Genomic DNA, 57,671 nt, shown 5'->3' with positions numbered 1-57,671 from the left:
TCGTGCCGATCAGCGAACCGCCCACGACGATGAGCGAGTTGAGGAAGTACTGGCCCATGTTCGCCTTGTCCCAGGCGCGTGACCAGTTGTCGAAGTGCAGGACCGACGGCAGTCCCCAGGGCGAGCCGAAGATCTCGGTGTCGTCCTTGAAGGAGCTGACCACCGCCCACAGCAGCGGCATGGTGACCAACAGGCCCCAGATCACCAGGACTCCGTGCGAAAAGACGTTGAGGACCTTGCCCTCACTGCTGGTGCCGCCGGCCGGAGCGCCGTCCTTCCCGCCCCGTCCCGCGCGCGGCCCGGGCAGCCGCGAGGTGCCCGCGCCGTCCGCGCCGTCTTGGGGACGCCCCTGCTCCTTCGTCACACCCGGGAGGTCCGCGGGATCTGTCTGCGCACTCATCAGAACTCCAGTCGCTCGCGTCGTCCCAGCCGCATCACGATGGCCGAGAAGATGAGGGTCACGATCAGCAGGGAAACGCCGATGGCCGTCGCATATCCGGCCTGACCGTCGCGGAAGGTCTTCTGGTACACGTACAGCGGAAGAACCTCGGTCGAATAGTCGGGGCCGCCCGGACCGACACTCATGATCTGCACGAACGCGAAGGCGGAAACGTCCAGGGCGAGGATGCCCATATAGATCCAGCCGGTCTGCACGGTGTCCCACAACAGCGGCAGGGTGATCCGGAAGAACGTGTTGAAGCGGTTTGCGCCGTCCAGCATCGCCGCCTCGTAGAAGTCCTTCGGAATGGAGCTCATCCCGGCCGAGAAGAGCACGACATAGAAGCCGACATTGGCCCACACCATCGCGGCCATGACGCACCACAGCGCGATCTGCGGATCGCCCAGCCAGTCCGGCTGCACATTGTCGAGCCCGATCGCCTTGAAGAACGCGTTGAGCGCACCGCTCTCCGGGTTGTAGGCGAACTGGAACAGCAGTGCGACGATCGGGACCGACAGCACCTGCGGGAAGAAGTAGAGAATTTTGTAGGTGCCCGAGCCGCGGACTCCGCCGATGACCGCCTTCTTCCGGCGGCGGCCACCGACGTTGAGCATGAAGGCGAAGAACAGCCCGAGCGAGAGCGTCACCACCGGCAGCAGCAACAACAACGTCACGCTGTTGCCCACGGCGGACCAGAAGACATCGTCCGTGAAGAGGCGCGCATAGTTGTCGAAGCCGACCATCTTCATGTCCGGACTCAGCCCGGTCCAGTCCGTGAAGGAGTAGTAAATGGCCTGCAAGAAGGGCGAGATCACGAAGATCGCGTAAATCGCCAGCGGGAGGACCAAGAACCCCGCGATGAAACGGTACTTACCGTGTTTCATGACTCCCGATCCCGTACTCTCCCTGCGTGTGCCACCATCGGTGCCGCATCGAACGTGCCGGTCAGCGCTTGTACTTCTTGACGCTGGAGTCGTCGCGGGTGTCATCCGCGTACTTCTGGATCTTTGTGATGGCCTCGTCGGGCGTCATACGGCCGGCCATCATCTCGCCCAGCGCACCGACACCGATCTTCTCCTTCTGCAGCGCCACATACCAGTCCTGCAACCGCGGGTTGACGATGTTCTGGCCGGCCTTCTGCAGTGCCACCTGCGCCGATGCCAGGCCCGGCGGGAGCTTCAGCCCCTCGGTGCCGCCATTGAGCGAGGTGAGCGAGGAAACCTGCTTGATGAAATTCTGCGAGGACTTCTTGCTGAGCATGATGCGCAGCAGTTCCATGCCGCCCTCGGCGTTCCGGGCCTTCCTCGGGACGATGTACGGCTCGCCGCCCGAGGCCCAGATGGTGCCGTACGGCATCTTGTCGGAGGTGGACAGACTGGACGGGGCGCCGACCGCGAGATCGAATTGGGGGTTCTTCGCGATCTGCTTGGCCGACTCGTTCTCCACCCAGGAACCGTTGGGGATGAACAGCGCCTTGCCCTCGGCCCACGCCTTCTGCGACTGCAGGTGGTCGAGACCGGGCGAGCCCTTGAGGACATAGCCCTTCTTGTAGAGCTCGTAGTAGGCCTCGAATGCCGCCTTGACCGCCGGGTCCTTCCAGGCGTTCGGCTCCAGATTGTCGATCTTCCGCAGGACCTCGGCGCCGCCGATCTTGGCGATGAACGGGTAGAGGCTGAAGGGGAGGTAGTAGGGGTACTTACCCGGGTACGTCCAGCCCGCGACGCCCTTCTTCTTGGCCTTCGCGCACAGGGCCAGCATGTCGTCCCAGGTCTCCGGGTATTCCGCGTCCAGCTTCTGCAGATTGCTCTTGGAGTACCAGACGCCGTAGACCGTGTACGCGTAGTAGAGGATCCAGGTCTCTTTGCCGCCGAACTGCCCCATTTCGACGACACCGGGGCGCAGGGTGTCCCGCACCTTCTTGTTCGGGTCGTCGACGGAGGGGGCGTCGAGGAGTGCGGTGAGATCGGTCAGCTGGTCCTTGGCCACCAGCGTGCCGAAATCCATCTGTTCCGCGCCGGAGTTGTCGACGAGGTCCGGGGGGTTTCCACCGTTGAAGCGCGGCTGCAGCGTCGACTGGATCTTCTGGGTCGACGAGAGCTTGACCTTGCCGTCGGCCTTGGGGAAGGCCTTGATGTACTCGCCCTGCGCGTCCTTGGCGTACTTGTCGCCGAATCCGCCGTCGAAGATGACCACGTCAAGGCCGGCGGACTCATTGACCGCGAGCGGATTCTTGGCCGACTTCTTGCCCTTTTCGACCTTGCCATCGCCGTCGCCGCCGCCACTGGCACACGCGGAGAGCATGCTCATGGCCGGTACGGCGACGATCCCCAGGGCCGCGGCTCGCTTGACCAGATCACGACGGTTGAATTCTGAGGTGGATCCCATGCTCAAGTCCTCGCCTTCTTCAGGACTCAGGCGGTGTACCGGAGCCACCCCGGCACCGCGGGTCAGATGAAGCTGAGTTGTACGGGATGTGCACCGGGCGCGCTAGAGAAATGCGGGGAAATCATCTGTTCCCCGCCTTCCCCCCGGCATCCACGGCCTTGGTCGTACGGCCGGTCGGACGCCGACAGGTATAGTCCACTTCCGGCCGAAGGGGCAAGATCGAATGCAGGGTTGGACGGGAGTCTTTCCCTAGTTGAGACCTCGCCGGCATGCGGCGGATCCGCCCTCCGTCCGATCGCCGGACGGCCGGGCGACACGACCGGCCCACCGATCGCAGCGACACCCTTGACACCAAAGTCCCCACGCACCTTACTTATCTCTGTTTGCCTTGGCGTCATTCAACTGACAACGATGTCACTCATGTTGAAAGGGCTCGCGTGCGGCTCAGACACCAGCACAGTCCCCTGCGGGCGATCGCCCGCCCCGCCGCCCTCGTGGCGGCCGCTCTGCTCGTCATCACCGTGCAAGGCCCGGTCGGCGCAGCCCAGGCCGCGCCGCCCCAAAAGCCCCAGGGGCCGGCGGAGTTCAGCTCCTCCTTCGAATCCGGCGATCCGCGGCCGGACTGGACCGACACCGTCGATACCGGCCCCGACGGAAGGCCCAGGACCTCGGGCGTCGCCCCGGAGACCACCCCCGCGGCGCCCGGCATGAGCACCAGGACCGACACCGGCCCCACCGACTCCCCCACCGCCAAGGCGCACGCCGGCTTCACCGGCGGCCATGCGCTGCGCTACGCCGGTACCCACACCGCCGACGGCCGCGGCTACTCGTACAACAAGATCTTCGACGTCGACACCCCCGTCACCGCGTCAACGTCGCTCTCGTACAAGCTCTTCCCGGAGATGGCCACCACCGATCCGGCCTACCCCGCGACCCATGTCTCCCTCGATCTGGCCTTCACCGACGGCACGTACCTCAGCGATCTGCACGCCGTCGACCAGCACGGCGTCCCGCTGACGCCGCAGGGTCAGGCCGCCTCCAAGACGCTCTACGTCAACCAGTGGAACCACCGCGAGTCACGGATCGGCACGGTCGCCGCCGGCAAGACCGTCGACCGGATCCTGGTCGCCTACGACGCGCCCAAGGCTCCGCGCACCGCACCGGCCTTCCGTGGCTGGGTCGATGACATCACCGTCGGCCCCAAGGCCCCGGACAAGCCGCTCGCCCATCTCTCCGACTACGCCGTCACCACCCGCGGCACCCTCTCCAGCGGCAGCTTCTCGCGCGGCAACACCTTCCCCGCCACCGCCGTCCCCAACGGTTTCAATTTCTGGACGCCGGTGACCAACGCGGGCTCCGCGGACTGGCTCTACGAATACGCGCGGAAGAACAACGCCGACAATCTGCCCACCCTGCAGGCCTTCAGTGCCAGCCATGAGCCCAGCCCCTGGATGGGCGACCGGCAGACCTTCCAGGTCATGCCGTCCGTCGCGGCCGGCACCCCGGACGCCTCGCGCACCGGCCGCGCGCTGCCGTTCCACCACGCCAACGAGACCGCGAAGCCGCACTACTACGGCGTGACCTTCGACAACGGCCTCAAGACGGAGATCACCCCGGCCGACCACGCCGCGCTGATGCGCTTCACCTTCCCCGGCGACGACGCAAGCCTGATTTTCGACAATGTCAACAACAAGGGCGGGCTGAGCCTGGACACCGAGCGCGGCATCGTCACCGGCTTCTCGGACGTCAAGAGCGGACTGTCGGTCGGCGCCACCCGGCTCTTCGTCTACGGCGTCTTCGACGCCCCGGTCACCGGCGGCGGCAAGCTGGACGGCAAGGACGTCACCGGCTATCTCCGCTTCAGGCCCGGCGCGGACCGCACCGTCACCATGCGGATCGCCACCTCGCTGATCAGCGTGGACCAGGCGAAGGAGAATCTGGCCCGGGAGATCCCCGCCGATGCCTCCTTCGCCGGCGTCGAGCACCGGGCGCAGTCGCAGTGGGACGACCTGCTGGGCCGGATCGAGGTCGAGGGGGCGAGCCGCGACCAGCTCACCACCCTCTACTCCAACCTCTACCGCCTCTACCTCTACCCCAACTCCGGCTTCGAACAGGTCGGTTCGCGCAGCCGCTACGCCAGCCCCTTCTCACCGCAGATCGGCCAGGACACCCCGACGCACACCGGCTCGAAGATCGTCGACGGTGAGGTGTACGTCAACAACGGATTCTGGGACACCTACCGGACCACCTGGCCCGCCTATTCGCTGCTCACCCCGAAACGGGCCGGGAAGATGGTCGACGGCTTCGTCCAGCAGTACAAGGACGGCGGCTGGATCTCCCGGTGGTCCTCGCCCGGCTACGCGGATCTGATGACCGGGACAAGTTCTGATGTGGCGTTCGCCGACGCCTACGTCAAGGGAGTGGAATTCGACGCCGAGGCGGCCTATGCCGCGGCCGTCAAGAACGCCACCGTCGCCCCGCCGAATCCAGGCGTCGGCCGTAAGGGCATGAACACCGCCCCCTTCCTCGGCTATACGAGCACCGATACCCGCGAGGGCATGTCCTGGGCGCTGGAGGGCTATCTCAACGACTTCGGTATCGCCCGTATGGGGAAGGCGCTGTACGAGAAGACCAAAAAGCCCCGTTACAAGGAAGAATCGGCCTATTTCCTGAGTCGCGCCCAGAACTACGTCAAACTCTTCGACGACCAGGTCGGCTTCTTCCAGGGCAAGGACGCCCGGGGCGACTGGCGGCTGCCCCCGGACAGGTTCGACCCCCGCGTCTGGGGCAACGACTACACCGAGACCAACGCCTGGACCTTCGCCTTCACCGCGCCACAGGACACCCGGGGCCTGGCCAACCTCTACGGCGGCCGCTCCGGTCTGGCCAAGAAACTGGATGCGTACTTCTCCACCCCGGAGACCGCGTCCAAGGAATTCGCCGGCTCCTACGGCGAGGTGATCCATGAAATGACCGAGGCCCGCGACACCCGTATGGGCATGTACGGGCACAGCAACCAGCCCTCGCACCACATCGCCTACACCTACGACGCGGCAGGACAGCCCTGGAAGACCCAGGAAAAGGTCCGCGAGGCGATGTCCCGGCTCTACCTCGGCAGTGAGATCGGCCAGGGATATCCGGGCGACGAGGACAACGGCGAGATGTCCGCGTGGTACGTCTTCAGCTCGCTCGGCTTCTATCCACTGGTAATGGGCCAGGGCGAATACGCGGTGGGCTCACCGCTGTTCACCAAGGCCACGGTCCATCTGGAGAACGGCCGCGATCTCACCATCAAGGCCCCGCGCAACAACGCACGCAACGTCTATGTCCAAAGCCTCCGGGTGAACGGCAAACCCTGGAATTCCACCGCCCTGCCGCACCGGCTTCTCGCCCGCGGCGGCACCCTGGACTTCGCCATGGGTGCCACACCGTCCACCTGGGGCACCGGAGCGAATGCCGCCCCGACCTCCCTCACCAAGGACGACAAGATCCCGACGCCGCCGGCCGATGTGACCACGCCGGCCGCCGGTCCGCTCTTCGACAACACCTCGGACACCTCGGCCGCGTTCACCACCGCCGCGGCCGACCTGACCGGCCCCACCCAGGTCGCCTCGTACACCCTGACCTCGGCCGACCGCACCGCGGCCCCCACCGCCTGGCGGCTGGAGGGCTCCGCCGACGGCCGGCACTGGCAGGAGCTGGACCGCCGATCCGGCGAGAGCTTCAGCTGGGACAGACAGACCCGGGTGTTCGGCATCGCGCACCCGGGCACCTACCAGCACTACCGCGTGGTGAGCGACGGCAAGACGGTCACCCTCGCGGAGATCGAGCTGCTCGGAGCCCCGTAAACCGGTTGACCGGTGGGGTTCCTGTGGAACTATTCAGATGATCACGTGACGCGTCCCTTATGGGGCGCGTCACGTCTCTTATCTGAATACTGGGAGACATCAGGTGATACTTCCCTTCGGCCGTCGGCGCGGACGCACCCTTGCCCGGCTCGCGGCCGTTGCGCTAGCCACCACGCTGGCAGGTTCGACCGCGGCCACCGCGCTGGCCGACAGCCCCGCACCGGCCGACGCCTCGCGGCTCACGGCAGCGGCCACCCCCGAGCGCGGCAAGGCCGCGGCCGGCACGGTGTACAACACCCCGTTCTTCTTCGTCCTGGACGGTGTCGAGCGGGACGGCAGTCTCTTCATGTACGCGCCGGACCGCACGGGGAACTTCGGCCCCCGTGACAAGATCTTCGACGGCGATGACATCGGGGACTTCAAGTACCTCAAGGCCGCGGCCCAGGTCGACAACGACAAGGACGGCTACGGCGACGCCACCTACTACTGGATGAACAACGGCGCCCTGTCGTTCACCTACACCGATGCCGACGGCATGGTGAAGACCCGCACCATCGGCGGCGGTTGGCAGATCTACTCCAAGGTCCTCTCCCCCGGCACCGTCGGCGGCGCCAAGGAGTCGGACATCCTCGCCGTCGACAAGGCCGGTGTGCTGTGGGTCTACCTGGCCCGCCCCGACGGCACGGTGACCCCGCGGATCCGGGTCGGCGCCGGGTGGGGCGGCTACACCCAGCTCGCCGGACAGGGCGACCTCACCGGTGACGGCCGTGCCGACATCGTGGCCAAGGACAAGGCGGGGGTGCTCTGGCTCTACAAGGGCACCGGCGACCCCAAGGCGCCGTTCGCGTCCCGCAAGAAGATCGGCGGGGGCTGGAACAGCTACAACTACCTGCACTCCAGCGGCGATGTGAACCGCGACGGCATCGCCGATCTGCTGGCCCGCGCCGGCAACGGCACGCTGTACATCTACCAGGGCACCGGCAAGGAATCCGCGCCGTACGCCAAGCCCGTCAAGGCACACGGCTCCTTCGGCAGCTACCGTCTGATGTTCTGAGACCGGGCCGCCCGGGCCACCGGTACGCGGACGGGCCGCACCCCCTCGGTCGAGGGAGTGCGGCCCGTCGTGGTGTTGCGGGGACCTACTTGCGGATCAGCGACCGCAGCACGTACTGCATGATGCCGCCGTTGCGGTAGTAGTCCGCCTCGCCGGGGGTGTCGATGCGGACGACCGCGTCGAACTCCACGCCGGTGTCGGTGGTGACCTTGACCGTGCGCGGCGTGGTGCCGTTGTTCAGCTCGGTGACGCCCGTGAAGGAGAAGGTCTCCTCACCGGTCAGACCGAGGGACTCGGCGGACGCGCCCTCCGGGAACTGCAGCGGCAGGACGCCCATGCCGATGAGGTTCGAGCGGTGGATGCGCTCGTAGGACTCGGCGATGACGGCCTTGACGCCGAGCAGCGCGGTGCCCTTGGCGGCCCAGTCGCGGGACGAGCCGGAGCCGTACTCCTTGCCGGCCAGGATGACCAGCGGGACGCCGGCGGCCTGGTAGTTCTGCGACGCGTCGTAGATGAAGGAGACGGGAGCGTCCGCCTGGGTGAAGTCGCGGGTGTAGCCGCCCTCGGTGCCCGGCGCGATCTGGTTGCGCAGGCGGATGTTGGCGAAGGTGCCGCGGATCATGACCTCGTGGTTACCACGGCGCGAGCCGTAGGAGTTGAAGTCACGACGCTCCACACCGTGCTCGGTGAGGTACTTGCCGGCCGGGGTGTCGGCCTTGATCGCACCGGCCGGGGAGATGTGGTCGGTGGTGACCGAGTCGCCCAGCTTGGCGAGGACGCGCGCACCGGCGATGTCGCTGACCGGCGTGGTCTCCATCGTCATGCCCTCGAAGTACGGGGGCTTACGGACGTAGGTCGACTCGGGGTCCCACTCGAAGGTGTTGCCGGTCGGGATCGGCAGCGCCTGCCACTGGGCGTCGCCCGCGAAGACGTCCTGGTAGGACTTGTTGAACATGTCCTCGCCGATGGCGTTGGCCACGACGTCGTTGACCTCGGCCTCGGTCGGCCAGATGTCGGCCAGGTAGACCGGCTTGCCGTCCTGGTCGGTGCCGAGCGCGTCCTTGGTGATGTCCACCTTCATCGAACCGGCGAGGGCGTACGCGACGACCAGCGGCGGGGAGGCGAGGTAGTTCATCTTGACGTCGGGGTTGATCCGGCCCTCGAAGTTACGGTTGCCGGAGAGCACCGAGGTCACGGCCAGGTCGTGCTCGTTGACGGCCTTGGAGACCTCCTCCGGCAGCGGGCCGGAGTTGCCGATGCAGGTGGTGCAGCCGTAGCCGACGAGGTTGAAGCCGACCTTGTCGAGGTAGGGGGTGAGCCCCGCCTTGTCGAAGTAGTCGGTGACGACCTTGGAGCCCGGGGCGAGGGTGGTCTTGACCCACGGCTTGCGGGTCAGGCCCTTCTCGACCGCCTTCTTGGCCACCAGGGCGGCGGCGACCATGACGTACGGGTTCGAGGTGTTGGTGCAGGAGGTGATCGCGGCGACGGTGACGGCGCCGTGGTCGATCTCGTACGTCGAACCGTCGGGGGCGGTGACCGTGGTCAGACGGGTCGGCACACCGTCGGCGGCGGCCGGGGAGTCGGAGGCCGGGAAGGACTCCTCGCCCGACTCATCGGCGGTCGAGACGTAGTTGAGGACGTCGCGCTCGAACTGCGTGGCGGCGTTGGCCAGGACGATGCGGTCCTGCGGGCGCTTCGGGCCGGCGATCGACGGGACGACCGTCGACAGGTCCAGCTCCAGCTTCTCGGAGAAGTCCGGCTCGGCGGCCGGGTCCAGCCAGAGGCCCTGCTCCTTGGCGTACGCCTCGACGAGCGCGACCTGCTGCTCGTCGCGGCCGGTCAGGCGCAGGTACTTCAGGGTCTCGTCGTCGATCGGGAAGATCGCGGCGGTGGAGCCGAACTCCGGCGACATGTTGCCGATGGTGGCGCGGTTGGCGAGCGAGGTGGCGGCCACACCCTCGCCGTAGAACTCGACGAACTTGCCGACGACACCGTGCTTGCGCAGCATCTCGGTGATGGTCAGCACGAGGTCGGTGGCGGTCGTGCCCGGCTTCAGCTCACCGGTCAGCTTGAAGCCGACGACGCGCGGGATGAGCATCGAGACCGGCTGGCCGAGCATCGCGGCCTCGGCCTCGATGCCGCCGACGCCCCAGCCCAGCACGCCGAGGCCGTTGACCATGGTGGTGTGCGAGTCGGTGCCGACGAGGGTGTCCGGGTAGGCCTGGCCGCCTCGGACCATGACCGTACGGGCCAGGTGCTCGATGTTGACCTGGTGGACGATGCCGGTGCCGGGCGGGACGACCTTGAACTCGTCGAACGCGGTCTGGCCCCAGCGCAGGAACTGGTAGCGCTCCTTGTTACGGCCGTACTCCAGCTCGACGTTCTGCGCGAACGCGTCGTTGGTGCCGAACTTGTCGGCGATGACGGAGTGGTCGATGACCAGCTCGGCCGGCGCGAGCGGGTTGATCTTCGCCGGGTCGCCGCCCAGCTCCTTCACGGCCTCACGCATGGTCGCGAGGTCCACGACACAGGGCACGCCGGTGAAGTCCTGCATGATCACGCGGGCCGGCGTGAACTGGATCTCCTGGCTGGGCTGGGCCTGCGAATCCCAGCCGCCGAGCGCCCGGATGTGGTCGGCGGTGATGTTCGCACCGTCCTCGGTGCGGAGCAGGTTCTCCAGCAGCACCTTCAGGCTGTAAGGCAGACGGGCGGAGCCCTCGACCTTGTCCAGCCGGAAGATCTCGTACGACTCGTCGCCCACCTGCAGCGTGCTGCGGGCGTCGAAGCTGTTCGCCGACACGACAGTCTCCTTCATGCATGAAATTCGCGCGTACCACCGCAATCCTGCGTCACAGGCCCTTGCCCCATCCGCTAAGGTAAGCCTTAGTTAGGCACGCCTTACTGGCGCGGCAGCGGTACGCCTCTCGGCAGATATCTCGATGTCGAGATAACTCTAGTACATCGTCGCGGCGGGGTCATGCCCTGACCGGCTGCCATCGGCGTGGCCTGCGGAGGGGGACGTCACGCGCCACTGAGGATGAGCGCGCCCAGCGTGATCTGAGCACCCCACTGCAGCAGGACGACCCCCACCCTGGCGCCCGTCCACCTGGCTCGGGGCCACACCAGTGCCAGAAGACCGGCCGCGAGGGCGCCCCAGAAGCAGCCGTAGAGGGCCTCGCCCGGGACCGTCGAGCACTGCTCGCCGTACGTCAGGCAGCGGCCGCCGCGATAGGTGCTGAGTACGGCGATCCACGCGACGACGACGGTCGGCACGAGCAGGACGAGTCCGGCGACGGACCATCTGGTGACGACGCGCGCTGCGCCGGGCTGCGGAGCGGGGTTCATGTCCTCATCCCAGCGCACCGCCCCGCGTGTGGTGATCCGGTCGCGTACTCAACTCCCCTGAGCGCACATGCTCAATGCGTCCCCCCGCGATCGCCACCCATGAGTACCGGGCGTCGGGCACCAGTCCCGCGTTGGGGGATACGCAGAAGCCAGCCGTATCCCGACTGGATTGGATGAGACAGGGACTGGCTTCTGTGAGAACGGACACCGGCCGACCTGTCGCAGCGAGGTTGAGCATTGTCAGCGAAGATTGGTGACCGCCAGGTTTTCTCAGCGAAGGTTGAGTGGCCACTGTGGGCTGTGACTGCCTGGGGAGACGGTGGGGAACCGTTACCTACGTACGGCGATCCCGTGCTCAGCGCCTTCGACCTGGACTTCTTCGACGGTGGGCGGCGCCGTCGCACCGAGTTGGGCGCCGGGTGGAGCGTCCTTGAACGCCTCCTCCTCGGGGGCCCTAGGTGTACTCGGTCATGACTTTGGTGACAGTCGGCTGATCGGGGGCTGGCCTTCGAGCGCGGTGTGTCGGCGTCGAGTGTTGTAGAAGCTCAGCCACGGCGCCAGGGCCTGGGCGCGTTCGGTGTTGCTGGTGAACACCTGGTGGTAGGCCCATTCGGTTTGCAGGGTGCGGTTGAAGCGTTCGACCTTGCCGTTGGTCCAGGGGCAGTGGGGACGGATGAACCGCTGCTGGGCACCGAGGTCGGCCACGGCCCGGCGGAAGGCGGTGCTCTTGCGGTAGGCCCAGGCGTTGTCGGTGATGACGCGCTCGATGCGGCCGATGCCACGGGCTGCGAAGAAGCCGGCAGCGCGGGTGAGGAAGCCGGCGCAGGTGTCGGCCTTCTCATCAGCATGGATCTCGGCGTAGGCCAGCCGGGAGTGGTCGTCGACGGCGGCGTGGACGTAGTCGTAGCCGATCCTGGCCTGCTTTTGCGCGTAGGTCTTGCCGGCTTGGCGGCCGTGGGCCCGCCATCCTCCGCCGTCCGGGATCCGTCCGATCTTCTTGACGTCAAGGTGGACGAGTTCCCCGGGCCGGGCACGTTCGTAGCGGGCGTGGCTGCGGCGTTCGGCGCGGATGGGCTGTCCGGTCAGCGGGTCGCAGGATGCCAGGCGAGGCATGTGATGGCGGCTCAGGATGCGGGTCACAGTCCGTGCGGGGACACCGGTTTCGGCGGCGAGGAAGTCCGGCCCCCGCCGGTGGACGTGCCGTGCGCTGAGCACTGCGGCCTCGATGTGTGCGGGAGTACGCCTCGGGCAGGTGTGGGGGCGGCTGGAGCGGTCGTGCAGGCCGCTCCAGCCTTCGGCCCGGAAGCGTGCCACCCATCGGTGCGCGCACTGCCGGGAGACTCCCAGTTCCTTGGCCACATGCGCCACCGGACGTCGGTCGTGGACGACACGGCGCACCAGAAGGCATCTGCCGTGAAAGGTCAGCCGGGCATTAGCGTGGGCCATCAAGACCTCCGGTTGTGGTGAAGACAGGCATCTCCACTACGCCCGGAGGTCTCTTCTTGATCAACTACCGACGCGGGTCACCAACCTCTTGGCCGAGTACACCTAGGGCCTGTCCGATGGGTCAGGGTCGGATAGGCCGCGGCGTCTGGTGCGGTGCATCGCAAGGCGCCGGAGCGGCTCGATAGCGGAGCTATTGGGACGTTTCGGCAACGCCGCGAGGTGCCGCACCAGACGCCGCGGGCCCGGCCATGACCCATCGGACAGGCCCTAGCGGCGCCTGATTACCGCCCGCCCCGCCGCCAGGTCCACATCAGTGGCGTGCGGTGGTGCACCGGCCTCGCTGTCATGACGTACCAACTGGTCCGTTCGGCGCTGTTCCATCTCCACCCGCTTGTTCGGGTTCAGGGCGGCGGCCAGCTCGTCGGCGACAGCCGCTCCGGCGCCGATTCCGGCGCCGCCCGTCGTCATTCGGACCACGACCTGCCGCAGCCACACAGGACGACCGGTGCGCAGCACCAGACGCCGGGCGCCGGACAGTAGTAACGGCACGACGATCACGGACGCCATGAGCACCGAGACGATCAGCATCAGAACCATGCCAGGCCAACGTCTCCCCCTGCTTCAGCCGTTCCCGGCGCTGGACCCTGTCGTCGGATTCCGCCCGGCCGAAACGCGGTGAACGTCGTCGTAGGTGGCCTCTGCCACGGCGCGAGAGGGGAGACGCACGTCACGTTCGCTCATGTCACATCTCACCGAGCTGTTCCGTCCAAAAGGTGCAAGCACCGACAACGGCAAGGAGTGCACCATGGATGCTCGCTTGAACCCCCTCGACAGCCCTGTCGCAACCAAGGCCCTCAAGCACATCATCGCGGCGAACAACGCGCTCGCGGACTCGACGCTGCCGAGCGCGACGCAGGAGCTGGTGAGGCTCCGCGCCAGTCAGATCAACGGCTGCGCCGGCTGCATCGACATGCACACCAAGGAGGCCGCGCACGCCGGGGAGACCTCGGTGCGCCTCAACCTGGTCGCGGCCTGGCGGGAGGCCAAGGTCTTCACCGATGCCGAGCGCGCCGCCCTGGAACTGGCGGAGCAGGGCACCCGCATCGCCGACGCGGCCGGTGGCGTCACCGACGAGGCCTGGGCGAATGCCGCCAAGCACTACGACGAGGACCAGCTCGCCGCCCTGGTGTGCGTCATCGCCGTCATCAACGCCTTCAACCGCCTGAACGTCATCACCCAGCAGCCCGCCGGCGACTACCAGCCCGGCCAGCACGGATAACGAGGAGTACCTGGCCTTCCTCGGCTGGATCAGGTCCCTGGACCGGGGCACGGTTCCCGCCTGGCTCAGCGCCATCGGCACTACCGGAGCTCTGGCCGCGACTCTCTTCATCATCCTGAACGACCGGAGGAAGGATCGGCGCACCGATGCGGCCCGCGTCGCCTGCTGGGCCGAGAGTACGCACGAGCCCTTGGAAGGGACCGTCAGCGACGTAACGGTCCACAACACCGCCGAACGCCCTGTCTACCAGGTGTACGTAGTCGGCCGTCACTACGCCGAAGAGGTCGAGGCCGACGTCGAGGGCGCCTGGATGATCGAACATGTCCTCGCCGCCGGCCAACAGACGACCGACACAAGCGTCAGTGCTGCGCCGGCTGTCATCTTCACGGACGCCGATGGAAACTCCTGGGTCCGCGATCTCAGCGACCAATCCCTCTCCCGGCACACCAAACGGCGCGACCACGCCCGGGTGCAAAGGGGAGTCCGGCTCATGAGGGACGTTGTCGGCGACTTCTCCGACGACAAAGGCCACCGCTTTACACCACCCGCTACCGTCCGCCCGGGCGCTGAGTCCGGCATATGACTCACTGACCCACGCCACGCAAAATTCGATGACACGAGATCAACCATCGATGGCACAGGACACCGGCCGGAGCGGGTCAGCGAGCGGGGCGATGAACAGCCCGGCGAGCAGATCGGTGAGCGGGCTGCCGGCCATGTCACTTCATTCCCTTTCCTCTCTTCCGCCACTTCTTCCACGTTCTCCTCTTCCTCGTGTCACATTTGGCCGGCCGTGTGCGTCATGAACAATGACGGACTTCGACGGGGAGGCAGGAAGTTGATGAACGACCACGAGTGGCTGGCGGAGCGGTTCGAGGAGAACCGCGGGCATCTGAGGGCGGTGGCCTACCGGATGCTCGGCTCCCTGACCGAGGCGGATGACGCCGTCCAGGAGGCCTGGCTGCGGCTGAGCCGGTCCGGTGTGAGCGGTGTGGAGAATCTGGGCGGCTGGCTGACGACGATCGTCGGACGCGTGTGCCTGGACCAGCTGCGGATGCGCAAGTCGCGGCGCGAGGATCCGCTCGATGTGCATGTCCCCGAGCCGATCGTGAGCCGTCTGGACACCGTCGACCCGGAGCATGAGGCGCTGGTGGCCGATTCGGTGGGCCTCGCGCTCCTGGTGGTCCTGGAGACCCTCACCCCCATCGAGCGGCTCGCCTTCGTGCTGCACGACATGTTCGCGGTGCCCTTCGACGAGATCGCGCCCATCGTCGACCGCACCCCCGCCGCCGCCCGGCAGCTCGCCAGCCGCGCCCGCCGCCGTGTCCAGGGCACCGCCCCGGCCCCCGACACCGATCTCACCCGCCAGCGGGAAGTGGTCGACGCGTTCCTCGCCGCCTCGCGCGGTGGCGATTTCGAGGCACTTCTCGCGGTCCTCGACCCTGACGTGGTGCTGCGCGCGGACGCCGGCGCCGCGCCCGCGGGCCTGTCGAAGCTGGTGCGGGGCGCACGTGCGGTCGTCGAGCAGGCGCTGACCTTCTCGCGGTTCGCCCACTTCGCGCGGCCTGCGCTCGTCAACGGCGCGCCGGGGCTCGTCACGGCACAGGGCGGGCAGCCGTTCTCCATCATGGGCTTCACCATCACCCACGGGAAGATCGTCGAGATCAATATCCTCGCCGACCTGGCGCGGCTGAACCGGCTGGATCTGACGATCCTCGACGACTGACGGACGGCGGGCCCAAGGCGGCAGGCGGCCGGGTCAGCAGCTGGGGACCGAGCCGCCCGCCCCGCCCTTCGCCAGCGCGCGCAGTGCCTGCACCGCGTTCTTGAGGGTGGTGACAGGGATCAGCCGCAGCCCGTCCGGGGCGGGCCGCACCTGTGCGCACTCCGCCTTCGGTACGAGGAAGACGCTCGCCCCGTCGCGCTTGGCCGCCTGCGTCTTCAGCGCCGCCCCGCCGACCGCGCCCACCGTCCCGTCGGCCTCGATCGTCCCCGTTCCGGCGATGGTGCGGCCGCCGGTGAGATCGCCGCCGCTGCCGTCGCCGTCCAGCTTGTCGACGATGCCCAGCGAGAACATCAGCCCGGCGCTGGGCCCGCCGACGTCCTCCAGCCTGAGCGCCACCTTCACCCGGTCCGGGTCCTTCTTGAGAAATCCGAGCGCGGCCGCGGTGGCGGCGTGCTGCGAGGACTTCATCTCCGCGATGTTGTGCTTCTCGATCTCCGCGTCGGACTTACCCGGAGGAAAGACGGCATCTCTGGGCATCACCGCACGATCCTCGCGCAACCACCCGTCGATCACCTCTCCCAGGCGGATATCGACCCGTGGCGCGGTCGCCTGGATCGCCACCATCCGCAGCTGACCGGAGGTCTTGCGCACCGGCGCGCCGCTGATGGAGATCACCTCGCCGCCGCGGTGCGTACCCAGCACATCCGTGGTCCGGCCGGGCCGCGCGACGGAGTACGGCAGCGGCGCGAACCCGGCGACGGCCAGCAGCGCCACGAGAGGTACGGCGCTGAGCGCGAGGGCGCGGGGGCGCGAGAGAGCGCGGGGGCGGGACGGGGCTTCGCTGTGGGAGGGGCGAGTGATCACACCGTCAATGTAGGTCAAGGCAATTGCCCCGTTTCACACGCCCTGGTCCAGCCCCCGTGCGGTCGCGGTCCCCGGTGCGGTTGCCCTAAGCGCTGCGGTTGCCATAAGCGCTGCGGTTGCCCTAAGCAGTGCGGCCACAATGAAGGCATGCTGACGCTGGATCCCGTACTGGAGACGTCCGAAGCCACCGGCTTCACGCTGTGGCCGGTCGCGGACCCACCCGCGTGCGGCCATCTGGCGCTCTCCGGCGGGCTGTCGCGGCTGGAGGTGGGTACGGCGCTGGCGTCGCTCGCCATGTACAACGACGCTACGGACGCGCCCGCCGGGAACGCCGCCGAGCTGATCCGCCGCCTGACCGAGGCCGAGTGCGTCATCGCCCAGGGCGGCCTCCGCATCCAGGACCCGGCCACCAACTCCACGGTGTATCCCGGCTGTTGCTTCGGCCTGGAAAGCTGGCGGGACTGGCTGGATTTCACGCACGGGGAGACGCCCTGGCTCGGCCACTCCCCCGAACCGCGGGTCGAGCATCTCGGTTCGGTCGTCCACCTGTGGCCGGGCGGGCACACGGAGTCGGCAGGGGGATCCGCCCGCCGGCCCATCGAACTCTCCGTCGCCGAACTGCCCACCCTGCTGGGGGATGTACAGCAGAAGTTGCGGGGGTTTCTGCGACAGGTGGAACGGTGGGCCGAGGACTGCGCGCCTCCGTATGCCTCGCCCCTGGTGGCCAAGCTGGATCAAGAGCTGGGGGTGGAAGGGGCGTTGGGGGACGTCAGGGGCGTTGAGCGGGCTGGTTGATGAGGGCGTCGGTCAGCTTCATCAGGCGTTTCCGAGCGTCGGCGTCGTAGGCCTGGTCGTGCGCCCGGGTGTCGGCGAACTGGTCGAAGTAGCGGCCGGTGGTGGAGTCGAGCTCCGGGTCGAGGAGCAGCCGTACGGTCGGCCGTACTCCCTCGTCGATGCTGGTGGCCGGAGTCAGGCCGTACTCGCGCACCCCGTTGGTGTCCATCAGGTGCGCCGGGTGGAGGGTGTTGACCGTGACGCCGGTGCCGTCGAGTTCGGCGGCGAGCTCGAAAGTGGCCATGATCAGCGCGAGTTTGCTGCGGCAGTAGGCACGCAGTCCCTCGTAGTCCCGCTCCAGCATGACGTTGTCGAAGTCGATGGCCTCCTGCCCGATCGAGGCGACATTGACCACGCGGGCGGGCGCCGACGCGGTGAGCAGCGGCAGCAGATCGCGGGTGAGGGCATAGGGGGCGAGGTGGTTCACGGCGAACCGCAGCTCGTACCCCTGCCGGCTCAGCTCCCGCCGGAGCGGATCGGCGCCGCCGCCCGCGACGGCGTTGTTGACCAGGCCGTCGAGCCGGGGTTCGGCGGCCCGGATCCGGCCGGCCATCGCGTGCACCTGGTCGAGGTCGGCCAGATCGGCCAGGTAGGTGCGTACGACGGCGTCAGGGGCGGCGGCCCGGAGCTCGGCCGCCGCGGCGTCCAGACGGGTGCGGTCGCGGCCGTGCAGCAGGACGGTGTGGCCACGTGCGGCGAGGTCGTGTGCGATGCCGCGGCCCAGGCCCTGGGTCGCGCCGGTGATCAAGAGGGTGCGTCGGCTCATGCCGCCATCCTGGCGGCGCGGCGCGGTGGGACGGGAGTGTGTGCTGAGCCTGGTGTTGCCACCACCAGGCAGCGGGCCGCGCCCCGCCAAGTTCCGCCGGAGAGGACCTAGTCGGGCGCCTTCGGCGGGGGCGTGGACGTGGAGGTGGGCGTGGAGGTGGGCGTAGGGGTGGGGAGGGGCATGGGGGTGGGCATGGGGTTCGGGGTCGGCAGCGTGTCGCCGTACGTCGCCAGTGTCCGGTCGATCGCCGGGCCGAGGAAGGCTCGGGTCAGGGCGGCGCGGTGGGTGGGCCAGTGGGGCGGGTGGGGGCGGGCAGGGGTCGGGGGCTGCGGCGGTGTTGGGGCCGGGGGCGGTGCCGGGACCGGTGTTGGGGCGGGTGTTGGGGCGGGTGTTGGGGCGGGTGTTGAGGCGGGTGTTGAGGCGGGTGTTGAGGCGGGTGTTGAGGCCGGGGGCCCGTAGCGGCGGTTCCTGATGTCCGTGACGACGTCCCTCGGGGCACCGAGCTCGTCGAGGACGGCCAGCGCCTCGCCCTTGCTGATCAGCGTGCCGTCGCGCAAGGTGACCGTGGCGCGGGCCAGGGTCAGCAGCCCCAGGTCGACCCAGATGTCCTGGAGCCAGCGTTCCGGGTGGTCCAGGGCGGGCCGCCAGAAGTCCCGCAGATCGGTGAGAACGAAGGCGGCGAGCTGTGCATCGGTCACCGGTGGGAGGAATGCGGCGGGGGCTTCACCGTGGAGGACGCGGCCGAACGTGTGGAGTTCGCGTCGGGTGACGGGGGTGACCGGACGGTGCATCAGTTCCTGGTGGGCCCAGGTGAGGTGATCGCGTTCGGGGTCGACGGCCGTCCCGTCGGCGACCAGGTAGCTGCAGTGCAGCTTCGCGGCGAGAGAGTCCGTCGTCTCCAGGGTCTTGTGAAGCTCGCCCAGGTGCCGCTCCTCCTCCGGCGTGCAGGGGCGGTCGAGGAGTGCGATCAGGTCGAGGTCGCTGCGGCCTTGCCGGTAGTCGCCGCCGGCCAGCGATCCATGCGCCCAGAGCGCGCGCAGCGGGAGGCGGGATCGGAGGGATGCCAGAAAGCGGTGCAGGAGGCGGGCGGTCGGCTCGGGTAGCGGGGCGGGCCCGGCTGGTGGGCCGGCCCCGGCCGGTGCGTCGGGATCAACGGGTGCGCCGGGCTCCGGGGCTGAAGTCATCACCACAGTCTGGTCCGTACGACACGGCAACGGGAGGCGATTCCCTACGCGATCGATGTGCAACCGCTGCGCGACCGCGCACTCGACTCCTACGCTGACGCCGTGACGGAAACCCCGGAACCCGTGTCCCCACGCCAGCGCCCGCACTTATCTCCGTCCGCTCCCCCTGAAACCGCACCTCCCGAACCCGCTCCCCCCGAAGCCGCTCCCCCTGAATCCCCTCCCCCGTCCCTCTGGCGCGACCGACGCTTCGCGCTGCTCGCCGCCGCCCGTACCCTCTCCGTCCTCGGGAACGGCTTCGCCCGGGTCGCGCTGTCCTTCGCGGTGCTGGCGCTGCCGGGGGCCGGGCCCGGCCGGCTGTCGCTGGTGCTGGCCTGTCAGGCGGTGCCCCAGCTGGCGTTCATCCTCATCGGCGGGGTGATCGCGGACCGGGTGTCGCGCTCCCGGCTGATGATCATCGCCGATCTCGTCGGTGCGGCCGCATACGCCGGCCTCGCCGCCATGGTGCTCTCGGGGCATGCGCCACTGTCGGCACTCTGCGCGCTAGCGGTGCTAGCAGGTACCGCCACCGCGCTCTTCTCCCCCGCGATGGACGGCGTCATTCCGCTGATCGTCCCCGCCGGGCGGCTACAGCAGGCGAACGGGCTGCTGCGGGTCGGTATGAACAGCGCGATGCTGCTGGGGCTCGCGCTGTCCGGTGTGACCGTCGCGCTCGTCGGCGCCGGCTGGGCACTGGCCCTCAACGCCGCATCCTTCCTGGTGAGCGCGGCACTCATCCGAGGACTTCGGCTCACCGCGAGCCCCCGCGCGGCAACTTCGGGGTGGGCGGATCTACGGGACGGCTGGCGGGAGTTCGCCGGGCGGCAATGGCTCTGGGTCGTCGTCGCGCAGTACTCGGTCGTCGTCGCCGCGCTCAACGCCAACGCCGGGGTGCTCGGACCGCTGGCGGCCGCACGCGATCTGGGCGGCGCACGGGCCTGGTCGCTGATCGTCGCCGCGCAGGCGCTGGGCACCATCGCGGGCGCCGGACTGGCCGCCCGAATACGGGTACGCCGGCCGGTGCTGGTCGCCGTATTGGCCACGTTCCCGGTCGCCCTGCCGATCGCCCTGCTCGCCGTACGCGCCCCGGTGCCGCTGATCGCGCTCGCCATGTTCTGCGCCGGGATCGCCACCGACATCTTCGGGGTGCTGTGGGCGACCACCATCCAGCGGGAGGTCCCCGAGGCGGCACTGTCCCGCGTCAGCTCGTACGACTGGTTCGGCTCACTGGCCTTCGCGCCCCTCGGCCTGCTGGTCGCCGGCCCGATCGCGACGCAGATCGGCATCGGCCACACGCTCGCCGGCTGCGCCGCACTGATCGTCCTGGCCACGAGTGCCGCCCTGCTCTCCCCGCAGGTACGCCGCTTACGAGCCCCGAAGAGCGGTCAGCGGACGGTCACGGAGGAGCGATGACACCCGGGCCCCTGCCACGGTGTGACTGAGTGCTTCAGGTGGCGGATGAGCGTCCGACTTGGCGGGCCTGAGTCCTTCAGGCGGCGGATGAGCGTCCGACTTGGCGGGCCTGAGTCCTTCAGGCGGCGGATGAGCGTCCGACTTGGCGGGCCTGAGTCCTTCAGGCGGCGGATGAGCGTCCGACTTGGCGGGCCTGAGTCCTTCAGGCGGCGGATGAGCGTCCGACTTGGCGGGCCTGAGTCCTTCAACCGGCGGACGAGAGGGTGACCACGGTTCTCACCTGCGAGAACTTAGCGATGCCCGGGACTCGGGCGCCCGACATCCGGTCTCAGTTTGCCGCGTTCTCGGTGGCGGCGATCGTCCGGCGCAGAAGGAGGCGCGCGGTCTCCAGGTCGGCGGCACGCTGGTCGAGGACGTTCAGCCGGTCGCGGAGGCTGGTGAGAACGCCGGGACAGGGGCGCAGCGTCGCCTCGTCAAAGGTGCAGGGCAGAACCTGGTGGATGACGCGGGTGGGCAGGCCGGCGGCCAGCAGGGCGCGGATGCGCCGCACCGTCTCCACCGTCTGGTCGTCGTACTCGCGATAGCCGTTCGCGCGGCGCTCCGAGTGGATCAGCTCCATCCGCTCGTAGTAGCGCAGCAGGCGCTCGCTGACTCCGGCGCGACGCGACAGCTCCCCCATCAGCACCGACCGACTCCCTCCAGCTTGACCTTCCCACGGTGTCAGGGAGCAACAGTGCACCGGTCGGCCGCATTCCGGGCCGATCGTCAAGGAGGGAGTGAATCATTGATCATCGATGCACACAGCCACGTCCACGACCCCGTCGAGGCACATGTGGGGCTACTGGACGAGGCCGGGGTGGACCGCGCCGTGCTGTTCGCCACCCGCCCACACCCGGAGCGGGCCGGTGACCTTACCTCGCTGCGCCGGGAGATGGCGATCCTGGACGAGGCCATCGGGGGTCGGGCCGGCACGGCCGAGGGGTATCGCGGCGCGTGGCGGGAATTGGACGCCGCACTCGCCGCACGGCCGGAACGGTTCATCGGCTTCCTGTCCGTACCGCTGGACCTGGACCCGGAACAGATCGCCGCGACGGTGGAACGCGAGGTCGTCGGGCGTGGGCTGCACGGGATCGGCGAGCTGACACCGCCGCCGGGACGGGCAGGGATGATCGAACCGGTGCTCCAGGCGGCGGCCGATCACGGTCGGCTGCCCGTGGTCGTGCACGGATTCGCCCCGACCACGCCGGACGATCTGAGGACGCCGGCGGCGCTCGCCGGCCGGTACCCATCGGTTCCGCTCGTGGTCAGCCAGCTCGGTGGCCTTAACTGGATGCAGGCCGTCGAGCTGGTCCGGGACACCCCGAACATGTACCTGGAGCTGTCCACGGCCAACATCGTCTTCGCGGTCCGGCTGGCCATCAAGGAGATCCCGGACCGGACCCTGTTCGGCTCGGACGCCCCGTACGGCGACCCGGTCCTGGCCCGGGCGATGGTGGAGCGGGTCACCAGCCCGGGCGAGGTACGCGACCGGGTGCTCGGCGGGACGATCGCCGAACTGGCCGGGCTCGACTGAGGCAGACCCGACGTCCCCAGGTGCGACCCCGACAGATTGAGCGCTTCAGATGGCGACCCCCGCCACTGAAGCGCTCAGTCACACTTGGGGCACTCACCTTCCCGCCAGCCCCACCCGCACCACCGTCACGATCTCCTCGTCGGAGAGTCCCAGGTTGCGGGCCTCGGCGATCAGCCGCTCGGCGGTCTCGCCGAGACGGGCGCGGGCGGGGGAGGCGGCGCCGATGACCACCGCGCCGCGGCCGCGGCGGAGTTCGATCAGCCCCTCCTCCTTGAGGCGCTGATAGCCACGCAGCACGGTGTGCACATTCACCCCGAGGGACGCGGCGAGTTCGCGGGCGGCCGGCAGCCGCTCCCCGGTGTGTACCGAACCGTCGGCGATGGCGCCGCGGACCGAGGCCGCGATCTGGTCGCCGAGCGGGACGGACGAGCCGGGATCGACCCGGAAGAGCACGTCAGCCTCCTTGCCTCGAACGCGCGCGGTCCGCGTACGTATTGAGCAGCGCGGCGGCCGTCGCCGCGTCGTCGACCGTCACCACGAACTCCCTGCCGTTGGTCAGCCGCAGCACGATCCCCTCACCCGAGCGCAGTACGAGGCCGCTGCGGCCGGCCCGGACGCGGTAGCCCCAGCCGCCGAACTCGGCCAGGGCGGCGATCTGCCGGCTGCCGGCCTCGGCCACACGGTCGAGGGGGATGTGCCGGAAGCGGATGCGGTAGGGCAGCAGCGTCGGCGCGACGGACAGCCCGCGTCGGTCGACCGTCACCCGTACCGAGCTGACGGCGACGACCACGGCGCCGCCGAGGAGCAGGCTTGCGCTGGTCAGCCAGTCGGTGAGGATGCCGACGACGAGCCCGGCGCCGAGCAGCAGGACGCCCAGCGCGACCAGCGGGGGTGAGCTGATGGTCCGCGACCAGCCGGCCGACATGCCGGCCGGCAGATCGAGCCGGGGTGCATCGCCGAATGCCGGATGCTGCGGCCGGAGCGCGGGACCGGCCAGCAGCCGTCCCAGCGCACCGGCGACCAGGGCCACGGCGAGCGCCACCGCCACCTGCCACAACGGCAGCCGGACGGCCGAGGCATCGGTGACGTCGGCGTTGGTGAGCAGCGTGAGGCAGTCGAGGTAGCCGAGCCCGGCAGCGGTGGCGTATCCGCCGGCGATCAGCCAGTGCGCACCGGTGGCGGGCACCCGCAGCTGGACGGGCAGGCCGAAGCCGGTGCCGACGACGAGGAGCAGGGCAAGACCCCCCGTCAGAAAGCCATGGGTGGAGGAGAAGCCGTTGGCCTGGCCGTCGGCGTCGAAGTGGGTGGCGAGCGGCTCGGGAAGCCGGCCGGAGACGGAGGTGTAGACGGCGGCGAGGGCCGCGATCACCGCGACGAACGGTAACGCGGCAATCCAGGTCCGCAGGGGGCCGATTGAGGGTGGGGCGGAACGCAGTGCACTCTTCATGACAACCTCTCAGTTGTTCGCATAATAGTAGAACAACTCAACCGCCGGCAATTGCGCATCCATCTCATATCTGAGATACGGTCGCCCCATGGCAGACGACTACCTCGTACGCATCGGCAGGCTCATCCGTGACGCACGGCAGCACCGTGGCTGGACACAGACGCAGCTCGCCGAGGCTCTCGGCACCAGCCAGAGTGCGGTCAACCGCATCGAACGCGGGAATCAGAACATCAGCCTTGAGATGATCGCCCGTATCGGCGAGGCGCTCGACAGCGAAATCGTCTCGCTCGGCTACGCCGGGCCGATGCATCTACGGGTGGTCGGCGGTCGCCGGCTGTCCGGCAGCATCGATGTGAAGACGAGTAAGAACGCCTGCGTCGCGCTGCTTTGCGCCACTCTCCTGAACGCGGGACGCACAACTCTGCGCCGAGTCGCACGCATTGAGGAGGTCTATCGCATCCTCGAAGTGCTGGGCAGCATCGGCGTACGCACCCGGTGGATCAACGACGGCAACGACCTGGAGATCATCCCGCCCGCGGAGCTCGACCTCGACTCGATGGACACCGAGGCGGCCCGCCGCACCCGCAGCGTCATCATGTTCCTCGGCCCGCTGCTGCACCGGATGGACCACTTCAAGCTGCCGTACGCGGGCGGTTGCGACCTCGGCACCCGGACCGTGACCCCGCACATGACGGCGCTGCGCCACTTCGGTCTGGAGATCACCGCGACCGACGGCACCTACATCGCCGAGGTCGACCGCAGCGTCGCCCCCAAGCGCGCGATCGTCCTGACCGAACGCGGTGACACCGTCACCGAGAACGCGCTGCTGGCCGCCGCCCGGCACGACGGCGTCACGGTCATCCGTAACGCCTCCTCCAACTACATGGTCCAGGACCTCTGCTTCTTCCTGGAGGAGCTGGGCGTCCGGGTGGACGGCATCGGCACCACCACGCTCACCGTCCACGGCGCCGCGCACATCGAACGCGATGTGGACTTCGCACCGTCCGAGGATCCGGTCGAGGCAATGAGCCTGCTGGCGGCGGCAGTTGTCACCGAATCGGAGCTGACCATCCGCCGGGTACCGGTCGAGTTCCTGGAGATCGAACTGGCCGTCCTCGAGGAAATGGGCCTCGACCACGAGCGCAGCACGGAGTACGCCGCCGACAACGGCCGCACCCGGCTCATCGACCTGACCGTCCGCCCCTCCAAACTCCAGGCCCCCCTGGACAAGATCCACCCGATGCCCTTCCCGGGCCTCAACATCGACAACGTCCCCTTCTTCGCGGCCATCGCGGCCAGCGCCCAGGGCCAGACCCTCATCCACGACTGGGTCTACGACAACCGCGCGATCTACCTGACGGACCTGAACCGCCTCGGCGCCCAGGTCAAACTGCTCGACCCGCACCGCGTACTGATCGACGGCACGACCCGCTGGCGCTCCGCAGAAATGATGTGCCCCCCGGCCCTCCGCCCGGCCGTCGTCATCCTCCTGGCCATGATGGCCGCCGAGGGCACCTCCGTCCTGCGCAACGTCTATGTCATCAACCGCGGTTACGAGGACCTGGCGGAACGCCTCAACTCGATCGGCGCACAGATCGAGATCTTCCGGGACATCTGACGGCAGGTGCCGCCGCACCCCGTCCGGCCTGCTGGAATGCGGGCCGTGAGGGGGGCGGTGGCACCTGTGGTGTTCTCTGCGGCTTTGCGCCTGAGCGGGGGCTCCTACGGGTCACTCTCCGGGGCCGGCGGCCGTACGGCCGCCGCTATCCCGCCGACCGGCCGAAGAACTCCAGCCCGGCGATGGCCACTTGCTTGGCATCCGTGGCGCCGTACGCGGAGTGCAGCACCAGCCGTACGGTCATCGCGTCCCGTACGCGCACATCGATCTTCTGCACCCCGCCGTCGTTGATCCGGTGGTGCGAGATCTGCCGCGTGCCCGCGGAGTCCGTCACGATCAGGTCGAACTCGTGCGGGCGGGCCGGGTCGGTGGCCTGCGGGGTGCGCGCGGAGGCGCCGGGCGTGATCAGCACGTTCAGCAGATCGGTGGGCTGGCCGAATCCGGCCTCCAGGTACTGGCCGTCAGAGGCGCCCGAATAGCCCGTCCCCCACCAGGTGTTGGAGTAGTTGTCGAAGGCGAGCTTGGGACCGTTGCGGGGCCCGGAGTGCGATGCCTTCCACTTGGCGGCGGGCACCGGGACGCGCTTGGCGAAGTGGTCCTGGACGGCCCGCGCGGCCGGCGGCCCCCCGATGATGCCTCCTACCACGACGGCGGCGATCACGGCCGCCACCACGGCACGGGTGATCCACCGAGTGCGGTCGCGGCGCAGCCCCGGGCGCTGTCCGGCGTACGGGCCTTCGGCTTCCGGGCGGGCGGTGTCGGTGAGGGGGGTGGCACAGCTGCGGCAGAAGTGACGACGCGGCGCGTTGGGCGTGGCACAGCTCGGGCAGGGCGTTCCGTTCTCGGGCGCGGGGGCCGCCTGCGGGGTACGGACCCGGGGCCGGCCCGCATCGGGCCGACCGGGCAGCACACTGCCGGGTGCCTCCGGAGGCGCCGTGGGCGAGGCATCCGGCACGGGGACCAGGAGGGCGCGGATGCCGGTGTCGGAGACGTTCCCCCCGGCGGCCGGACGATGCGTCGGGGCGCCCTGGCCGTGCGGGTGGTCCGGGCTCTGCGGGTGCTCCGGGCTGTTCGGGGCGGGCCGGGACAGGCCCGCTCCCCTGTCGTCGGCGGCGGCTGCCGGGAGCGGGGTGGTCGGGTCCTCGCCGCTGCCCTGATGCGGGACGGCGGCCGCGTCGGTGGCGCCCCCGGTAGTGGGGCGAGGCGCGGCCGGATCGCCCGGGCGGCCGTGAGTGCCGTCCGGACCGCTCGCCACAGGGTGCGTACGCGCCGCGTCCGGCGGGGACGCGGGCTGCGGAGTCCCGGGCGACGGCACCGACGGCGAGGACGCAGGCGGCGAGGACGTCGACGCCGCAGGCCGTTCCCAGCGCAGAAAAGCCCCGCAGGAGTCGCAGAACGACTGCCCCCTCTGGGGAGCCGGAGCGCCGCAGTCCGGGCAGGTGGTGTTATCGGTTGCCATGGGTCAGGTTCCTTCGGAGGTGGCTTCAGGCGTGGCTTCGGGGACGACTTCAGGGGCGAGTGGTGAGGTCACCTCGACCGTGAAGGGGAGGTGCGCGGGACGGGCCGCCGCGACGACGGCATGCAGACGGTGCGGGTCGGCGGCGGGGTCGTGGACCCGCAGGGTCACCCGCAGGCCGGGGCGTGGGGAGCCGGGGAACGGGCCGAGGGGGCGTGTGGACCAGGTCGCGCCGCCGCTCTCGGTGATCTCCGGGCGTGCGCCGAAGGCCAGATGGACCGCCTCGGACAGGCCTTGCCGGGTGCCGCGGACGCGGTGCAGAGAGACGGCCGTGGCCACCGCGCGGCGGCGGGTGGCCAGCGGTTCCGTACCGTCGAGTTCGGTACCGACCCAGGTGGTCAGCCAGTCGACGAAGTCCTCCGGCGCGAGGGCGGGCGTGAAGTAACTCTCCAGGCAGTCGAGCACGTTGAAGAGAGGGGCGAGGACGATATCGAGGCCCTCCACGAAGCGCTGGGTGAAGTCGTCGTCGGCGTAAACGGCGGGGAGCGCCGCGCCCAAGGGGTGCGGGGACACCATCCCCGCGGGTGTGCCCCTCACCGTGCCTCGATCACACGGACGCGGTGGTCGAACGGGAACAACAGGGCGGACGGGGCGAGGTCGATGCGGTCGGTGGCGTCGCCGCGGCGGCCGCTGAGCGGGTCGGCGGGGTGCAGCAGGACCTCGTCGACGAGTTCCACGCCGGGTACGCGCTGCAGGGCCGCGAAGATCTCACCAGAGCGCAGCGGGCGGCCGAACGGCCAGCCCTCCCCGTGCGCGCCCCCGGTCAGCGGGTCGAGGTAGGCGTACAGCGCGTCCAGGGCCTCGGCCCGTACCCGCTCGGCCCGCGCCGCCCGGAAGGAGTGCAGCGTCGCGACGACCGTGACGCCCTGGTAGAAGGGCGGGCCGACCGCGAGGCGGGTACCCAGGGGGCGGCGCTCGTCCAGGAACCGCGTGATCCGGCCGAGGAGTTCCTCGCCGGGCACCAGCTGCTCGAAGCGCAGGCGCCCGCCGCGGTCGGGGACGCCCTGAGGGACGACCAGGACACGGACGGCGTTCTCACCGGTCCGGCCTGCCGCGCCGGCCTGGCCCATCCCGCCGGTGCCGGCGCTCGCGGCGGGCTCGGCGGGATCGACCGCGAGGCAGGCGATACGAGCCGCCTCGGGGGCCGCGCGCCGCGCCAGCTCCTCGTAGTCGCGGGCGGTCACGGCCCGTTCCTGGGCGCGCAGCGCGATCGGCGCACGCACCTTCGCCTCCTGCACCGTCTCGCCGTCGACCCCGCCGCGCGCCGCCTCCCTGTTCTCCACCCGCGCCACATACGGGATGGAGCTGCGCAGCACCTGGATCGCGCCGCGCGCCACATTTCCGGAGCGCCCGCCGCCGGTGCGGTAGTACGCCGCCCGGATGACCGCACCCTTGGGCGGTACGGCCCCGAACTGCCGTATTTCACCGCCGGGTTGGCGTACCGAGGGGCCGAAGGCGACTTCGCCGGTGGCCGCGTTGAGGGTGAGATGCCGGTCGTGCGGGCCCGAGGCGGCGAAGTCGGTGACGACCTCCCACGCCTGCCAGCCGTCCCCGTTGGAGACCTCCAGCCGCAGCGGCGGACGGTCCGCGACGACGGGTGCCTGCGCCAGGCGCAGCCGCTGGGCGGGCACGCCCGCGGACTCGCCGAGCGGCTCGTCCCGTACCACCTCGGCATGCGCGACCCTGGTCGTGCCCCCGATGGTGAACGCGGAGGCGGACCGTACCGTCGGCGAAGCGCTGTAGAAGGGCTGGCCGGGTGCGGCCTCGACGACCCGGCAGCGCAGCCAGGCGGCGTCGATCCGGCCGACGCGCGAGACGAGGTGCCCGGCAGGGATGTGCAGCACGACCTCACCGGGCCGGTTGAGGCCGCCGGTGGAGTCCTCCTCCGTGTCGCACTCCGTCCACCCGTCGGCGGTCCATGCCTCCCAACACAGCGGCGGCTGACGCGGGTCGACGCCGACCCCGTCCACCCGGCTGTCCAGCCGCAGTACGGCCGCGCACCGCGGCACCGCCGCCGACAGCCCGAACAGCAGGGTGTCGCCCGGCTGCGGGGCGGCCGCGAAGACGGCGACATCCCGGCCGCCGAAGATGTCCTGACCGCAGTCCTCGGGAGTGGTCCCGGCCTCCTGCCGCAGCACGGCGGCCAGTTCGCAGGGCACGACGGTCAGATCGTCCTCGGTGGCGAAGGACACCGCCTCCTCGGTCTCGGTACGGCCGGTGGCCACCTCCGTCCCGGCGGGCAGCACCACGGGCTCGGGCTGCGGGGCGGAGAGCCAGAAGGTGACATCGGCGCGGGCGGCGGAGGGCGGGAAGAGGGTGACGCCGAGCAGGTCGAGGAAGGCCAGATGGTTCTTCTCCGGCACCCGGTTGAGGCGGTAGACGATCTGGTCGGCCATGTGGGCGACGGCCTCGATGAGGGTCACGCCCGGGTCCGAGACATTGTGGTCGGTCCACTCGGGGCAGCGCTGCTGGACATAGCGCTTGGCGTCGTCGACGAACTGCTGGAAGCGGCGGTCGTCGAGGTGGGGTGCGGGCAGGGCCATCAGGCTTCGCTTTCGGTGGACGGTGATTCCGTGGACGGGATCACGTAGAAGGGGAAGACGAGGCTGCGCGGGTTGTTGGTGCCGCGCACGCTGTAGCGCACATCGATGAACAGCACGGACGGGTCGTCGGGCGCCGGGCTCACCTCGACGTCCTGGACCTCGATGCGCGGCTCCCAGCGGTCGAGCGAGGACCGCACCTCGTAACGGATGCGGCCGGCCGTCGCCTCGTTGACCGGAGCGAAGACCATGTCGTGGACAGCGCAGCCGAATTCGGGCCGCATCGGCCGTTCTCCGGGCGCGGTGGCGAGAACGAGCCGGATCGACTCCTCGACCTCACGCTCACGGCGGGCCAGTGCGATACCGCCGCCCGCGTCCGTACGCAGCGGAAAGGTCCAGCCCGCGCCGACGAACTGTTCACTCATGTCCGGTGACCCCCTTGAGATGCATGTCCCTCAACTTCCTCAAGCCCCTAGAAAGGAATGCCGTTGCGCAGGACGGCCGGTGCGTTCAGCATGACCGTGGCCGGCGAGCTGATGGCTGCCGCGGCGCCCGCGTTGACGGCTATCGCGCCGACCGCGCTGACGGCTACCGCGCCGACCGCGTTGACGGCCACCGCGCCGGCCGACTTGAGGCTGATGGCGCCGGTCGCGTTGATGTCCGCAACGGCGCCCGCCATGACGCCGAACTTCGCGCCCGCCTTGATGTCGACCGCCCCGCCGGCGCTCATCGTCAGCGAGCCGCCCGCGGTCAGCGACAGGTTGCCGCCCGCCTTGATGCTCACGTTCCGGGTCCCGGTGATGGAGACGGAGCCGTCGCTGCGGATGGTGACCTGGGTGCGCGTCTCGTCCATGTGGACGGTGAGCTTGCCGTTGCCGGTCTGCAGCCTGATGCCGCTCTTCATCCGGGACTTGGCGTCGACGAGCTCGACGGTGTGGCCGCTGCGCGAGGCAAGGGAGCGCCAGTTGACCCGGCCGCTGGTCGGATCCACCGCGGGCAGCCCGTCCGGGTCGGGGGTCGGCTTGTCGATGCCGTTGTAGAGCCCGGCCAGTACGTACGGATGCTCCAGCGAACCCCGGTCGAAGGCGCACAGCACCTCGTCGCCGACCTCCGGAAGGATCAGTCCGCCGCCCCGTACGCCGCCCAACTGCGCGACCCGGCACCAGTCGCTCTCGTAGGTGTCCGACAGCCAGGGGAAACGCAGCCTGACCCGGCCCAGCTTCAGCGGGTCCTTGGCGTTGCTGACCAGCGCCATGGCCACGCCCGGCATCGGCGGCGTCGCGTCCACGCCGCCGGACGCGAGCCCGTACAGCGACCGGAACTGCCGTCCCGAGACGGTCAGCCAGGTGGTGAACTGCCGTCCGGACTCGAAGACATGGCGTACGCCGGTCGCGGTGTACTTCCCCTCGAAGGGGAAGCCGGCGCCCTTGAGCGCGACCGGCCGGCCCGGGGTCAGCTGCGGATTCCCGGTGACCGCCACCTCCAGCTCCGCGAAGGAGCCCGCCACATCGTCGGCGAGGGCGCGGGCGGCATGGGTGACCTGGGCCTGGGTGGTGAACGGGGTGTCCGTGGCGGTCAGTTCGGAGGCCCCGAAGGGCTTGCTGAGCGCTCCGGGCGCGATATCGGCGACGATGTCCTTGCTCGCCGTGGCCGGGGACTCGGCGGACAGGGCGCGCTTGGCGCGCATGTTCCAGCCGCGCGCGCCCGCCTTGGCGACCTGCCCGGCGGCGGTGACGGCGATCCGGCTGTGCAGCGCGTTGTGGCCGAACTCCAGGACGTACGGGCTCTGTGCGGCCGGGGTGGTGTCCGCGGGCGCGGAGGAGGCGGGGGCGAGCTTGCCGAACCGCAGCCTGCCCTGCGGGTCGAAGGAGAGATGGACGTCGTTCTCCTGGGCCAGGCGGAGCAGGAAGTCCCAGTCGGTGATATTGGGCTGAGTGGCAAGCTCGTAGACGGTGGGGGTGGCCTCCACCGTGCCGATGGAGAGCTTGTTGAGGCCGGCGAGGCGGCGCACGATGTCGCTCGCGGTCATGTTGGGGTAGCCCGCGACCCGGCGGTTGCGCAGCAGCCGGTGCCCCGGGTCGTAGCCCCGGACGACCAGGGACTTGCCGCTCGCGTCCGCGTCCACTTCGAGAGCGGTGATCTCGCCGGTCAGCATGGGCGTACCGCGCTGCCCGTCGGTGAAGGGCGACAGCACCGCCTTCGCGCCGATCTTCATCTGCGGGAAGGTCTGGAGGATGTCGGAGCCGCGGTCGGCGAAGGTGAGCTGAAAGGCGGAAGGGACGTTGACGCTGGCGTCCACCCAGCCCTCGGTGAGGAGGGCCGCGAGCCGGTCGGGCAGCACCGCGCCGCCGATCTCGACGTGCAGGACGCTGGTGTACGTCTTCTCGCTCATCGGTTGGCCTCTTGGTTTGTGGGATGACCGGAGGGGCTGTGCGCGGGACGGCCTTCGAAGGAGCCTTCGGGACGGCCATCGGGCGGGCCTTCGTCGGCGGCGGGCAGCAGCAGCTCGGTGCCCGGCCGCAGCCGCATCGGATCGTCGATCTCGTTCGCCTCCGCGATCAGCCGCCAGCGGGTCGCGTCCCCGTACTCCCGCCAGGCCAGCGAGGCGAGCGAGTCACCCGCGACCGTGCGGTGGATACGGCGGGCGGAGAGCGCGCCGGAGGTGGGGTTCTGCCCCTTGGTGGGCATGGCCACCTCGGTGAGGGACAAGGCGCAGGTGGCCCGGATCGGCTCCCCGGTGGGGTTGAAGAGGGTGTACGTGGCGCTGACGCTCGTCACGTACGCGACGAACTGAACGGTGTTGAACGCCCCCCAGGAGAAGCGGACCCAAGGCGGCGAAGGGCGCTTGGAGTTGACGCTCTGGGGTGTCACCTCACAGCAGGAAAGAAGGAGTTCCACCTGCTTTTGCACCTTCCCGGCGTTCGGGGTGCCGGAGGCGTCCAGGAACACCTCCAGCTGGAGCGTGGCGGGCCGGGTGCCGGTGAACTTCGGCGGTGCGCCGCGCGTATAGGCGACCGCGGCCTGGGTGTGCCACTCCGCCTCCCGCCCGAGCTGCAACTGGGTTGGGTTGAACTGGAACTCCACCTCACCGATGCGGCCGCCGATGGAGCCGCCGAGGTCGGTGGGGGGCTGGTGGATCGCGAGCGCGGCCCGTACGAGGCTCGCGCCCGCCTTCCCGCCGGTCGGCGCGGCCACCTCAGGCACCTCCCGCGTCGGTGAAACCGTGGTGCGCGATCTCCAGCGTCTCGGTCGCCACGGCCGGGCTGGCCGGGTCCAGGCTCGGCCCCTGCCAACGCACGGGCAGCACCTCGACCAGACCCCACTGCGCGACGATCGAACCGTCTGCGCGCAGGGCGGCGATCTGGGCGGTGGGCCTGCGGATACCGGTGGCGATGGAGGAAATCCAGGCCGCCACACGGGAGGTGTCGGCGGTGAGGGGCCGGGTGAGACGGATCGTGGAGTACGTCACGCGGGTGGGCAACTGCCAGACGAATCCGTTGTTGCCACCCTCCTGCCGCTGCTCGACCTCCACCTCGGAGGCCAGCCCGTCACAGCCGTTGAACAGGCCGAGGTCCTGGCCGTCGATGGACAGCTTGAAGAAGACGGTGGATCCGGGGTCCTGGGGCGCGGGCATGGCCGTTCTCTCTTGGGGTCTCAGGGGCTGGGGGTGCGGTGGTGGTGCGAGCGTGGGTGCTGCTCTGTTCGGTCAGCTCTGTTCGGTCAGCTGTGTTCGGACAGCTCTGTTCGGTCAGCGGCCGCGGTCCCGCAGTCGGCCGACGCGTTCGCGGTCACTGCGCAACTCCGCCCGCAGCAGCCGCGACAGCGGCGCCACGAGGCGCCGAGCGAGCTCGTCGAGCTCGGCGGGGGTGGATCGTGGGGACGGGGGCGGGGGCGGGAGTGCGGGGGGTGGGGCGGGAGTGGGGGGTGATGCGGGGGCGGATGTCCGGGTCGGGGTGGGGCGGGTCGATGGGGTGGGGGTGGACGTGGCAGGCGTTGAGGGGGGCAGGGGGGTGGTGGGGCGGGCTGAGGGTGCGGTGCGCTGGACGGATGTCAGGGCCGGGGCCGGGGCCGAGGGGCTTGCCGGGGCGTGCGCCGAGATGCCTGTGGGGGTGCCTGCTGGGGCGCGTGTCGGAGCGCCGCTGGTGCGTTGCACGGGCAGCCGGGACGTGGGGGACGGGACGATCGGCCGCATCACCGGTGGGATGAGCGTGGGAGATGGGGAGGCCACGGACGCGGGCCCGGCCAAGGGCACGACCGGTGGCGCTGATGGCATGGCGATGCGCCGGTGCCCGTCGGGGACCGGGGCCGGAGCAGGGGCCAGGGAGGCAGCCGAGGTCCGCTGGACCGTTCGACGGTGAGCCGGCGGCTGCGGCGCAGGCCCCCCGGCTCGAACGGGCGCGCTCGTGTTCGGCGCGCGCAACGGCACGACGGGCGTGGGCCGAGGCCCAGGTCCCGGCCTCGGCCCCGGACCCGGTGCTGCGCCGTATCCGCCATATCCGCCCGCCCCGGCGTGCCCGGCACTTCTGTGGGCAGGCCCCCGCGCGGCCAGTGCCCGAGCCGTCGCGAGAGGGGCACGTCGTACGTCCGGCGATGGGCCCGAGGCAGCAGGCGCGGCGCCGCTCCCGGTCGCCGCTTCGCGTGTCGGTACGGAGGTTCGCGGCGCCTCGGCGCCGGTCGGCGCCTGCTGCGGTGGTGTGTCCGACTTTATGGGTTCGGGTCGTGGTGCGGTACGTGCCGTGGCGCGTTGGACGGCGGTCCGGCCGACAGCTTCCGGTGGCCGTGCGGTGGAACGCGGAGAGTCTTGAAGGGGGGCAAGCGGGGGCTGGGTACCGGTGAGCGGCCTCACGGACCGGAGCGGTTCACCGGCCGGGAGCGCGGTAGGGCGACGAGGCGCGTGGGGACGGGCCGTGGCTGTCGGATCCGGATCCGGCTGTCCTTGGCGGCGGGGCGACCGGCTGGGGGCGGGCGCGACCCGTTGGACGGCAGGGTTGTCCGCAGATGCGGGTACGGATACGGGCACGGGCACGGGCACGGCCGGCGAAGGGGCTCCGCTCGGGGGCACCGGAACAGGAGTGGGCGCGGGCGCGGGCATGGGCATGGGCATGGGCATGGCCACAGGCTGCTCGGGGGCAGCGTTGGCTTCGGAAGGACCGGGCGGGCGGGCATCGTCGCGCAGCGGTGGAACCGGCGGCGCGCTCGCGCGTTGGACGGGCGTCGGCGCCACCGTGCCTCCCAACGGCTCAGTAGGAACGAACGGTGCGCCGATCAACGGGCGTCGCCGGCCGGCACGCGCTGTCGGCGCGGCGCCACCTTCGGCCCCCCGCACCGGGCCCGAGGGCAAGGGAACGTCGGCCCCGGCCGTCCGCCGCGTCACCTGACGGTCTCCCTCCGGCGTGACGGGCAGCGGACGACTGCCGAAGTCGCTCGGGGCGGTGGCTGCGGGGGTGGTGACGCTCCCCGGGGGCGTTGTGCCTGTCCGTGACACCGTCCGCGACGCGGTGACCTCCGGTTCGCCGGGGCTGTCGGAGGAGGGAAGCGGCGCCCCAAGTCCCCTGTCGGGCCGCTGGTTCGGCGTCGACCGCTGCACGGGGTGGTCCGTTCGAGGGTGGTCCGTTCGGGACTCGTACCCGCTCGGCGTGACGGCGGGGGCGGACGTGGACGTCGTCATGGGCCTGGCCGACGTGGGCGTGGAGGGTGCCGTCGGCGTGGCTGGTGACGTAGACGAAGATCCACCGCGAGGCTTGCTCGGCGGGGCCGCTACGGGATCCGGGCCGCGCCCAGGACCGCGCGCGACGGAAGCGGCCCCGGGTGCAACTCCGGGGGCAGTCGTGGGCGCACCGTTCGGCGTCGCGGGAGTCTCGGGTGCAGCTGATGCAGCAGGTGTAACCGGCGGACTGGACGGGGGCACCGGGGCAGCCCGCAAAGGCGGGTGCACGGGCGTCTTCGGCGGGGGCGTGCTCGCCTCCGCCGCCGGTTCCGGGGCGGGCCGCCGTACCCGGCGCACGACCGCCCGTCGCTGTACTGCCCGCACGGGGATGTCGGGGCGTACGGGGACGGGGGCCGGCGTCGCCGCCGCGTTCATGGGAGTCGCGGCGGGTGTCCCGGGTCCCGGCGGGGGAATCGGGCCCGGGACAGCTGTGGGCCGGGCATCGGCCGGGGCCGCCGACTCCGCGACGCCCGGCGCCGGGGAGTCCGGCACCGAGGAGTCCGGCCTCGGAGAGCCCGGCATGGGCGGGTCAGGCATGGGCAAGCCCGGCGTGGCCAAGCCCGGCGTCTGGGCGGCATCGGCCGTCACGCCCGGAGTCACGCCTGCCCGAGACCCGCCTGCCGGTGCCATGCCAACTGGCGCCATGCCGACCGGCATCAGCCGACGCGGCGGTACGGCGGCCACCCGTGGCGCCGACATCAGCGCGGGGCGTCGCGACACCCGCCGCACGGCCGTGGGCGCGGACGCCACCCGCTGCACGGCCGGCGGCCGGGCCGGGACCGGTCCTACCGCCCCTTGGCCGACCCCGCCAACCCCACCACGCTCGTCGCCCTCCGCCGCGTCGCTGCCCCGCCCCGCGACCGGCAGTCGCAGCACCGGCAGGTCGAGGCGGGCCGGGGTGCCCGCGCCGGTTGCCGGAATGGAGGTGAGGACACCGCGCAGCATCCCGCCGGGTGCCGAGGCACGTACGTCATGCCCCAGGTCACCTCCGAAGGAGGGATCACGATGCGCGCTCAGCGACGAGGCGAAACCGGCCTCCGAGACGGTGCGGGGCGCCCCCAGCATCCTCTGGACGGGGGGCACAGCTGACCAGCCGCCACCCCCGCCACTCCCCTCGCTCCCGGCACGGGCGTCCACAGCTGCCCCGCCCTCAGGCCCCTGCGCACGCTGCGCGCCCCGCGCACTCCGAGGCCCCCGTCGCCAATTGAACAAGCCCATCCCCAGTCACTGCTTCCCTTCGGCCCGTTCCACCAGGGCCGCGCTCTGCGACACGTACGCGCGCCGGTCGGCGTGTTCGAGGTCGAGGATCTCGTCCATCCCCCAGTGGAAGTGGTAGGCCAGATAGGCGACTTCCTCCTCGATGCGATCGGCCGCGTACGTCACGATTCCCCCAGGCGACTCCCGGCCAGCTCCACCTCGAAGGACTCCTCGCAGTGCGGGCAGGCCACGGCGGCACGGGTGTGCCCCTCGGCGTTGATCTGCCGGTAGAAGTCCTGCAGAAAGGCCAGGTCGGAGGCGAACATGTTCTCCACCGTGCCGTCGTGCACGGACCCGAGCGTGCCGAGCCGGGTGATGACCCGGCCGAGCAGCACGACCGACAGATAGGCCGGGTTCTCGCGTACGCGCACATCCCGCAGCGGAATCAGTTCGTCCCGTGCCGTCGCCAAACGCATGGCGCCATTGCGGTGGACGGTCCCGGACTCGTCCACGAATCCGCGCGGCAGCTCGAACTCGAACTCCGTTCGCAAAGGCTCGCGTTGCTGTTGCGCCCCCGCCGGGCCGTCGCGCCGCATTATTCGATGACCAGCTCTTCGAAGACGATGGTGACCTGCTCGGTCAGCGCGGCAGCGTCGCCCGCCTTGACCCCGCTGGTCTCCACCTTGCTGCACCAGGCATTGCGCATGTTGTAGCGCTTCACCGGGCTGTTCTGGTAGTCCATCATCATGATGGTGGCGTTCTTACGGGCCGAACCCATATCGCCCGCAATGGACTTGTTGATCCACTCGCTGAACGCACCGCTCTGCGTCATACCGCGGGTCACCGTGCATTCGCCGGCCTTCTTCGTGCCGGGCATCTTCTTCACGACGGGCTTTCCGTCCGCCGAGACCTGCTGGTATTCGATGACGTCCTGCTCCATGGTCAGGCCACTGACCTCCTGCAAATATTCGACCATCACGCCGTCGATCTGCAGGCCGAAATTATGTGAGGTGAGGGCATCACCGGGCTGAAGGGACAAGATGGTTCACTCCTGTTGGGGGAAGAAAATGGTGACGGGCGAGAGAAAGGGGACGGGGCGACGGGCCCGGATAGGCTGTTACTCCTCCAGCTCCCCGCCACCGCCCGAGAACTGCGCCAGCCGGAAGACCACGAACTCGGCGGGCTTGACCGGTGCGATGCCGATCTCGCATACGACCCGTCCCAGGTCGACGGACTCGACGGGGTTGGTCTCCGCATCACATTTCACATAGAACGCATCCTCGGGCCGCTGCCCGAACAATGCTCCCGAGCGCCACTCATTGACCAGGAACGCCGAGATATTGCGTCGGATCCGGGCCCACAGTGCCTCGTCGTTCGGCTCGAACACCACCCACTGGGTGCCGATGAGAATCGACTCCTCCAGGTAGTTGAAGTAGCGCCGGACGTTCAGGTAGCGCCACGCCGGATCGGAAGCCATGGTTCGCGCGCCCCACACCCGGATCCCGCGTCCGGGGAATGCCCGGATGCAGTTCACACCGACCGGGTTGAGCAAGTCCTGCTCGCCACGGGTGATCTGCAGTTCCAAGTCAACCGCCCCACGGACGATTTCATTGGCCGGGGCCTTGTGGACACCCCGCTCGGAGTCGTTACGCGCCCATACGCCGGCCATGTGGCCGGACGGCGGCACGGTGCGCGACTGGCCGGAGGCCGGGTCGAAGACCTTGATCCAGGGGTAGTAGAGCGCGGCGTACCGGGAGTCGTAACCGGCGACCTCCTGGCGCCACTTACGGATGTCACGGGCGTTCAGCGAGGGCGGCGGGTCGAGGACGGCCATCCGGTCGCCCATCAGCTCGCAGTGCGCGACCAGCCCGAGCTGCACGGCCTTGACGTGCTCCAGGTCGATCAGGCCCTGCTGGTAGGCGGCCATCAGGTCCGGTACGGCGACCATGTTGACCTCGTCGAGTGCCTCCAGGCCGCCGAAACCCGTGCGGTCGGCGGAGTCGCCGATGAACTGGCCGGAGCTGAACTGCTCGACGGCGCCGTTCGCGGCGGGGGTGGCGGGGGCCGGGGCGGGCGGGGAGAGGGTGACGCTCTGGGCGTCCGGCTTCGCCAACTGTGCGGCCGCGACGGTCTCTTCGACGACGATCGCCTTGGACCGCTGCTTCACCTGCGCGACGACATAGTTCCGCGCGCTCTTCTTCGCGCTGACGTCAAAGCTCTCGACGACCTTGTCGCCGTCCTTGACCACCAGCTTGAACCGGTCGGCGCTGCCCTCACCCTCGGCGTCCTGCACCTCGACGGTGAGCGCACCGCCGATGGCGGAACCGGCCGCGATCGCCGCGACCTTGAAGGCCCCCAGCGACACCGGCTCCCCGGTGGTCAGCTCCCTGGGCTTCGCTTCCGTGGGCACGGAAGGCTGCGGGCCGTCCGCGGCCCCGCCCACACGCACCACGTATGCCGCCGTCCCGCCGTTATTGAAGAACCCGTACACGGAATGCGCCAGGTAATACCCGTCCGTGAACTCCCCGAAAGCCGCTACGTACTGGGACCAGTTCGTCACCAGCGTCGGCTCGTTGAGTGGGCCGGTGGGTGCCAGGCCGACAAAGGCCGCGACGGAGGTGCCGACACCTTCGATGGGGCGTGAACCGCTGGCGACTTCCTCGACGTAGACGCCGGGAGACAGATAGGTGGGCACGGTCTTCTCTCCTCAGGTGGATCGGGGTATTACCAGGCGTCCACTGCGCCGGGTGTACTGGGCGTGTCGTTGCGCCAGGTGCGCCGAGGGGCACCTGGCGCGGTGGGCCGCGGGCCGGTCACGGGTGGTGGAGCACATAGAGCTTGTAGAGCAGTTCGAGCTGACCACCCATGGACTTCTGCGGATTGAGGGCGTCGATGTGGAAGGTGTCAGCATGGCTTCTGCCGTCCTTTTCCCATTCCAGGACATAGTCGATGGAAGAGCAGACGTGATAACTGTGCGGCACCATACGCGCCTTGGCCTTGATTACCACCTTGCCGATTCCGCCGTCCAGAATCATCTTCTTGACCAGGTTTTCCAGGACGAGGTGATGGCCGTTGGCGGCTGCCAGTCCCGCGGCGAGGTTGTGGGGAGCATTGGGCTGTTTTCCGTCGTGTCCGCCGAATGTGAAAGCCAGAAGGTGCAGCCACTGCCATGTGCCGCCTTCACTCATGCCACTGGCAAGGGCAGCGTTTTTGGCGGATGTCCCGCTCATCGCCGCGTTCTGATCGGGTTTCCAGCCACTCCGTTCACCGCCGCCCCACTTATCGAGCAGGGTTTTGTTGACCGTAATGGGGCCGACGCTCTTCTCCGTCCCCGAGAACCGGCCCAGCGAGCCCTGCGCGGGCTTGCTCTCGCGATCCATCACGGAGGGCGGAAGCACCAGTTCTTCCATGTCCGGCATGTCCTTCGCGTAGGTGATGACGCGGTGACTGGTGCCGCCGGGCGAGTCAAAGGCGTATGTCGTTCCCTTTTTGAGTTCCGTGCCGTCGGCCAGCGATACCTCGCGGGGTGTGGCCGAGCCGGGAGTCGGCTTGACCTCCGGGGAGGCGTAGTGGCCTGCCGTGCGCAACTCCGCCGAGATCACCTGCTGTTGCCCGGGGCCGAGTTCGGGCTTGTGCAGGAGCCACTGCCGGTCGCTGCGCTTGACCATCAGACCGCCCCCGTCGGCGAATCCGGGCTTGGTGCTCAGGTGTTCATAAATGGCCTCCACCTCGGCCCGGACCTGCGACCAGTCGGCATCGGCCCATCTGTAGCTGTCACCCTCCTGGGGCCCCGGGTCTTCGAAGTAGAGGTCCCGAATGGTGTTCCAGTCGGTGTCGGAGAGCTTGCGCGGGCGCAGCTCCCGACGTGCGCTGTGGACTTTCGCGCTCAGGTGCCGTCCCAGATCGGACAGGGAGTTCGCCTTTGCGTCGAAGCTCTTCAGCAGCGACTCCTTGATCTCCGCGACCTTGGCCTTGTCCACCCTTTCCGGTGAGCTGGTGTTCACGTCCACGTCCACGTCCACGTCCATGTTCGTGTCCATGTCCGTGGTACCGGGTGCGCCGTCCAGTTCCATCGGCGCAGGACCGGAACTCCGCTGCACCGCGGGACCGGCGCCGGAGTGGTCGTGAGCCTCGGGATGCGGTGCGAGCTCGTCATGCGAGCCGGCACCGGAGAGCACCCGCGCCGCGGTCGCCTCCGCCTCCCGCTCGAACCGGTCCGACGGATCGCTCACCCTCGTCCCGTCACCCCGGTCCGTCCCCGCGACCGGCCCGTTGCGCTGCTGGATGACGTGGGTCAGCTCATGGGCGAGCATGTGGCGGCCGGCCGCCGAGGAGCCGTCGTACCGTCCGCGCTGAAAGACGATGTGCGAACCGGACGTGTATGCATGGGCGTTGACCGACTCGGCCGATTCATGGGCCGTGGCGTCCGTATGGACGCGTACCCCGGAGAAGTCGGCGCCGAGCCGGGATTCCATGTCGGCCCGTACCGAGTCCTCGAGCGGGCGGCCGGGCGTGCGCAGTACGTCTTGGACAGGGGAGTGCTGCACGACGGGGGGTGTGGTGTGTCCGCAGCCCACGCCGTGCCGGTGCTGCTCCTGGTCGGCCAGGGCGGCCGAGAACGCCGTGTTGCCCGCGGTCCGTTGAAGGGCGGCGGCTGCCTCCGGGGTGAGGCGCCCTGCCTCCCCGGTCGCCGCCGTCCGGCGGGCCGCTTCGGGTGCGGGCGAGGCCGTCGTACGCGCGGCGGGCGCCGCCCCCGAGCGGTCGCGTCCGGAGCCCGGCTGCCGGTCCTGAGCCCGCATGACGGTCCCCCCCCATCCCCTTCACCACTGCTGACCGCTACCGGTCAGTGCTGATCACCGCTGGTCAGTCCTGCCGTTCCTCACTCTCGACCCTGGCGGACGGGCAGGCCCGGCTGTAGAGACGAACGGGCCCCGCCGGGGGCAGAGAGCCCTGCCCCTTCGGTCACGCGGGAGCCGCCGCGCGCGCCGCGTAGTCGAGGTTCTGGGCGCGGATGACGCTGTCGAAGGACTGGTCGCTCCCGGCCCGGCCGTACAGGGCGAAGTAGCCGAGGGACTTGCCGTGTTGCAGTGTGCTCGCGCGGTCGGCGGCGGTCTCGTACGTCAGGGTGTCGTCGCCGTCCCGCAGGACGACGGCGGCGAAGTGGTTGGCCCAGCCGTCCGCGGCCGCTCCGGTCAGGTCGATGAAGTGGTTCTCGCCCACGGCGGGCGCCTCGCGTCGCACACTGAGGCCACCGTCCGCCGGCCTGCCGATGAGCTGCGCCGCCGCCCCCTGGCAGTCATTGGGGAGCGTGATGAGCAGCTCGTGCACCCGGCTCTCCTGGTACTCGACGGCGGGGAATCCGGAGAGGACGTCGGCGGTCAGGCCCGGCATGAGGGTGGCGAGGTCCGTCAGGCCGTCCCGGCCGGTGCGTTCCGGGTACGGGAACCGCCCGGCGACCCAGCCTCCGCCCATCGTGGCCATCGCCAGCGTCATGGCCTCGGCCCGCAGCCCGGCGACGACGCCGCGCGAGGGCTCGTCCCGTGCCTGGCGTGCCGTCACGATGCGGCGGGTGAGGGCGATGAGCTGCTGGACCTCCCGGGGTTCGGCCAGCGAGCGTTGGTAGGCGGCACGCTTGTCCTCGCGCTGCGCCGCACTGTCCCCGCGTACCGGCTCGTGACCGGCTCCCGCGGGGTCCCGGCCCGCGGCCCGCACTGCGGCCGCGGCCCTGGCCTCATCCTTGTACACGGGCAGCACCCGGTGCAGGGTGCGCTCCCCTGCCTGCACCGCCGCCCCGCGTTCCAGGGTGATCGCCACCCGGTCCTGGGTGTCGAGGACGCGCGCGGCGGCCGTGATCATGTCGGCTTCGGCATACGCCTCGTAGCGGCCCCGGACCGCGATGCGGCCGTTCGTGGAGACCTTGTCGAAGCCCAGGGCGGCCTCCCCCGCCACGTACCGCTGTACGTCCCGCACGCTCTGCTGACCCGGTCCCGGACCCAGCGCACGGGCGACCCCCGCATTGCCTGCTGTCCGTTGGAGGGTGCGCAGCGTGTGCGGTCGCCGGTCGGAGAGGGCCGAGGCGGGGGTGCGGGTGTGCTCGGGTCCGCGGGTCGGGGCGCGTGACGCCGGTTCCTCGCCCGTGACCCGCCGTTCGTGTGCGTGCACGTTGGCTCCGTTCTGGCGGACGTCGGCCCATGGACCCGATGGCCCCTCGGTCCGTTGGTCCGTTGGTCCGTTGGTCCGTTCGTTCGTGATGGGCTTTCTGCCGATTTTCGGCCGGAGCGGGGCCGCGCCCAGAGGCGGAAGGGGAGCCGAAAGGGCAGGGCGGTTGCCCTGCCGAACACCGGGTGGGCATCGGTGATGCACCGGTGAGCAGCTGGGCGGCCGGCTGAAGGAGGGAGCAAATAGTGGGTCACTATCGGACGTTCGCGGGTTGGTACCGGGAAGTCGGTGTCAGTGCACCCAGCTACCGTTTGATGTAGCTGGCACAGATGTGCTGGTCCAAAAGGGCGGTCTCACAGGGCGACATGGGCAGGGAGGCGAGCAGGCAGTGCGCGCCGACGCGGACGAGGGGGAGGACACAGCGGACTCGGAGGGCAGGGAGGGCGCGAAGGGCTCGGCAGCCGCGGAGGGCGCGAGCAGGCCGGCTCAACTTGCGCGGCCGTGCCGGGGGGACCGGTTGCGGTTCCAGGTGCTCGGCCCGGTGCGGGCCTGGCGGGGGGACCGACGGCTGGATCTCGGCCCGCCGCAGCAGCGCGCCGTGCTGGCGGTGCTGCTCCTGCACGAAGGTCGGCCGGTCTCGGTACCGCAGTTGGTGGACGCACTGTGGGGCGAGCAGCCGCCGCCGCGGGCGGTGGGCACCTTGCGTACGTACGTCTCGCGGCTGCGCGCCCTGTTGGAGCCGGACCGCAGGCCCCGGCAGACCGCGCGCCTGTTGGTGTCGGCGGGCGGTGGGTACGCGCTACGGGTGCCCGGCCGGGCGCTGGATTCGGCCAGGTTCGAGGTACGGCTGGTCACCGCACGCCGGTTACGGACGGCGGGCGACCTCGCGGGGGCGTACGAGCAGCTGAGGAGCGCGCTGGCGCTCCTGGAGGGCATGGCGCTGGCCGGGCTTCCCGGACCGTACGCGCAGCGGCAGCGCGACCGGCTCACCGAACTGTGTGTCACCGCCCAGGAGGAGCTCTTCGCGTGCGTGGTGGAGTCGGGCCGGCGCGCCGCCTCGATGGCCGAGTCGATCGCCGGACTGCGCGCATTCGCCGCCGAGCATCCGCTGCGCGAACGCACTCAGGCCCTGCTGATGCTGGCCCTGCACCGCGAGGGCCGGCAGGCGGAGGCCCGCGCGGTGTACACGGCCACCCGCCGCACCCTCCTCGCCGAGCTCGGCGCCGAGCCGGGCCCCGAACTCCGCGCACTGTCCGAGGAATTACGAGAGGGTGCGGCCAGGTCGATGGGATCAGCGGGATCAGCGGGATCAGCGAATTCTCCTGGTCCTCGTCCCGGCCCCGGCCCCGCCGCCGATGCCGCACCACCTCCCCGTCGCCCCCCGCTCACCGCCCCGACCCCGCACGTACCGTCGCAGCTGCCGCCCGATATCGCCGATTTCGCGGGGCGTACGGAGGCCGTCGCGCAACTGGAGGATGTCCTGTGCGGGGCCGCGGGCGGACAGGCCCCAGTGGTGGCCACCCTCAGCGGGCTCGGCGGGGCCGGCAAGACGGCGCTTGCGGTGCATGTCGCGCACACCGTACGGCCCCGCTTCCCCCACGGGCAGCTGTATGTCGACCTGCAGGGCACGGACCGGACACCGGCCGACAGCGGCACCACGCTGACGCACTTCCTGCGCGCCCTCGGCGTGGCGGAGGGCGCGGTACCGGACGGGCTGGAGCAGAAGGCCGCCCTGTACCGCTCGCTGCTCGCGGACCGCCGGGTGCTCGTCATCCTCGACAACGCCCGCGACGGCGCGCAGGTGCGGCCGCTGCTGCCCGGGGCGCCCGGGTGCGCGGTGCTGGTCACCAGCCGTGCGCGCACGCTCGCGCTGTCCGGCGCACGCCGTGTCGACGTGGAGGTGATGGACGAAGCGGAGGCGCTGGGGCTGCTCTCGGCACTCGTGGGGGCGCGGCGGGTGGCCACCGATCCGGATGCCGCGCGCCGGCTGGTCTCCGCCTGCGGCGGGTTGCCGCTCGCCGTGCGGATCATCGCGGCCCGTCTGGCGGCCCGGCCGGGCCGGGCGATGGCCGATCTCGTGGCCCGGCTGAGCGATGAGCGGCGACGGCTGGACGAACTCCGCGTGGGCGACCTGGGCGTGGAGGCGACCTTCCGGCTCGGGTACGAGGCGCTCGGGCCCGACCTCGCGCACGCCTTCCGGGCCTTTGCCCTGTGCAGTATGCCGACGTTCTGCCGGGGCGCCGCGGCCGCGCTGCTCAACACCACCGACGACGAGGCGGAGGCCGCGGTCGAGGCGCTGGTCGACGCGGGGCTCGTGGAGCTGCACGGCGACGACCGCTACCGCTACGACGATCTGGTCGGGATCTTCGCGCGGCTGCTGGGCGAGCGGCACGACAGCCCGCGGGAGCGCGCTGCGGCACAGCGTCGTTTCCTCGACTATGTGCTGGCCACCGTTCTGACGGCGGTGCGACTGATCAGGCCGTACAGCATCATGCCGGAGCTGCTTCGGCAACCGGACTCCCCCGGCCGCGCGCTCGCCGACGCCGACGCGGCGCACGAGTGGCTGAACCTCGCGCACACGTGGCTGTACGCAGCCGTGGAGCGGTCCTTGGACGCCACACCCGGCCTGATGAGTTCCACCGTGGATCTCCTCACCGCCTGGTCACATGCGCTCAGCGGCACCGCGCGCCACCGCGACCTCGAACCGCTCGTCCGGCGCGCGCTGACCGCCGCCCGGAGGCACGGCGACGACCTGGCCACGGCGCGCACCCTGCGTCTGCTCGGAGCCCCGCAGCACGGCACCGGAACCTACCGGCGGGCGGAGTGCGCGCTTCGGGAGAACCTGCGTCCGGCCGAGTCGTCCGGTGACCCGCTGGTCAGCGCCGAGGCCGCACACGAACGGGGCGTGGTGCTCGTGGCCATGGGCCGGGAGACGGAGGCGCTGCCCCTGCTGGAGGCGGCGCGGGACGGATTCGGCGCCCTCGGCGGCCGGGCCGCTGTGATCCGCGTCCTCTCGCACACGGAAGGCGCGTACGTCGCGCTGGACCGGCCCGTCGGGGCCGACTCGGTCATCGATGAAGCGCCGTTCCGGGCGCGGGAGTCAGGGAGCGACGGCACGCTCGCGCTGGTCCGGTACCAGGCCGGCTGTGCGCTGCCACGGGACGGCCGTCCGCGGCAGGCGGCGGTCCAGTTGCGGCAGGCGCAGCGACAGTCCCGCCTGGAGCGGGTCCCGCGCCGGGAGGCGCTGACCTGGGCCCGGCTCGCGTACTGCGAACTGGCCGGGGGCGGCCGGGAGCGGGCGGCGCTGGAGTGCGCCGAGCAAGCCCTCGCCATCGAACGGGAGGTGGGCGATGCCTTCTGCCGGGGGCCGGCGCAGGCCGCGCGCGGCCGCGCGCGGCTGGCTCTGGGCGAGCCGGACCGGGCCCCCCGCTCCCTGCTGTCGGCGCAGGCGGTACTGGAACGGCGCGGCTCGGCCGAAGCGGCGGACGTCGCCCGGCTGCTATGGGACCTGGGCGGCGCCGTGGTGGGCCCGATGGGCCCCGGACCGCCCCGACCGCCCGGCCCCGTCGTCCCGGTGCGGGACGCGGCGGAGGTGGCTCCAGCGTGCGGGTATGACGTGGTGATGTCTCTCTCGACCCGACCGCCGTGAGCGTCGATCCCGGCTCCCGCGCCACCGCCCGGCTGCGCGTGCGCAATACCGGGGACACGGTCGAGGAGTACCGGCTCTCGCTCGTGGGGGCGCCGGCGGGCTGGGCCCGCATCGAGCCGGCAGCGACGGGGACCTGAAGCGCGACCGGGCGTATGCGGCCTTGGGCAACGACTACTTCCGCAACGACGGCGAGGCCCCGCGCACGGCCCGCTACGACGACGGCACCGCCGCCCATATCCGCGACTACCAGAAGTCGGTCGGACTGCTCGCGACGGGGACCGTCGACGACCGGACGCTGTACGCGCTGGTCGGCGGAAGCGTGAACCGGCCGGAGCGGCCGGGGCGTTGAGCTGGCGGACGGCGGAAGGCGGGAGGCCCGAGCCGGGACCGGTGCACCGGCCGTGCGGTGGAAGCCCGTCCGCTCACCCGGGGCCGTCAGTACACCCGGGTCTGCCCCCGCTCTGCCCTTGCGGACACTGACCCGCGCCCGCCGGAAGGGTTGACTGCCAGGGTGAGTATGTGGACTTCACTGGAACCGGCCGCGATCACCGTTGACCCAGGTGCCGTCGCGAGCGTACGGCTGCGCATCCGCAACACGGGGGACACCGTGGAGGAGTACCGGCTGCGGCCGGCCGGCGACGCCGCGGGATGGACGCGGGTAGAGCCGGACGTACTGCGGCTGTACCCGGGGGCCGAGGGCACCGCGCAGGTCACCTTCGCGCCCCCGCGGACACCGGACGCCGCGGCCGGGCCGACGCCCTTCGGTATCCGCGTCGAGCCGGCCGAGCACCCCGAGATCCGCGATGTGGTCGAGGGGCAGGTCACGGTCGGGCCGTTCACCGAACTCCGCTGTGAGCTGGTCCCACTGGCCGTACGCGGCCGATGGCGCGCCAAAGCGGCGGTCGCCGTCGACAACCTCGGCAACCAACCGCTGACGGTCTCCCTCTCCGGCCGGGAGAACGGCGACGCCCTCACCGTCGAGGCCGAGCCGGGCTCGGTCCAGGTCGCCCCAGGTCGCGCCGCCTTCGCGCAACTCCATATCCGCCCTGCCACGGTCAGTTGGGTGGGCGGCACCAGCAAGCACCCCTTCACCGTCTCCGCGCTGCGCGCCGGAGTGCCGGAACCGACCGAGCTGCGGGGCACCTACCTCCAGCCGTCCGTGCTGCCGCGCTGGGCGATGGCGGTGTGCTCGCTGCTGATCGTGGCGGCGCTGGCCTTCGTGGCGCTGTGGTTCAAGGCCCAGCCCACGGTGGCCACCAGCGCGAAGGAGAAGCCCGGCCAGACCGGACGCCCGATCGAGTCCCCCAAGAAACCGGCGCCCCCGGCGCCGTCCGAACCCGCGGCTTCCCCGCAGCAGCCGGAGAATCCCGAGGGCGGCGACAAGAAGGACGACGGCCCGAAGGCGCAGGCCATCCGGGACGCCGCCAATGGCGGCTGGTATCTCCAGGTCAACCAGGGTGGTCAGACGGACGGCACCCAGGTCGGCCAGAACCCCCAGTGGACGGGGGACCAGTTCGGCCGCAACCAATTGTGGATCGTCCATCACTACCCCGAGAACAACTCGGTCGCCCTGGAGGCGGCCAGCGCCCCGGGCAGCGTCGTCGACGTGAAGGTCAACACCAACGAGGTCCAGATCGAGGGCGTTCCCGCGGAGAACCTGGAGTCGGGCAAACTGCCCCCGCACCAGAAGTGGCGGCTGGTGGACGCGGGCAACGGCCGCACCCGCATCGTCAACACGGCCAACAACGAGTGCCTCACCGATATGCAGAACGACAAGGGTGCGATCACCTGGAAGTGCGCCGATGGGCCCAACGACGTTCAGGAGTGGAAGATCTCCGACGGGCCGTGAGCGCCGGGCAGGACTGTCCGGGACCGGCCGGGACCGGCCGGCGGATCGCCCGTCCGGTCCCGGTGGCACCGTCCCCGGTGCCTCAGTCCCACAAGGGCGACGCGTCCGGCACCAGCCGCCCCATCTTGCGGTACTCGCGCCGGGATCCGGCCCGTATGTCCTCGGCCGACACCGGCCCGCCACGGCTCGCGGCGAGATAGCCGGCAGTCACCGCGGCCGATCGGATCGCCCCGCCGGACAGCTCGAACTCCTTGGCGCAGACGTCCAGTCCGAGATCGTCCGCACAGGGCGTGGCCGTCAGACAGGAACGCCACAGCGCGATCCGCTGCTCGGCGTCCGGAAACGGGAAGTCGACCACCAGATCCAGCCGCCGGGTGAACGCGTCGTCGATGTTGGCCCGCAGATTGGTGGTGAGAACGGCGATCCCGTCGAACGCCTCCAGCCGCTGTAGGAGATACGCGCTCTCCAGGTTCGCGTAGCGGTCGTGTGAACTTTTGACCTCCGAGCGCTTGCCGAAGACGGCGTCGGCCTCGTCGAAGAGCAGCAAGGCGTCCGTGCGGTCCGCCTCGGAGAAGATCCGCTCCAGGTTCTTCTCCGTCTCCCCCACATATTTGTCCACCACCGCGGACAGCTCCACCACATAGAGATCCAGGCCCAGTTCACCGGCCACGACCTCGGCGGAGAGCGTCTTTCCGGTACCGGACTCCCCGGCGAACAGGGCGACCACGCCCCTGCCGCGCCCGCCGCCGGTACGCAGCCGCCACTCGCCGAGCACCTTCTCCCGGTGCCGGGCACGCTGCACCAATTCGTGCAGCAGAGTCAGCGGTTCGGGCGGCAGAACGAGGCCGTCGAAGCCGACGGCGGGCCGGACACGCCGGGCGTGCCGGTCCAACAGCGGGGCGGACTGCTGGCGCGCGCTGCGCTGGACATGAGCGGCGGTCAGCGGCGTACCGTCGAAGGCGGCGAGGGCGGTGGCCGCACGGGCCGCCCGGCGGATCTGCCCGGCAGCCAGTCGGTACGGCGCAACGGCCGCGCCGAGATCGAAGTCGCCGTCCATGGCGCCGAGTTCGACACCCCATAGCTCGGCCGCCGCCACCCCGTCGTCCGGCGCGTCCAGCGCGAGCAGCCCCGCGTCGGGGGCCCACCCCGGGTCGTACGGCTCGCCCCCGAAGAACACCACCGGCACGTCCCGGCCCGACAGCGCCCGTACGAGCCCTTCGGGCCGCTCCGGCAGCGGCCCCACGACGATCACCGCCCGCCGTAGCCGCGCCTCACGCAACAGCGCGCCTGCCGGCCCCGTACCGTCGCCCTGGCGGCCGTCAGGCCGGTACCGCAGCACGGGCAGGCCGATGCCCCGCAGCACGTCGGTCACCGGCCCGGCGGCGGTACCGGGCCGGCGCTCCCGCAGATGTGCGGCGATCGGCCGCTCACCCGCGAGAGCGGCCAGCCGCCCGAAGAACGCCCGCGCGTCGCTTTCGCCGTCCGTGCGCTCCTCGGCCCTCTCCCCGGGCGGCAACAACTCCACTCCACCACCCCACAGTTCTGAATCAAGGCCGTCGTGCCCCAGCAGATGAGCCACCACCCGCTCCGGCACCCGAAGCGCGCGGCCGGGCAGCGGCCGGTCCTCGTCCTCGACGACGAGCAGTCCACCGGACAGTAGCGGCGCGGCTGGATGGAAACGGGCGCGCGCCGCGGGCTCGTACGGGCCGGTGCCCGCGAGATCCAGCGCCAGGGCGACGGTGGCGCGGCGGCGCCCGACATCGTCGTTGAGGTAGCCGTAGAGCGGCTCGAAGCGCCGGTCCACATCGGGCGCGAGCGCGGCCAGGAGGATCCGCAGGTCCAAGGCGGACAGCCGGAACCGCCGGGCGAGCGCCCCGGATCGATCCGTCGGCTCCCCAGCCACCGCCGCCCCCGTACACGCCTCGTCCTCCTGCGCCTCACCCGTACCGACCGCCGGAGGCTGTGCGGCCAGCCGTCGAGCCGTCTCCGGGGTCACATACAGCCCGCGCAGCGGGTCCGAGGCCGTGGGATCGCCGGCGCTGCGCCGCTCGACGAGTCCGGCGACCCGCTCACGCAGCCCCGCCAACCGTCCGAGCAGCGCACCACTCGCGTCCTCGCCCACCGCCGTAGCACCACTCGCCGTTGTGCCGCTCACCGCTCCTCCTCACGATGGCCGGTCCCGGACGGCGAAGCGTCCGGAGCGGACCGGAGCATGCGGAGCCGGGAGTCGTCCGGCGGGCCGTTGACGCCCCGGACCACCACCGCCGCGCCCTCCGTGACCGGTGGCGCCACCTCGTACGAGGGCGTGACCGGGAAGGGCACGGTGATCACCACATCCAGGGACGGTTTGAGTTCGCCGCCGAGCGCGGACCAGATGTCGGCGATCGAGCGCGACTCGGCAGGTGGCACCGCGACCGTGAGCGGGATGCTCGCCTCCAGCGCCCGGAGTGCGTCCGTCAGCGCGGACGGCGGCAGGGTCTCTCGCGCGAGCAGGCAGCCCAGCGCGGCCGACAGCAGCCGGTGCTCGTCCTCCGGGCGGCTGGTCCACGCCGTGACCAGGTAGGACAGCCGGAACCAGCGCGGCGGCTGATGTCTGCGCACCACCACGCCGGTCGCATCCCGCTGCGCGATCGCCCCGCGTTCGCGGCGGGCCACGTTCTCGCGTATGTCGTAGAGGTAGGCGTTGAGCGTGGGGGTGTTGCGCCGCGCCGCCCAGTCGCGGTTCGGTGCCTCGAACGCGACGTCCCCCGCGCCGTCCGGCAGAGCCCCTCCGCGCAGCACACGCCGCAAAGCCTCGTCGACCTCATGAATCATGCCCGCTCCCCCGCCCAGGGGCGCCGGTACGCGACGCCTGCTGTCTTACCTGCTGTCTTTGCTGCTGTCTTTGCTGCTGTCTTACCTGCTTCCGCATCTGCTCCGGAGCTCATCAGATGTATCCCTCTCGCAGTGCGTAGGCGACGGCGTGCGCGCGATTGTGCAGTTGCAGCCGCGTCATCAGGGCGTGCAGAACGTTCTTGACGGTGCGCTCGGAGTAGGCGAGCTTCTCGGATATCTGCCTGGTGTCCAGTCCGTCGGCGATGAGCCGCAGCACATCGACCTCGCGCGGCGCCATGCCGACGGTCGGCACCAGCGCGACCGAGGTGGAGGCCATCGCGGATCGCCGGAACTGCCCCACCTGCGTGAGCAGCCTGCTGATCAGGTCCGGCGGCAGGTGGCCCTCACCGCGCGCCGCGCTCTGCACCGCTCGTAACAGCCGCTGCGGGGTGGCCTGATGGCGCCAGAGAATGGCCCGTACGCCGTACTCCACCACGGTCATCAGCTCCGGTTCGCGCAGATCCCGGGCGATCAGCACCACCCGCTGGTCGCCACCGCGTATGAGCCGCCGCAGCTCGGCCGCGGCGAGCTCGTCGAACCGCTCGACGAGGGTGACGGCCACGGTCCCGACCGTCTCCCCGCTGTCCTTCCCCCTTCCTTCTTCAGCCCGCTCCCTGGCCGTCGCGCCGCCCTGGTCCTCGACGATCTCGACGGAGGGCTGGTGTTGTAAATGGCTCACGACTCCGGCCCGGCCAAGCGGGTCTGAGGCGTGCACGGTCACCGTGACACGTTTTTCGAGCACTCGCGCTCCTCGTCTCGCCCCCGTTTACGGACTGCCGCAGAGTCCTTGAAGCCAATCAACAAACACTTACCGGGCGATCAACAGACATCCGGGAACATCACCCCCACCCGGGCATACCACCCCACCCCGCCGCGCTGCGGCCTGCAAGGACACCGCACTCAGGGGACTCAACGCCGATGGGAGCGCGAGTCGGCCTGCTCCCGCTCGGCGACCCAGGAGCCCAGCGGCAGTGCGGCCACGACGGCGAAGACGATTCCCGCGGTCCGGTCAGCGCCCCGCGAGCACCCATCCCGCCAGGTGCGAGACCACCAGGTCTCTTCCGGGATATTTGAGCGCCCTACGGAGGACTGCCGTCGCATCCCTCCTGACCAGCACGAATGCAGGTCAGGAGGGATGCGACGGTGCCTCTGGGACTTCTCAGGGACGTTGAGACTCGACTGAAGTGCTCCCAATTGGCTCGGGATGCGCGAAGACCGCGTCGATGGCCGCGTTTCCTCGTGTGACGACACGGGACATGAAGCGCGCAGGCGTCGTTGCTACGACTGCCCCAGGCTCGGCCAGCGGCCCTGAATCCGCTCGTCATCCGGGAGCGGTCCCCCGGCGCGGCTGTCCGCGTAGGCCAAGCGTCATTCACCCGGCTCCCAAACTCCGTGATCCTCACCGGCCGCAAGCAATCCGAGAAGAGTGCATTGCCGTTCGTTCAGGGCAGACCGGCGAGGCACGAGCACCAGTCCACACCTTTCCCGTGCACCCACCGTGCAGGGAGCCGAAGGATTGATGGCTGGGCGTGGGAGTCCCCTGGGACTTTTCTGGGACTTCCGGCTGTGTCAACGGGCATGAACGTGAAACAGCCGAAAGGACATTTACGCAGGTCACCGCTGCACAGGAGTCCGTCGCAGCAGGTCACGGGCCTCGCTGGTCTCTTCCGGGACATCTGACCGGGGAATGCCGCCGCACTCCCTCTTGACCTGCAAGAACGCCGATCAGGAGAGGGTGCGGCGGCATCCGTGGGACCCGCTTTGGGGGCTTGGCGCCGAGTGGACGAGCCGCTGGGCGGACACCGCGCCGGACGGTCTGGTTGCGTCGACGCATCCTCGGTGGCTGAGGCTCCCTCAGGGATCCGGCAGCCGCTGCTCAGCCCGGAACGCGGGTTATCGCCCCGGCCGTTGCGGCGAGTTCGGGGAGGGTGCCGGCGAACGTCGGGAGCAGGCGAAGGCAGACGGACCAGGCTTCCGCGTCCGAGCCCAGATGTTCCCGGGCGAGCGCCGCGACCCGCGCCCGGACCGGCCGCCACTTCTCTTCGGGGAACCGGTCGTCGGGATGCCCGTACCGGTACCGGTGCAGGAGGTCGAGGGCCGCCTCGGCGGGGGCTGTGTGGTCGAGGAGGTCCTCCAGGGTGAGTGATCCGTTCCGTAGGGCGGCATCCGTCCAACTTCCCCATCTCTCGGGGCCGTTGCCCAGACCTGCCAGCAACAGCTCGCGGGGGCAGTCCGGGCGCTCCTCCACGAGCGCGTCGACCAGGTCCGCGGAGAGCGTGCCGGCGCGGTGCGCGGCCACCAGGGCTGACCAGGGCGGTTCCATGCCCTCGCTGAGGAGCCGGTTCAGCCGCTTCTCGGGCCGGTCGCCCGGCCTGATGAGATACGCCGCAAGCCGGTCCGGGGCCTCTTCCTCGACGAGCCGGGCCCGCAGCCGCTCCAGGCCGTCGGGGACGTCCAGCAGTTTCTCCGTCCGGCGGCGAAGGGTGACCGGGAGGCGGTCCATGGCCAGGATCTCCCGTACGGCGTCCGGCCCGCCGCGCTCCCACACCGCGATCAGCAGCCGCAGCCGACTGGCCGGCAGATGGAGCCGCAGCAGACCGAGGACCCGGCGGGCCACGCTCAGGTCGCCGGATCCCAGGCCGGCCAGCAGCCGGTCGCGGTCCTGGCTGACGACGATGTCGTCCAGCTCGGCGAGCAGCTCCTCGGGGACCGGGCGGGTGCCGCCGCCGCGCAGCCGCCCGGCGAGCAGCCGCGCCCGCTCGGACCGGTCGAGGGAGAAACGGCGGAACAGCTGGGCGTCCACCGCCGGTTCATCGAGATCGAGGAGGTACTCCAGCTTGTCATCGCGGACGTGTCCGGCGGCCATCGCCATCTGGGCCGGGAGGCCGTGGGCGGCCGCCACCGCGTCGCGGACGGCGGGGGACGGGTTCCCCTCCCGGAGGAATTGCTGTACGGCCAGCGGATCGAAGTACGGGACGACGGCGATCTGGACTTCCTGTGGGGCGCACTCGAACATCCCGAGGAAGGCCTCCCGGGAAGCCTCGGGGGTGTGGCCGGGCGGGAAGTTCGCCTTCCGCGGCCGTGGCCAGCTGGTGCAGCGCTTCTTGCGGGAGCCCGGGTCGGTGACGTCCGCGATCAGCCCGGCGACGCTGTTACGAGGGAAGCGCCGCATCCGGTCGTAGTACGTCAGCCAGTTGACGGGGTCCGCACCGAGCGGGTCCACCAGGTCGGCGACGGCCTTGCGGGTCGGTTCGTGGTCGTACGGCAGCGCGCGCAGGATGTCCGCCGCCGGTGTCATCTCGGTCAGGACCCGGTGCAGGGGCAGCCAGCCCTCGCGGATGCCGCGCTGGAGGATGTGGCTCAAGGGGATGTCGTGCGCCGCGGCTTCGGCGAGGAACTCGAAGGAGAGTTCGGCGGCGCACCGGCCGGTCTCATAGGGGGCGTTGCGGAAGCTCTCCCTCATCAGGTCGGCGGGGCAGCCCTCCCACTGGGTGAGCCGGAGCAGCCCCGGGCCGTAGTTGCCGGAGTACCCCGGTGCCCTTCCCAAGGGAAGTCGTTCGTGCTCGCGCCGGATCAGGTCCCAGTCGAGGCCGTCGGGCTTCACCGAGGGGCCCTCGCCATAGCGGAGCTCCAGCAGCGCGCGGAGGTGGTCGGGGTCGGCCCACTCCCCGGCGGGCCGGTGCTCTCTCAGGAGGGACTCCGGATCGGGGGCGTCGATGGCCTGCCGCAGCAGATCGGGCAGCCAGGGATGCCCGGGATCCAGGGTCGGGATGTCCTCCAGCAGGTCGAGGAAGCGGGTGAACGGTTCGGTGCTGCCCCAGAGCTCCAGAAGGCCGAGGCAGGCGTCCACGACGGCCGGCGGGGGAAGATGCACGCCGAACACGGCCAGGCCAACGACGTTCAGCCCGGGGAATCCGCTGGTGAGGATGGGGACGAGAGAGCGGCCGACGCGCGTCTCGTAGAGGACCGGGAACAGGCCGCCGTCGTCGTACCAGCGCGGATCCGCGAGGTCGGCGGCGTGCAGCAGCGTCGCCAACAGGTCGGGGATTTTGATCATCGCGCCCCGTCGGTCCTCCTCGGCGTCGCGGAACACCGCGTGCCACAGCGCCAGGCCGACCACCGGATCGCCGAGCTCCGCCGCCCCCAGGAGCCATTCCTCGGGGTCGATGGACAGCGCGGCCCGCATCTGCGCGGCGTCCCCGCCCAACAGCTCCTCGACCACGCCCTTCGGGAGCCCGAACCGGTCGGCGAGAAGATCCAGCAGCTCCGGGCGCAGCCGCTCGGCGAGCTCATCGGCGGTGGCCGGGTCGACGAGGCTCAGCGCCAGGCGGAGGGCGAGGCGGGTGGTGTGGTTCACGGGTGGTTCCCTTCGCGTGCTGCAGCCGGGCCGGTAGTCGGTACGTACACACCGGCCGTACGCGATCGATCGTCACATGGACCACTGACAACGGCCCCCGCGGCTGTGACGACGCCCTCTCAGGGACTCGGAGTCGCCGCTCGACCCTGAAGACACGTCAGACACATCAGACACGTCAGACACGTCAGACGCGTCAGACACGTCATCGCGACGGTAATTGCGGTGAGTTCGAGCAGGACGCCATCGAGCCTCGGGAGCAGAGAAGGGGGATCAACCGCCTCGAGCGCCACCGAGCGGGGCACGTTCGAAGCGCCGGGCCGGATCCACTACGGGGCAGCCCCCAGCAGGTCCCTGAGATCGATCGGCCCGCGTCTCGTCCGGGTGAACGATGAACGGGCGGCGGGCGGGCCGGATCCTGGTAACAGCCGTACGCGAGGCGGGAGTTCGCCGCTGCGGCGGTGCGAGAAGGAGAGAGGATCAGCATGAACACGCGCAGGGCGCACCCCGTCGGGGTTTCCGAGGAGAACCTGAGTCATCCGCGCACCCGGCAGGCGTTCCGCAGCACCAAGCGGCTCGTCGGCTGCTATGCCGGCCTCAGCGTGCTCACCCTCGTTGCCGTCATCCTGCTGCGCAACCATCCCGACATGGTGACCGACGCCGTCGGGGTCCGGGCGATCATCGTCGCCGCCACTTCCCTGCTCATGGTCTCGTTCGCCGCCCGGACGGCCCGCGGCCACAGCCGGTCTTATCTCCGACTGCGGTTGGCCTCAGGCATCATGGTGGTGGCCATTGCGGTCATCGTTGCGCTGCCCGGCGCCTTTCCGGTCTGGCTGAGAGTTGAACAGGGCGTGTGCGGAGCCCTTCTGATCGGTGTCGTCATGATCGTGAACGGCAAGCAGCTGCGGTCGGCGTTCGCCTCCGGGTAGAACGAGCGCCCGCGCTCGCTCGCGTACGCCCGCCTCAGAGCGGCGCCTCCGGAGTGAGCACCACGAACTCCGCGCCCGAGGGGTCCGTGCAGACGGCCAGCCGGCCGACGCCCTCGGCGGTTTCCGGGCCCATCGAGAGCGTGCCGCCGTTGCCGCTCACCAGGCCGACGGTGGCGTCGCAGTCCTTGGAGCCGAACACCGGGTGCCAGTACGGCTTCCCGCCGGGACCGAGCAGATCCGCGGGGACACCCATGAGGCCGCCGTGCATCCGGTCCTCGCCGCAGTTCGCGGGGGTGAGCAACGTGTAGGTGCCGCCGCCACCGCCGGGGAGCGGCATGTCCTGGGTGCTCCAGCCGAACACGGTCTTGTAGAAGGTCTGCGCGGCGGCGGAATCGGTGGTGTAGAGCTCCGTCCAGCTCAGGCTGCCCGGCCCGTCAGCGGCTTCGATGCCGGGGTATCTCGCCGGCTGCCAGACGGCGAACTCCGCGCCCTGCGGGTCCGTGAGCTGGGCGAACCGGCCGTCGTCCGCACCGACCTCGGTCGGCGCCGAGCGGACCGCGCCGCCCGCCTGCTCCACGGCCTTGACCGTGGCGTCCGCGTCAGGGGTGTTGAAGTAGATCGTCCAGGCGGATCGGGCGCCGTCCTCGGTGAGCGGGCCGACCGCGCCGACAGCCTTGCCGTCGTGCCGGAAGAGGGTATATCCGCCCGCGTGGTCACCGTGCGGTTCGGCCTGCCAGCCGAACACGGCTCGGTAGAAAGCCGTTGCGACCTCGACATCGGGGGCGCCGAGGTCGAGCCAGCACGGGGAGCCGGGGACGAAGTCGGTAGTGATCATGGCGATTCCCTTCGCGTCCCTTCGCGGATCCTCTGTGATTTCAGCCTGACATCGACCACTGACAATCGCCCGTCGGCCGGGATTCGGCGTCCCGGCGCGCTCTTGCTAGCCTGACGCGCGCTCGTCAAAAACCGACACCGGCGAGCGCATCGTCAAGAGCATCACCGAGCGGATACGCGTGTCGGTATGCGCATAGGTACGCGTACCCGGAGGGGTACCGAGCGGCCGTTCACGTAGGCGGCCGATCACAACGGGGGAGAAATCCAGATGAAGCTTCGCCATGTTCGCGCTGTCGCCGTGTGCGCACTGGTGGTCGTCGCGCTGACCGGCGCGCGCCATTCGCACGGCGGGGGCTGCGGCAGCAGTCACAGCTCCGACACCAGTGGCACCAGCGGCACCAGCGGCGGATACAGCAGTTCCGGCAGCACCACCAGCAGCGGCACCACCGGTGGTTCGCCGACCGCCGGATCCACCACGTCGCCCGAGTCGGACATCCGGATCACCGACTGCCAGGTCGACAGCGCGGCCGGCACGCTGAGCGCCAAGCTGAGCGTGACCAACGGCAACTCCCAGGGCACGGCGACCTACAACGGCACCGTGGAGTTCACCGACGAGACCGGCGCCACCTTCGGCTCCGCGCTGATCTCGTCGGTCCAGGTGGCGGCCGGCCAGACCCAGCCCGCCTCGGTCTCCGGCACCTTCATCAAGAACCCCAACCGCCAGGGGCCGACGTCCGGCAAGTGCAAGCTGGGCCAGGTCTACAAGGCCAACAGCTGAGGCCGGCAACGGCCGTGCCGAACGG

At 70.4% G+C, this 57,671-nt stretch carries 46 protein-coding genes (1 of these 46 only partly in view); 15 read left to right on the top strand and 31 right to left on the bottom strand.

All coding sequences use genetic code 11. The features are described 5' to 3' along the window. From KI385_RS33800 to ngcE, 3 genes are all read right to left on the bottom strand, one after another. A protein-coding gene (locus tag KI385_RS33800; protein ID WP_238575856.1) for a carbohydrate ABC transporter permease crosses the window boundary here: on the bottom strand, positions 1-400 show its start. 584 nt of this gene lie to the left of the window's left edge; the window shows 400 of its 984 coding nt (coding positions 1-400); it begins with the start codon at positions 398-400; the stop codon falls past the left edge of the window. Continuing rightward, entirely contained in the window at positions 400-1,323 is a 924-nt protein-coding gene (locus KI385_RS33795) for a carbohydrate ABC transporter permease (protein WP_238575855.1), read from the bottom strand. The genes KI385_RS33800 and KI385_RS33795 overlap by 1 nt, the downstream gene beginning before the upstream one ends. Before the next feature lie 61 nt (positions 1,324-1,384). Continuing rightward, positions 1,385-2,824: an N-acetylglucosamine/diacetylchitobiose ABC transporter substrate-binding protein gene (gene ngcE / locus KI385_RS33790; protein WP_238575854.1), complete on the bottom strand. Its 1,440-nt coding sequence runs from the start codon at positions 2,822-2,824 to the stop codon at positions 1,385-1,387. 437 nt (positions 2,825-3,261) lie between these two features. On the opposite strand from ngcE, the gene KI385_RS33785 reads away from it, so the two are divergent. Next, the gene (locus KI385_RS33785; RefSeq protein WP_238575853.1) at positions 3,262-6,672 is read left to right on the top strand and encodes a GH92 family glycosyl hydrolase; all 3,411 of its coding nucleotides are present in this window, start codon (positions 3,262-3,264) and stop codon (positions 6,670-6,672) included. A gap of 103 nt (positions 6,673-6,775) precedes the next feature. Continuing rightward, the gene (locus KI385_RS33780; protein ID WP_238575852.1) at positions 6,776-7,726 is read left to right on the top strand and encodes an FG-GAP repeat domain-containing protein; all 951 of its coding nucleotides are present in this window, start codon (positions 6,776-6,778) and stop codon (positions 7,724-7,726) included. An 85-nt stretch (positions 7,727-7,811) separates the two neighbouring features. On the opposite strand, the gene acnA is transcribed toward KI385_RS33780, so the two are convergent. From acnA to KI385_RS33760, 4 genes are all read right to left on the bottom strand, one after another. Then, positions 7,812-10,526, bottom strand: a complete 2,715-nt coding sequence (gene acnA, locus KI385_RS33775) for an aconitate hydratase AcnA (protein ID WP_281066931.1) — start codon at positions 10,524-10,526, stop codon at positions 7,812-7,814. Positions 10,527-10,747: 221 nt separating this feature from the next. Further along, positions 10,748-11,071: a hypothetical protein gene (locus KI385_RS33770; protein ID WP_238575850.1), complete on the bottom strand. Its 324-nt coding sequence runs from the start codon at positions 11,069-11,071 to the stop codon at positions 10,748-10,750. A gap of 468 nt (positions 11,072-11,539) precedes the next feature. Continuing rightward, positions 11,540-12,517: an IS481 family transposase gene (locus KI385_RS33765; protein ID WP_238575849.1), complete on the bottom strand. Its 978-nt coding sequence runs from the start codon at positions 12,515-12,517 to the stop codon at positions 11,540-11,542. Between the two features lie 267 nt (positions 12,518-12,784). Then, a complete protein-coding gene (locus KI385_RS33760; protein WP_238575848.1) occupies positions 12,785-13,105 on the bottom strand; it encodes a DUF6191 domain-containing protein in 321 nt (106 codons plus the stop codon). A 217-nt stretch (positions 13,106-13,322) separates the two neighbouring features. Here KI385_RS33760 and KI385_RS33755 point away from each other — a divergent pair, with 217 nt between their 5' ends. The 3 genes from KI385_RS33755 (at position 13,323) to KI385_RS33745 (ending at position 15,522) form a co-directional block, all read left to right on the top strand. Continuing rightward, positions 13,323-13,796, top strand: a complete 474-nt coding sequence (locus KI385_RS33755; protein ID WP_238575847.1) for a carboxymuconolactone decarboxylase family protein — start codon at positions 13,323-13,325, stop codon at positions 13,794-13,796. A gap of 190 nt (positions 13,797-13,986) precedes the next feature. Next, positions 13,987-14,379, top strand: coding sequence for a hypothetical protein (locus KI385_RS33750; protein WP_238575846.1), 393 nt, complete (start codon positions 13,987-13,989; stop codon positions 14,377-14,379). Between the two features lie 258 nt (positions 14,380-14,637). Continuing rightward, on the top strand, positions 14,638-15,522 hold the full coding sequence (locus KI385_RS33745) for a sigma-70 family RNA polymerase sigma factor (RefSeq protein WP_238575845.1): 885 nt from the start codon (positions 14,638-14,640) through the stop codon (positions 15,520-15,522). A gap of 33 nt (positions 15,523-15,555) precedes the next feature. On the opposite strand, the gene KI385_RS33740 is transcribed toward KI385_RS33745, so the two are convergent. Next, positions 15,556-16,386 carry a S16 family serine protease gene (locus tag KI385_RS33740; RefSeq protein WP_238575844.1) on the bottom strand — a complete coding sequence of 277 codons (831 nt, stop codon included), beginning with the start codon at positions 16,384-16,386 and terminating at the stop codon, positions 15,556-15,558. A gap of 147 nt (positions 16,387-16,533) precedes the next feature. Between KI385_RS33740 and KI385_RS33735 the strand changes: the two genes are divergently transcribed. Beyond that, positions 16,534-17,181, top strand: coding sequence for a hypothetical protein (locus tag KI385_RS33735; protein ID WP_238575843.1), 648 nt, complete (start codon positions 16,534-16,536; stop codon positions 17,179-17,181). Here KI385_RS33735 and KI385_RS33730 read toward each other — a convergent pair. After that, the gene (locus KI385_RS33730) at positions 17,156-17,986 is read right to left on the bottom strand and encodes an SDR family NAD(P)-dependent oxidoreductase (protein WP_238575842.1); all 831 of its coding nucleotides are present in this window, start codon (positions 17,984-17,986) and stop codon (positions 17,156-17,158) included. The two genes, KI385_RS33735 and KI385_RS33730, sit on opposite strands and share 26 nt — an antisense overlap. A 107-nt stretch (positions 17,987-18,093) precedes the next feature. Then, positions 18,094-19,170 (bottom strand): nucleotidyltransferase domain-containing protein, encoded by a 1,077-nt coding sequence (locus KI385_RS33725; protein WP_425357005.1) that lies wholly within the window; start codon positions 19,168-19,170, stop codon positions 18,094-18,096. A gap of 57 nt (positions 19,171-19,227) precedes the next feature. Between KI385_RS33725 and KI385_RS33720 the strand changes: the two genes are divergently transcribed. Continuing rightward, positions 19,228-20,622, top strand: a complete 1,395-nt coding sequence (locus KI385_RS33720) for an MFS transporter (RefSeq protein ID WP_342593487.1) — start codon at positions 19,228-19,230, stop codon at positions 20,620-20,622. Between the two features lie 328 nt (positions 20,623-20,950). On the opposite strand, the gene KI385_RS33715 is transcribed toward KI385_RS33720, so the two are convergent. Then, positions 20,951-21,301, bottom strand: a complete 351-nt coding sequence (locus KI385_RS33715) for a MerR family transcriptional regulator (protein ID WP_425357112.1) — start codon at positions 21,299-21,301, stop codon at positions 20,951-20,953. A 105-nt stretch (positions 21,302-21,406) separates the two neighbouring features. Between KI385_RS33715 and KI385_RS33710 the strand changes: the two genes are divergently transcribed. Further along, the gene (locus KI385_RS33710) at positions 21,407-22,195 is read left to right on the top strand and encodes an amidohydrolase family protein (protein WP_238575840.1); all 789 of its coding nucleotides are present in this window, start codon (positions 21,407-21,409) and stop codon (positions 22,193-22,195) included. A 93-nt stretch (positions 22,196-22,288) separates the two neighbouring features. On the opposite strand, the gene KI385_RS33705 is transcribed toward KI385_RS33710, so the two are convergent. Then, the gene (locus KI385_RS33705; RefSeq protein ID WP_238575839.1) at positions 22,289-22,648 is read right to left on the bottom strand and encodes a GntR family transcriptional regulator; all 360 of its coding nucleotides are present in this window, start codon (positions 22,646-22,648) and stop codon (positions 22,289-22,291) included. A 1-nt stretch (position 22,649) separates the two neighbouring features. Next, on the bottom strand, positions 22,650-23,564 hold the full coding sequence (locus KI385_RS33700; RefSeq protein WP_238575838.1) for a DUF1648 domain-containing protein: 915 nt from the start codon (positions 23,562-23,564) through the stop codon (positions 22,650-22,652). Positions 23,565-23,730: 166 nt separating this feature from the next. On the opposite strand from KI385_RS33700, the gene KI385_RS33695 reads away from it, so the two are divergent. Continuing rightward, complete coding sequence (locus KI385_RS33695) at positions 23,731-25,260, top strand: helix-turn-helix domain-containing protein (protein ID WP_238575837.1); 1,530 nt, start codon at positions 23,731-23,733, stop codon at positions 25,258-25,260. A 145-nt stretch (positions 25,261-25,405) separates the two neighbouring features. Here the strand turns inward: KI385_RS33695 and KI385_RS33690 are convergent, their stop codons facing one another. From KI385_RS33690 to KI385_RS33630, 13 genes are all read right to left on the bottom strand, one after another. Then, the gene (locus KI385_RS33690; RefSeq protein ID WP_238575836.1) at positions 25,406-26,719 is read right to left on the bottom strand and encodes an NADase-type glycan-binding domain-containing protein; all 1,314 of its coding nucleotides are present in this window, start codon (positions 26,717-26,719) and stop codon (positions 25,406-25,408) included. Between the two features lie 3 nt (positions 26,720-26,722). After that, positions 26,723-27,292 carry a phage tail protein gene (locus KI385_RS33685; protein ID WP_238577965.1) on the bottom strand — a complete coding sequence of 190 codons (570 nt, stop codon included), beginning with the start codon at positions 27,290-27,292 and terminating at the stop codon, positions 26,723-26,725. Positions 27,293-27,309: 17 nt separating this feature from the next. Then, complete coding sequence (locus KI385_RS33680) at positions 27,310-29,319, bottom strand: putative baseplate assembly protein (RefSeq protein ID WP_238575835.1); 2,010 nt, start codon at positions 29,317-29,319, stop codon at positions 27,310-27,312. Further along, on the bottom strand, positions 29,319-29,741 hold the full coding sequence (locus KI385_RS33675; protein WP_238575834.1) for a GPW/gp25 family protein: 423 nt from the start codon (positions 29,739-29,741) through the stop codon (positions 29,319-29,321). The genes KI385_RS33680 and KI385_RS33675 overlap by 1 nt, the downstream gene beginning before the upstream one ends. A gap of 47 nt (positions 29,742-29,788) precedes the next feature. Beyond that, positions 29,789-31,708: a VgrG-related protein gene (locus KI385_RS33670; RefSeq protein ID WP_238575833.1), complete on the bottom strand. Its 1,920-nt coding sequence runs from the start codon at positions 31,706-31,708 to the stop codon at positions 29,789-29,791. Beyond that, complete coding sequence (locus KI385_RS33665; RefSeq protein WP_238575832.1) at positions 31,705-32,511, bottom strand: CIS tube protein; 807 nt, start codon at positions 32,509-32,511, stop codon at positions 31,705-31,707. The genes KI385_RS33670 and KI385_RS33665 overlap by 4 nt, the downstream gene beginning before the upstream one ends. 1 nt (position 32,512) lies before the next feature. After that, complete coding sequence (locus KI385_RS33660; RefSeq protein WP_238575831.1) at positions 32,513-32,950, bottom strand: phage tail protein; 438 nt, start codon at positions 32,948-32,950, stop codon at positions 32,513-32,515. Positions 32,951-36,247: 3,297 nt separating this feature from the next. Next, positions 36,248-36,406 carry a DUF6760 family protein gene (locus KI385_RS33655; RefSeq protein WP_238575830.1) on the bottom strand — a complete coding sequence of 53 codons (159 nt, stop codon included), beginning with the start codon at positions 36,404-36,406 and terminating at the stop codon, positions 36,248-36,250. Next, positions 36,403-36,816 (bottom strand): hypothetical protein, encoded by a 414-nt coding sequence (locus tag KI385_RS33650; protein WP_238575829.1) that lies wholly within the window; start codon positions 36,814-36,816, stop codon positions 36,403-36,405. Before KI385_RS33650 ends, KI385_RS33655 begins: the two co-directional genes overlap by 4 nt. Then, positions 36,816-37,259, bottom strand: a complete 444-nt coding sequence (locus KI385_RS33645; RefSeq protein ID WP_238575828.1) for a phage tail protein — start codon at positions 37,257-37,259, stop codon at positions 36,816-36,818. The genes KI385_RS33650 and KI385_RS33645 overlap by 1 nt, the downstream gene beginning before the upstream one ends. A gap of 78 nt (positions 37,260-37,337) precedes the next feature. Then, positions 37,338-38,915, bottom strand: coding sequence for a phage tail sheath family protein (locus KI385_RS33640; RefSeq protein ID WP_238575827.1), 1,578 nt, complete (start codon positions 38,913-38,915; stop codon positions 37,338-37,340). A gap of 118 nt (positions 38,916-39,033) precedes the next feature. Continuing rightward, a complete protein-coding gene (locus KI385_RS33635; protein WP_238575826.1) occupies positions 39,034-41,019 on the bottom strand; it encodes an eCIS core domain-containing protein in 1,986 nt (661 codons plus the stop codon). A 163-nt stretch (positions 41,020-41,182) separates the two neighbouring features. Then, positions 41,183-42,382, bottom strand: a complete 1,200-nt coding sequence (locus tag KI385_RS33630; protein WP_238575825.1) for a hypothetical protein — start codon at positions 42,380-42,382, stop codon at positions 41,183-41,185. Between the two features lie 385 nt (positions 42,383-42,767). On the opposite strand from KI385_RS33630, the gene KI385_RS33625 reads away from it, so the two are divergent. The 4 genes from KI385_RS33625 to KI385_RS33610 all read left to right on the top strand — a co-directional run bounded on the left by KI385_RS33625 (position 42,768) and on the right by KI385_RS33610 (position 47,877). Beyond that, entirely contained in the window at positions 42,768-46,028 is a 3,261-nt protein-coding gene (locus KI385_RS33625) for an AfsR/SARP family transcriptional regulator (protein ID WP_238575824.1), read from the top strand. Continuing rightward, positions 46,025-46,165 carry a hypothetical protein gene (locus KI385_RS33620; protein WP_238575823.1) on the top strand — a complete coding sequence of 47 codons (141 nt, stop codon included), beginning with the start codon at positions 46,025-46,027 and terminating at the stop codon, positions 46,163-46,165. The genes KI385_RS33625 and KI385_RS33620 overlap by 4 nt, the downstream gene beginning before the upstream one ends. A 23-nt stretch (positions 46,166-46,188) precedes the next feature. Beyond that, positions 46,189-46,377, top strand: a complete 189-nt coding sequence (locus KI385_RS33615) for a peptidoglycan-binding domain-containing protein (protein WP_238575822.1) — start codon at positions 46,189-46,191, stop codon at positions 46,375-46,377. 168 nt (positions 46,378-46,545) lie between these two features. Next, a complete protein-coding gene (locus tag KI385_RS33610; RefSeq protein ID WP_342593534.1) occupies positions 46,546-47,877 on the top strand; it encodes an RICIN domain-containing protein in 1,332 nt (443 codons plus the stop codon). Positions 47,878-47,959: 82 nt separating this feature from the next. Here KI385_RS33610 and KI385_RS33605 read toward each other — a convergent pair whose 3' ends face one another. The 4 genes from KI385_RS33605 to KI385_RS33590 all read right to left on the bottom strand — a co-directional run bounded on the left by KI385_RS33605 (position 47,960) and on the right by KI385_RS33590 (position 55,108). After that, a complete protein-coding gene (locus tag KI385_RS33605) occupies positions 47,960-50,032 on the bottom strand; it encodes an ATP-binding protein (RefSeq protein ID WP_238575820.1) in 2,073 nt (690 codons plus the stop codon). Beyond that, entirely contained in the window at positions 50,029-50,691 is a 663-nt protein-coding gene (locus KI385_RS33600) for a Pvc16 family protein (protein ID WP_238575819.1), read from the bottom strand. The genes KI385_RS33605 and KI385_RS33600 overlap by 4 nt, the downstream gene beginning before the upstream one ends. 112 nt (positions 50,692-50,803) lie before the next feature. Beyond that, positions 50,804-51,493 (bottom strand): response regulator transcription factor, encoded by a 690-nt coding sequence (locus KI385_RS33595; protein WP_238575818.1) that lies wholly within the window; start codon positions 51,491-51,493, stop codon positions 50,804-50,806. A gap of 1,134 nt (positions 51,494-52,627) precedes the next feature. Then, entirely contained in the window at positions 52,628-55,108 is a 2,481-nt protein-coding gene (locus tag KI385_RS33590; RefSeq protein WP_238575817.1) for a hypothetical protein, read from the bottom strand. A gap of 482 nt (positions 55,109-55,590) precedes the next feature. Between KI385_RS33590 and KI385_RS33585 the strand changes: the two genes are divergently transcribed. Beyond that, positions 55,591-56,034 (top strand): hypothetical protein, encoded by a 444-nt coding sequence (locus KI385_RS33585; RefSeq protein WP_238575816.1) that lies wholly within the window; start codon positions 55,591-55,593, stop codon positions 56,032-56,034. 34 nt (positions 56,035-56,068) lie between these two features. On the opposite strand, the gene KI385_RS33580 is transcribed toward KI385_RS33585, so the two are convergent. Then, positions 56,069-56,869 carry a VOC family protein gene (locus KI385_RS33580; protein ID WP_238575815.1) on the bottom strand — a complete coding sequence of 267 codons (801 nt, stop codon included), beginning with the start codon at positions 56,867-56,869 and terminating at the stop codon, positions 56,069-56,071. 267 nt (positions 56,870-57,136) lie between these two features. Here KI385_RS33580 and KI385_RS33575 point away from each other — a divergent pair, with 267 nt between their 5' ends. Further along, on the top strand, positions 57,137-57,646 hold the full coding sequence (locus KI385_RS33575; RefSeq protein ID WP_238575814.1) for a hypothetical protein: 510 nt from the start codon (positions 57,137-57,139) through the stop codon (positions 57,644-57,646). Positions 57,647-57,671: the final 25 nt, after the last annotated feature.

The sequence above is a fragment of the Streptomyces inhibens genome (assembly GCF_022221585.1).
In the GTDB taxonomy this organism is placed as follows: domain Bacteria; phylum Actinomycetota; class Actinomycetes; order Streptomycetales; family Streptomycetaceae; genus Streptomyces; species Streptomyces inhibens.
This window is presented reverse-complemented; position numbering and strand designations above follow the sequence as displayed.

Bases quoted from the DNA above. Each gene is read 5' to 3' on its own strand.
- KI385_RS33685 (WP_238577965.1), bottom strand. From the start codon at position 27,292: ATGGTGTCCCCGCACCCCTTGGGCGCGGCGCTCCCCGCCGTTTACGCC.
- KI385_RS33635 (WP_238575826.1), bottom strand. From the start codon at position 41,019: ATGCGGGCTCAGGACCGGCAGCCGGGCTCCGGACGCGACCGCTCGGGG.
- KI385_RS33585 (WP_238575816.1), top strand. From the start codon at position 55,591: ATGAACACGCGCAGGGCGCACCCCGTCGGGGTTTCCGAGGAGAACCTG.
- KI385_RS33730 (WP_238575842.1), bottom strand. From the start codon at position 17,986: ATGAGCCGACGCACCCTCTTGATCACCGGCGCGACCCAGGGCCTGGGC.
- KI385_RS33575 (WP_238575814.1), top strand. From the start codon at position 57,137: ATGAAGCTTCGCCATGTTCGCGCTGTCGCCGTGTGCGCACTGGTGGTC.
- KI385_RS33660 (WP_238575831.1), bottom strand. From the start codon at position 32,950: ATGCCCGCGCCCCAGGACCCCGGATCCACCGTCTTCTTCAAGCTGTCC.
- KI385_RS33755 (WP_238575847.1), top strand. From the start codon at position 13,323: ATGGATGCTCGCTTGAACCCCCTCGACAGCCCTGTCGCAACCAAGGCC.
- KI385_RS33690 (WP_238575836.1), bottom strand. From the start codon at position 26,719: ATGGCAACCGATAACACCACCTGCCCGGACTGCGGCGCTCCGGCTCCC.
- KI385_RS33580 (WP_238575815.1), bottom strand. From the start codon at position 56,869: ATGATCACTACCGACTTCGTCCCCGGCTCCCCGTGCTGGCTCGACCTC.
- KI385_RS33680 (WP_238575835.1), bottom strand. From the start codon at position 29,319: ATGGCCCTGCCCGCACCCCACCTCGACGACCGCCGCTTCCAGCAGTTC.
- KI385_RS33600 (WP_238575819.1), bottom strand. From the start codon at position 50,691: ATGATTCATGAGGTCGACGAGGCTTTGCGGCGTGTGCTGCGCGGAGGG.
- KI385_RS33725 (WP_425357005.1), bottom strand. From the start codon at position 19,170: ATGACTTCAGCCCCGGAGCCCGGCGCACCCGTTGATCCCGACGCACCG.
- KI385_RS33795 (WP_238575855.1), bottom strand. From the start codon at position 1,323: ATGAAACACGGTAAGTACCGTTTCATCGCGGGGTTCTTGGTCCTCCCG.
- KI385_RS33765 (WP_238575849.1), bottom strand. From the start codon at position 12,517: ATGGCCCACGCTAATGCCCGGCTGACCTTTCACGGCAGATGCCTTCTG.
- KI385_RS33670 (WP_238575833.1), bottom strand. From the start codon at position 31,708: ATGAGCGAGAAGACGTACACCAGCGTCCTGCACGTCGAGATCGGCGGC.
- KI385_RS33675 (WP_238575834.1), bottom strand. From the start codon at position 29,741: ATGAGTGAACAGTTCGTCGGCGCGGGCTGGACCTTTCCGCTGCGTACG.
- KI385_RS33770 (WP_238575850.1), bottom strand. From the start codon at position 11,071: ATGAACCCCGCTCCGCAGCCCGGCGCAGCGCGCGTCGTCACCAGATGG.
- KI385_RS33610 (WP_342593534.1), top strand. From the start codon at position 46,546: ATGTGGACTTCACTGGAACCGGCCGCGATCACCGTTGACCCAGGTGCC.
- KI385_RS33735 (WP_238575843.1), top strand. From the start codon at position 16,534: ATGCTGACGCTGGATCCCGTACTGGAGACGTCCGAAGCCACCGGCTTC.
- KI385_RS33715 (WP_425357112.1), bottom strand. From the start codon at position 21,301: ATGGGGGAGCTGTCGCGTCGCGCCGGAGTCAGCGAGCGCCTGCTGCGC.
- KI385_RS33695 (WP_238575837.1), top strand. From the start codon at position 23,731: ATGGCAGACGACTACCTCGTACGCATCGGCAGGCTCATCCGTGACGCA.
- KI385_RS33745 (WP_238575845.1), top strand. From the start codon at position 14,638: ATGAACGACCACGAGTGGCTGGCGGAGCGGTTCGAGGAGAACCGCGGG.
- KI385_RS33650 (WP_238575829.1), bottom strand. From the start codon at position 36,816: ATGCGGCGCGACGGCCCGGCGGGGGCGCAACAGCAACGCGAGCCTTTG.
- KI385_RS33760 (WP_238575848.1), bottom strand. From the start codon at position 13,105: ATGCTGATCGTCTCGGTGCTCATGGCGTCCGTGATCGTCGTGCCGTTA.
- ngcE (WP_238575854.1), bottom strand. From the start codon at position 2,824: ATGGGATCCACCTCAGAATTCAACCGTCGTGATCTGGTCAAGCGAGCC.